51 protein-coding genes and 1 pseudogene (1 of these 52 running past the window's edge) are annotated in these 55841 nt (G+C 67.8%); 30 read left to right on the top strand and 22 right to left on the bottom strand.

Features of this window, described 5'->3' with window-relative positions:
- Positions 1-756 carry the 3' portion of an AraC family transcriptional regulator gene (locus tag N5D30_RS20080; RefSeq protein WP_279910391.1) on the top strand. Its footprint begins 45 nt before the window's first position, so the window shows 756 of its 801 coding nt (coding positions 46-801); the start codon falls outside the window, past its left edge; its stop codon occupies positions 754-756.
- 69 nt (positions 757-825) lie between these two features.
- The gene (locus N5D30_RS20075; RefSeq protein WP_279910407.1) at positions 826-1452 is read left to right on the top strand and encodes a LysE family translocator; all 627 of its coding nucleotides are present in this window, start codon (positions 826-828) and stop codon (positions 1450-1452) included.
- Positions 1453-1461: 9 nt separating this feature from the next.
- On the opposite strand, the gene N5D30_RS20070 is transcribed toward N5D30_RS20075, so the two are convergent.
- The 6 genes from N5D30_RS20070 to N5D30_RS20045 form a co-directional block, all read right to left on the bottom strand.
- On the bottom strand, positions 1462-2193 hold the full coding sequence (locus N5D30_RS20070; protein WP_279910390.1) for a hypothetical protein: 732 nt from the start codon (positions 2191-2193) through the stop codon (positions 1462-1464).
- Between the two features lie 4 nt (positions 2194-2197).
- Complete coding sequence (locus N5D30_RS20065) at positions 2198-2578, bottom strand: RidA family protein (protein ID WP_220811258.1); 381 nt, start codon at positions 2576-2578, stop codon at positions 2198-2200.
- Positions 2579-2623: 45 nt separating this feature from the next.
- A complete protein-coding gene (gene spoT, locus N5D30_RS20060; RefSeq protein ID WP_220811259.1) occupies positions 2624-4732 on the bottom strand; it encodes a bifunctional GTP diphosphokinase/guanosine-3',5'-bis pyrophosphate 3'-pyrophosphohydrolase in 2109 nt (702 codons plus the stop codon).
- A 63-nt stretch (positions 4733-4795) separates the two neighbouring features.
- A complete protein-coding gene (rpoZ, locus tag N5D30_RS20055) occupies positions 4796-5062 on the bottom strand; it encodes a DNA-directed RNA polymerase subunit omega (RefSeq protein WP_220811260.1) in 267 nt (88 codons plus the stop codon).
- A 254-nt stretch (positions 5063-5316) separates the two neighbouring features.
- On the bottom strand, positions 5317-5937 hold the full coding sequence (gene gmk / locus N5D30_RS20050; protein WP_279910389.1) for a guanylate kinase: 621 nt from the start codon (positions 5935-5937) through the stop codon (positions 5317-5319).
- 30 nt (positions 5938-5967) lie between these two features.
- A complete protein-coding gene (locus tag N5D30_RS20045; protein ID WP_279905509.1) occupies positions 5968-6831 on the bottom strand; it encodes a YicC/YloC family endoribonuclease in 864 nt (287 codons plus the stop codon).
- 157 nt (positions 6832-6988) lie between these two features.
- Here N5D30_RS20045 and rph point away from each other — a divergent pair, with 157 nt between their 5' ends.
- From rph to N5D30_RS20030, 3 genes are all read left to right on the top strand, one after another.
- Entirely contained in the window at positions 6989-7708 is a 720-nt protein-coding gene (rph, locus tag N5D30_RS20040; RefSeq protein WP_279910388.1) for a ribonuclease PH, read from the top strand.
- A gap of 24 nt (positions 7709-7732) precedes the next feature.
- Complete coding sequence (locus N5D30_RS20035; RefSeq protein WP_279910386.1) at positions 7733-8101, top strand: DUF4870 domain-containing protein; 369 nt, start codon at positions 7733-7735, stop codon at positions 8099-8101.
- Between the two features lie 94 nt (positions 8102-8195).
- Positions 8196-9131, top strand: a complete 936-nt coding sequence (locus N5D30_RS20030) for a DUF808 domain-containing protein (RefSeq protein WP_279910385.1) — start codon at positions 8196-8198, stop codon at positions 9129-9131.
- A 21-nt stretch (positions 9132-9152) separates the two neighbouring features.
- Here N5D30_RS20030 and N5D30_RS20025 read toward each other — a convergent pair whose 3' ends face one another.
- Positions 9153-9932: an exodeoxyribonuclease III gene (locus N5D30_RS20025; protein ID WP_220811266.1), complete on the bottom strand. Its 780-nt coding sequence runs from the start codon at positions 9930-9932 to the stop codon at positions 9153-9155.
- 127 nt (positions 9933-10059) lie between these two features.
- Between N5D30_RS20025 and pyrE the strand changes: the two genes are divergently transcribed.
- A complete protein-coding gene (gene pyrE / locus N5D30_RS20020; RefSeq protein WP_220811267.1) occupies positions 10060-10701 on the top strand; it encodes an orotate phosphoribosyltransferase in 642 nt (213 codons plus the stop codon).
- A gap of 30 nt (positions 10702-10731) precedes the next feature.
- Positions 10732-11319, top strand: coding sequence for a DUF4124 domain-containing protein (locus N5D30_RS20015; protein ID WP_279905505.1), 588 nt, complete (start codon positions 10732-10734; stop codon positions 11317-11319).
- A gap of 22 nt (positions 11320-11341) precedes the next feature.
- Here the strand turns inward: N5D30_RS20015 and argB are convergent, their stop codons facing one another.
- From argB to coaBC, 4 genes are all read right to left on the bottom strand, one after another.
- Complete coding sequence (argB, locus tag N5D30_RS20010; RefSeq protein ID WP_220811269.1) at positions 11342-12250, bottom strand: acetylglutamate kinase; 909 nt, start codon at positions 12248-12250, stop codon at positions 11342-11344.
- Between the two features lie 23 nt (positions 12251-12273).
- Complete coding sequence (gene algC, locus N5D30_RS20005; protein WP_279910405.1) at positions 12274-13680, bottom strand: phosphomannomutase/phosphoglucomutase; 1407 nt, start codon at positions 13678-13680, stop codon at positions 12274-12276.
- Between the two features lie 1220 nt (positions 13681-14900).
- Positions 14901-15356: a dUTP diphosphatase gene (gene dut, locus N5D30_RS20000; RefSeq protein WP_279910384.1), complete on the bottom strand. Its 456-nt coding sequence runs from the start codon at positions 15354-15356 to the stop codon at positions 14901-14903.
- 24 nt (positions 15357-15380) lie between these two features.
- Positions 15381-16589, bottom strand: a complete 1209-nt coding sequence (gene coaBC, locus N5D30_RS19995) for a bifunctional phosphopantothenoylcysteine decarboxylase/phosphopantothenate--cysteine ligase CoaBC (protein WP_220811271.1) — start codon at positions 16587-16589, stop codon at positions 15381-15383.
- A 164-nt stretch (positions 16590-16753) separates the two neighbouring features.
- Between coaBC and radC the strand changes: the two genes are divergently transcribed.
- A complete protein-coding gene (gene radC, locus N5D30_RS19990) occupies positions 16754-17428 on the top strand; it encodes a DNA repair protein RadC (protein WP_220811272.1) in 675 nt (224 codons plus the stop codon).
- A 1-nt stretch (position 17429) separates the two neighbouring features.
- Here the strand turns inward: radC and N5D30_RS19985 are convergent, their stop codons facing one another.
- Entirely contained in the window at positions 17430-19007 is a 1578-nt protein-coding gene (locus tag N5D30_RS19985) for an ABC transporter substrate-binding protein (protein ID WP_279910383.1), read from the bottom strand.
- A gap of 322 nt (positions 19008-19329) precedes the next feature.
- Here N5D30_RS19985 and rpmB point away from each other — a divergent pair, with 322 nt between their 5' ends.
- Together rpmB and rpmG are read left to right on the top strand one after the other, a co-directional pair.
- A complete protein-coding gene (rpmB, locus tag N5D30_RS19980) occupies positions 19330-19566 on the top strand; it encodes a 50S ribosomal protein L28 (RefSeq protein ID WP_220811274.1) in 237 nt (78 codons plus the stop codon).
- Positions 19567-19576: 10 nt separating this feature from the next.
- Positions 19577-19732, top strand: a complete 156-nt coding sequence (gene rpmG / locus N5D30_RS19975) for a 50S ribosomal protein L33 (RefSeq protein WP_012703270.1) — start codon at positions 19577-19579, stop codon at positions 19730-19732.
- A 164-nt stretch (positions 19733-19896) separates the two neighbouring features.
- On the opposite strand, the gene N5D30_RS19970 is transcribed toward rpmG, so the two are convergent.
- The gene (locus N5D30_RS19970) at positions 19897-20259 is read right to left on the bottom strand and encodes a cupin domain-containing protein (protein WP_220811275.1); all 363 of its coding nucleotides are present in this window, start codon (positions 20257-20259) and stop codon (positions 19897-19899) included.
- Positions 20260-20474: 215 nt separating this feature from the next.
- Here N5D30_RS19970 and N5D30_RS19965 point away from each other — a divergent pair, with 215 nt between their 5' ends.
- Positions 20475-21968, top strand: coding sequence for an aldehyde dehydrogenase (locus N5D30_RS19965; protein ID WP_279910382.1), 1494 nt, complete (start codon positions 20475-20477; stop codon positions 21966-21968).
- 125 nt (positions 21969-22093) lie between these two features.
- A complete protein-coding gene (locus tag N5D30_RS19960; protein WP_279910381.1) occupies positions 22094-23233 on the top strand; it encodes an MFS transporter in 1140 nt (379 codons plus the stop codon).
- 88 nt (positions 23234-23321) lie between these two features.
- Here the strand turns inward: N5D30_RS19960 and N5D30_RS19955 are convergent, their stop codons facing one another.
- On the bottom strand, positions 23322-24875 hold the full coding sequence (locus N5D30_RS19955) for a phospholipase D family protein (protein WP_279910404.1): 1554 nt from the start codon (positions 24873-24875) through the stop codon (positions 23322-23324).
- A gap of 68 nt (positions 24876-24943) precedes the next feature.
- A complete protein-coding gene (locus tag N5D30_RS19950; protein ID WP_279910379.1) occupies positions 24944-26362 on the bottom strand; it encodes a PLP-dependent aminotransferase family protein in 1419 nt (472 codons plus the stop codon).
- A 175-nt stretch (positions 26363-26537) separates the two neighbouring features.
- Between N5D30_RS19950 and N5D30_RS19945 the strand changes: the two genes are divergently transcribed.
- Positions 26538-26768, top strand: coding sequence for a DUF1127 domain-containing protein (locus N5D30_RS19945; RefSeq protein WP_220811279.1), 231 nt, complete (start codon positions 26538-26540; stop codon positions 26766-26768).
- A gap of 9 nt (positions 26769-26777) precedes the next feature.
- On the opposite strand, the gene N5D30_RS19940 is transcribed toward N5D30_RS19945, so the two are convergent.
- Positions 26778-28100: an FAD-binding oxidoreductase gene (locus tag N5D30_RS19940; protein ID WP_279910378.1), complete on the bottom strand. Its 1323-nt coding sequence runs from the start codon at positions 28098-28100 to the stop codon at positions 26778-26780.
- Positions 28101-28257: 157 nt separating this feature from the next.
- Between N5D30_RS19940 and N5D30_RS19935 the strand changes: the two genes are divergently transcribed.
- The 4 genes from N5D30_RS19935 to N5D30_RS19920 all read left to right on the top strand — a co-directional run bounded on the left by N5D30_RS19935 (position 28258) and on the right by N5D30_RS19920 (position 32677).
- Positions 28258-28611 (top strand): YkgJ family cysteine cluster protein, encoded by a 354-nt coding sequence (locus tag N5D30_RS19935; RefSeq protein WP_220811281.1) that lies wholly within the window; start codon positions 28258-28260, stop codon positions 28609-28611.
- Between the two features lie 54 nt (positions 28612-28665).
- Positions 28666-29211 carry an RNA polymerase sigma factor gene (locus N5D30_RS19930; protein WP_279910377.1) on the top strand — a complete coding sequence of 182 codons (546 nt, stop codon included), beginning with the start codon at positions 28666-28668 and terminating at the stop codon, positions 29209-29211.
- A complete protein-coding gene (locus N5D30_RS19925; protein ID WP_279910376.1) occupies positions 29208-30047 on the top strand; it encodes a FecR domain-containing protein in 840 nt (279 codons plus the stop codon). Before N5D30_RS19930 ends, N5D30_RS19925 begins: the two co-directional genes overlap by 4 nt.
- A 116-nt stretch (positions 30048-30163) precedes the next feature.
- The gene (locus N5D30_RS19920; RefSeq protein WP_279910375.1) at positions 30164-32677 is read left to right on the top strand and encodes a TonB-dependent siderophore receptor; all 2514 of its coding nucleotides are present in this window, start codon (positions 30164-30166) and stop codon (positions 32675-32677) included.
- 61 nt (positions 32678-32738) lie between these two features.
- Here N5D30_RS19920 and dadR read toward each other — a convergent pair whose 3' ends face one another.
- Positions 32739-33227 (bottom strand): transcriptional regulator DadR, encoded by a 489-nt coding sequence (dadR, locus tag N5D30_RS19915; RefSeq protein ID WP_220811285.1) that lies wholly within the window; start codon positions 33225-33227, stop codon positions 32739-32741.
- 148 nt (positions 33228-33375) lie between these two features.
- Between dadR and N5D30_RS19910 the strand changes: the two genes are divergently transcribed.
- The 9 genes from N5D30_RS19910 to N5D30_RS19870 all read left to right on the top strand — a co-directional run bounded on the left by N5D30_RS19910 (position 33376) and on the right by N5D30_RS19870 (position 42740).
- The gene (locus N5D30_RS19910) at positions 33376-35574 is read left to right on the top strand and encodes a YdbH domain-containing protein (RefSeq protein WP_279910374.1); all 2199 of its coding nucleotides are present in this window, start codon (positions 33376-33378) and stop codon (positions 35572-35574) included.
- 14 nt (positions 35575-35588) lie between these two features.
- A complete protein-coding gene (locus N5D30_RS19905) occupies positions 35589-35771 on the top strand; it encodes a YnbE family lipoprotein (RefSeq protein ID WP_220811287.1) in 183 nt (60 codons plus the stop codon).
- Between the two features lie 22 nt (positions 35772-35793).
- A complete protein-coding gene (locus N5D30_RS19900) occupies positions 35794-36138 on the top strand; it encodes a YdbL family protein (protein ID WP_279905494.1) in 345 nt (114 codons plus the stop codon).
- Positions 36139-36365: 227 nt separating this feature from the next.
- Positions 36366-37664, top strand: coding sequence for a D-amino acid dehydrogenase (gene dadA, locus N5D30_RS19895; protein WP_279905493.1), 1299 nt, complete (start codon positions 36366-36368; stop codon positions 37662-37664).
- On the top strand, positions 37639-37992 hold the full coding sequence (locus N5D30_RS19890; RefSeq protein WP_279910368.1) for a RidA family protein: 354 nt from the start codon (positions 37639-37641) through the stop codon (positions 37990-37992). Before dadA ends, N5D30_RS19890 begins: the two co-directional genes overlap by 26 nt.
- 214 nt (positions 37993-38206) lie before the next feature.
- The gene (gene alr / locus N5D30_RS19885) at positions 38207-39295 is read left to right on the top strand and encodes an alanine racemase (protein WP_279910366.1); all 1089 of its coding nucleotides are present in this window, start codon (positions 38207-38209) and stop codon (positions 39293-39295) included.
- Between the two features lie 103 nt (positions 39296-39398).
- The gene (locus tag N5D30_RS19880; RefSeq protein WP_220811292.1) at positions 39399-39947 is read left to right on the top strand and encodes a cupin domain-containing protein; all 549 of its coding nucleotides are present in this window, start codon (positions 39399-39401) and stop codon (positions 39945-39947) included.
- A 118-nt stretch (positions 39948-40065) separates the two neighbouring features.
- Complete coding sequence (locus N5D30_RS19875; protein WP_220811293.1) at positions 40066-40488, top strand: c-type cytochrome; 423 nt, start codon at positions 40066-40068, stop codon at positions 40486-40488.
- 116 nt (positions 40489-40604) lie between these two features.
- Positions 40605-42740, top strand: a complete 2136-nt coding sequence (locus N5D30_RS19870) for an acetyl-CoA hydrolase/transferase C-terminal domain-containing protein (protein WP_279910365.1) — start codon at positions 40605-40607, stop codon at positions 42738-42740.
- 199 nt (positions 42741-42939) lie between these two features.
- Here N5D30_RS19870 and rep read toward each other — a convergent pair whose 3' ends face one another.
- Positions 42940-44952 (bottom strand): DNA helicase Rep, encoded by a 2013-nt coding sequence (rep, locus tag N5D30_RS19865; RefSeq protein WP_279910364.1) that lies wholly within the window; start codon positions 44950-44952, stop codon positions 42940-42942.
- A gap of 295 nt (positions 44953-45247) precedes the next feature.
- On the opposite strand from rep, the gene N5D30_RS19860 reads away from it, so the two are divergent.
- Positions 45248-46927, top strand: coding sequence for a bifunctional diguanylate cyclase/phosphodiesterase (locus tag N5D30_RS19860; protein WP_279910362.1), 1680 nt, complete (start codon positions 45248-45250; stop codon positions 46925-46927).
- 103 nt (positions 46928-47030) lie between these two features.
- Here the strand turns inward: N5D30_RS19860 and N5D30_RS19855 are convergent, their stop codons facing one another.
- Positions 47031-48428 carry a NorM family multidrug efflux MATE transporter gene (locus N5D30_RS19855; RefSeq protein WP_279910361.1) on the bottom strand — a complete coding sequence of 466 codons (1398 nt, stop codon included), beginning with the start codon at positions 48426-48428 and terminating at the stop codon, positions 47031-47033.
- 140 nt (positions 48429-48568) lie between these two features.
- On the opposite strand from N5D30_RS19855, the gene N5D30_RS19850 reads away from it, so the two are divergent.
- Complete coding sequence (locus N5D30_RS19850) at positions 48569-49495, top strand: LysR substrate-binding domain-containing protein (protein WP_279910360.1); 927 nt, start codon at positions 48569-48571, stop codon at positions 49493-49495.
- A 325-nt stretch (positions 49496-49820) separates the two neighbouring features.
- Complete coding sequence (locus N5D30_RS19845) at positions 49821-50618, top strand: type 1 glutamine amidotransferase (protein ID WP_279910359.1); 798 nt, start codon at positions 49821-49823, stop codon at positions 50616-50618.
- 148 nt (positions 50619-50766) lie between these two features.
- Here N5D30_RS19845 and betT read toward each other — a convergent pair whose 3' ends face one another.
- Together betT and N5D30_RS19835 are read right to left on the bottom strand one after the other, a co-directional pair.
- Entirely contained in the window at positions 50767-52743 is a 1977-nt protein-coding gene (gene betT, locus N5D30_RS19840; protein ID WP_279910358.1) for a choline BCCT transporter BetT, read from the bottom strand.
- Between the two features lie 111 nt (positions 52744-52854).
- Positions 52855-53304, bottom strand: a pseudogene (locus tag N5D30_RS19835) (ATP-binding protein); the annotation flags it as partial.
- Between the two features lie 621 nt (positions 53305-53925).
- Between N5D30_RS19835 and N5D30_RS19830 the strand changes: the two are divergent.
- On the top strand, positions 53926-54729 hold the full coding sequence (locus tag N5D30_RS19830; RefSeq protein ID WP_279910403.1) for an inositol monophosphatase family protein: 804 nt from the start codon (positions 53926-53928) through the stop codon (positions 54727-54729).
- Positions 54730-55354: 625 nt separating this feature from the next.
- Here N5D30_RS19830 and N5D30_RS19825 read toward each other — a convergent pair.
- Entirely contained in the window at positions 55355-55747 is a 393-nt protein-coding gene (locus N5D30_RS19825; RefSeq protein WP_279910357.1) for a hypothetical protein, read from the bottom strand.
- Between the last annotated feature and the right edge of the window lie 94 nt (positions 55748-55841).

Raw genomic sequence — 55841 nt, 5'->3', positions numbered from 1 at the left:
GAGCTGTTCCACGCCGACTTCTCCGGCCAGCAGTTCGGCCGGCACAGCCACGACGCCTTCGCCGTCGGCGCGATCCTCCAGGGCGTGGGCGGCTACCTCTGCCGCGGTGCCCGCCACGCGCTGCCCGCCGGCACCCTGTCGCTGATGAACCCGGAGGAGCCGCACACCGGCCACGCCGAGTCGGAGCGCCTGGTCTACCGCATGCTCTACGTCGAGGAAGCGCGCCTGCCGGCCCTGCTGGGACGCAAGCGCCTGCCGGGCGGCTTCCGCGAGCTCAATCCGGCCGACGACGGCCAGGTGGCGGCGGGCCTGGCCCGCCTGGCCGCGGAGTTCGAGCGCGGCGACGCGCTGGTGCTGGAGGCGGAACTGCTGGAGGTGCTGGAGCGGGTGTTCGTGCGCCACGGCGGCCTGCCGGAGGCGGCCCCGGCACCCCGCGACGGCGGCACGACCGCGCGCCTGCGCGAGTACCTGGAGGCGCACTACGCCGAGTCGGTCAGCCTGGAACAGCTCGCCGGCCTGGTGCAGCGCCATCCGCGCCACCTGATCGAGGCCTTCCGCCGCGCCTACGGCGTGCCGCCACACACCTATTTACTGCAGCGCCGGGTGCGCGAGGCCAAGCGCCTGCTGCTGGATGGCCAGGCACCGCTGGACGTGGCGCTGGCCCTGGGTTTCTACGACCAGGCGCACTTCAGCGGCACCTTCAAGCGCTTCACCGGGGTCAGCCCGGGACGTTTCCGCACCGCCGCCGCGACCTGAGTTTCTTCCAAGACGGCGTCCACCGCCGCTATCGACACTGGCCCTCCGTTTTCGAGGAGGTCCGTGATCGTGTTCGCCCTGTTCCTGCTGGTGGCTGGTACCCATTTCGCCGCGCTACTGTCGCCCGGCCCCGACTTCTTCCTGCTGCTGCGCGCGGCGCTGGTGCGCGGCCGCCGGCATGCGGATGGCTGCGCGGCAGGCATCGCCACAGCCAACCTGCTGAGCATGGCGATGGTGTTGGCACTGCTGGGCCTGGTGGCGTCGGTCGACGGGCTCTGGTGGCGCCTGTTGCAAGGGGCCGGCGGGGTCTACTTCGTCTGGCTCGGCGGCCGCGCGCTGCTGGCCCGCCGGCGCCTCGACCTGCCGGACTGCCTGGAGGCGGAGGCGCGCGGCTCCTGGCGCAGAGGCTTCGTCGAAGGGCTGCTGGCCAGCAGCTTCAATCCCAAGCTGCCGATCTTCTACGCCGGGCTGTTCGGCGTGCTGCGCGAGGCGGCCATGCCGGCCTGGGGGCTGGCCGCGAGCATGGCCTGGATGACCCTGGTGGTGCTGGGCTGGGACATGGCGCTGGTGCGCCTGCTCGGCCACCAGCGCTGGCGCGGCCGGTTGCAACGGCGGGTGGCGCTGCTCGACCGGCTGTGCGGCGGCCTGCTGGCGGCGCTGGGGGTGTGGCTGCTGGCCGGGCTCGCGAGGTCGTGAACGACGGGCTCAGTCGCGTTCCAGCAGCCAGGCCTGGCGGCCGGGGCGGTAGTCGGGGAACTCGTCGGCCGCGGCCCGGTTGACCGCTTCGAGGATGCGCAAACGGTCGCCGTCGCGCTCGAACAGCCAGGACGCGCCCTGGTTGCCGAGCTGCAGCCACAGGCTGTCGCCCTCGGTCATCGAGGCGCAGTCGCCGGCCAGGCACAGGGCGTAGCGGTCGGCGCCCGGCAGGCCCTCCAGGCGGCCGTCCGGATGGAACAGCACCAGGCCGCCACGGCCGACGCCTTCGCGGATCTTCCACTCGCCGCCGCCCAGGTAGGCGTCGTACAGCGCCCACTCGAAGCTGCTGCCGAGGAGCGCGCCGCTCTCGGCCTCGCGCTCCGGTCGGGCGAAGCGCTGTTCCGGGCCGTAGTTGTTGGCGTGCTGGACCAGTTCGTCGCCGTGCACTTCCAGCTCGTCCTGGTGGGCGTCCCGGTAGCTCACCTGCCAGCGACCGTTCTCGGTGGCCGCCAGGTCGCCCTGGGGCGTCTCGAAGCCGTTGCTGAACACGGCCTGGCCGCGCTGGCTGTCGACCCGCCACTCGAGGACCGGGCCATGGGCCAGCAGCGCCTCGTGCAGGGGGATGCCTTCGCGGGCGGCGTCGATGATGGGCTGGTTGATCCAGGTGCCGTCGGGGCTGCCGGGGCCGGCGCAGCCGGCCAGCAGGCCGGCGGCCAGGGCGATCAGGAGCGGATGGCGCATGGGCTTACTCGAGGACCAGCACGCCGTCCATTTCCACCAGCGCGCCCCGCGGCAGGGCGGCCACGCCGATGGCGGCGCGGGCCGGGTAGGGCTGCTCGAAGTAGCGGCCCATGACTTCGTTGACCTTGGCGAAGTGGCTCAGGTCGGTGAGGAAGATGTTCAGCTTGACCACGTCCTTGAACGAGCCGCCGGCCGCCTCGATCACCGCCTTGAGGTTCTCGAACACCTGCACGGTCTGCTCCTCGAAGCCCTGCACCAGTTCCATGGTCTTCGGGTCCAGCGGGATCTGCCCGGACAGGTAGACGGTGTTGCCGGCCTTGATCGCCTGGGAGTAGGTGCCGATGGCGGCGGGGGCGTTGGGCGAGGTGATGACGGTCTTGCTCATGGGAACTCCGATTCCGGGGATTTGTTGTTCTGCGGCGGCGCGCCCTCAGGCGCGCATGCGGGTGATGCGGATCACGCCCTTGAGGGCGCGCAGCTTCTTGATGACGCGGGCCAGGTGCACGCGGTCATGCACGCTGATGACCAGCTGGACCACGCTGATGCGGCCGTCGCGCTCGTCCATGCCGATCTTCTCGATGTTGCCGTCGGCGGCGTTGACGCTGCTGGCGAGCAGGGCGATCAGGCCGCGCTGGTGCTCCAGTTCGACGCGCAGTTCGACGTTGAACTCGCCGGCCACGTCCTTGGCCCAGTTGAGCTGGATGCACTTCTCCGGGTTGTGGCGGATGTCGGCGATGTTCTTGCAGCTGTCCAGGTGCACCACCATGCCTTTGCCGGCCGACAGGTGGCCGACGATGGGGTCGCCGGGGATCGGCGTGCAGCACTTGGCGTAGCTGAGCACCAGGCCCTCGGTGCCGCGGATGGCCAGCGGGCCGTCCGGGCTGGGCGCGGCCTCGCCGGTCTCGGCCAGCAGGCGGCGCGCCACCACGTAGGCCATGCGGTTGCCCAGGCCGATGTCTTCCAGCAGGTCCTCGATCACTTCCAGGCGATACTCGGCCAGCACCGCCTGGATGCGCTCCGGGGCGATCTTCTCCAGATGGCTGTCGAAGCCGGTGAGGGTCTTGTTGAGCAGGCGTTCGCCGAGGTTGATCGATTCCGAGCGGCGCTGCAGCTTGAGCGCGTGACGGATGTGCGTGCGCGCCTTGCCGGTGACCACGAAGTTGAGCCAGGCCGGATTCGGCCGCGCGCCGGGGGCGGTGACGATCTCCACCGTCGAGCCGCTCTCCAGGGCCTGGGACAGCGGCGCCAGGCGGCGGTTGATGCGGCAGGCGATGCAGCTGTTGCCGACGTCGGTGTGCACCGCGTAGGCGAAGTCGACCGCGGTGGAGCCTTTCGGCAGCTCCATGATGCGGCCCTTGGGCGTGAACACGTAGACCTCGTCCGGGAACAGGTCGATCTTCACGCTCTCGATGAATTCCAGCGAGTTGCCGGCGCGCTGCTGCATCTCCAGCACGCCCTTGACCCATTGGCGGGCGCGGGCGTGGTTGCCCTTCGGCACCTCGTCGCCTTCGGACTTGTACAGCCAGTGGGCGGCGATGCCGTTGTTGGCCATCTCTTCCATTTCGCGGGTGCGGATCTGGATCTCGATGGGTACGCCGTGCATGCCGAACAGGGTGGTGTGCAGCGACTGGTAGCCGTTGGCCTTGGGAATCGCGATGTAGTCCTTGAAGCGGCCCGGCAAGGGTTTATACAAGTTGTGCACCACGCCGAGGGCGCGGTAGCAGGTGTCGACCTTGTCGACGATGATGCGGAAGGCGTAGACGTCCATGATCTCGTTGAACGCCCGGCGCTTGCCGCGCATCTTCTGGTAGATGCTGTAGAGGTGCTTCTCGCGCCCCATCACCTCGCCCTGCAGGCCCTCGCGCTGCAGGTAGGCGGTGATCGATTCCTCGATCTTGGCGACGATTTCCTTGCGGTTGCCCCGGGCGCGCCGGACCGCGGCGCGGATGCGCTCGGAGCGCATCGGGTGCATGGCCTTGAAGCCGAGGTCCTCGAACTCCACGCGCATGTTGTGCATGCCCAGCCGGTTGGCGATGGGCGCGTAGATTTCCAGGGTTTCCTTGGCGATGCGCCGGCGCTTTTCGCCGGACAGCACTTCCAGGGTGCGCATGTTGTGCAGGCGGTCGGCCAGCTTGACCAGGATCACGCGGATGTCGCGGGCCATGGCCATGGCCATCTTCTGGAAGTTCTCGGCCTGGGCCTCGGCCTTGGACTGGAAGTCCATCTGGGTCAGCTTGCTGACCCCGTCCACCAGCTCCGAGACGGTCTCGCCGAACTGCGCGGTGAGGGCTTCCTTGGCGATGCCGGTGTCCTCGATCACGTCGTGCAGCATGGCCGCCATCAGGCTCTGATGGTCCATGTGCATGTCGGCGAGGATGCTGGCGACGGCGAGCGGATGGGTGACGTAGGCTTCGCCGCTGCGGCGGCGCTGGCCGTCGTGGGCCTGCTCGGCGTAGAAGTAGGCGCGGCGGACCAGGTTGACCTGATCCGGTGCCAGGTAGGACGAAAGTCTGTCGGCGAGGGTGTCTATGCTCGGCAAGGGATCACCCCCTGCCGAGTCGGCGCTTTACCCGGTGCCGCGAGACTTCGACCAGGCATTGGCTTAGAGAGGCTCGTTGGCCTCTTCCTCGAAGGCAGCGGCGAACAGCGGCTCTTCCTCGACCAGGTCTTCCTGGGCGACGAATTCGGAGTCCACCAGGCCGGCGGCGATTTCACGCAGGGCGACCACGGTCGGCTTGTCGTTTTCCCAGGCGACCTTCGGCTCCTTGCCGCCGGTAGCCAGCTGGCGGGAACGCTTGGTGGCCAGCATGACCAGCTCGAAGCGGTTGTCTACGTTCTCCAGGCAGTCTTCAACGGTAACGCGGGCCATGGTGTTCCTCGTGGCAAATAGCAGATAAGGCTGGGCCCGGATGGGCGAGCGGACTGAATAGTCTAAAAAATCACCAGCGATTAGGGAAGACCTTTCGGTGGCGCAGGCAATCGGGTGACGGCCTCCTATCAGGAAACATCCGTCATTCCCGCGCAGGCGGGAATCCATGGGCGCTATGTTTTTGGGGGCCCCGCCTGCGCGGGGATGACGGGGACGTGCGTGCGCCGTTGCTCCGCGATATCTGGCCGGGGCCGTCAGCTCAGCAGCTCGCTGAGCAGGCCGGCGTGGCGTTTCGCCTGCTGCGCGCTGTCCAGCTGGTTGGCGCGGAAGATCGATTTCAGGTCGTCGAGGGCATGGGCGAAGTCGTCGTTGATCACCAGGTAGTCGTACTCGACGTAGTGGCTCATCTCGCTGACCGCGTCGCGCATGCGCCGCTCGATGATCTCGGCGCTGTCCTGACCGCGGTTGGTCAGGCGATGGCGCAGCGCCTCCTGGGTCGGCGGCAGGATGAAGATCGACCTGGCCTCGGGCATCAGCCGGCGGACCTGCTGGGCGCCCTGCCAGTCGATCTCGAGGATCAGGTCGGAACCGGCGGCGAGGGTCTGCTCGACCCAGACCTGGGAGGTGCCGTAGAAGTTGTCGAACACCTGGGCGTGCTCGAGGAACTCGCCGCGCTCGATCATCGCGCTGAACCCGGCGTGGTCGACGAAGTGGTAGTTGACCCCGTCCTGCTCGCCGGGGCGCATGGCGCGGGTGGTGTGCGACACGGACACGCGGATGCGTGCGTCGCTGTCGAGCAGGGCCTTCACCAGGCTGGTCTTGCCGGCGCCGGAGGGTGCGGAAACGATGTAGAGGGTGCCGGTGGCGAGGGTCATCTGTCTGTCCTGTGGCTCGGGCCTGGCGGCTTATTCGATGTTCTGGACCTGTTCGCGCATCTGCTCGATCAGGACCTTGAGGTTGACCGCGGCCTGGGTGCTGCGCGGGTCGAAGGCCTTGGAGCCCAGGGTGTTGGCCTCGCGATTGAGTTCCTGCATGAGGAAGTCCAGGCGGCGGCCGGCGGCGCCGCCAGCCTTGAGCACGCGGCGCACCTCGGTGACGTGGGTGGACAGGCGGTCCAGCTCCTCGGCCACGTCGCTCTTCTGCGCCAGCAGCACCAGTTCCTGCTCCAGGCGCTGGGGGTCCAGCTCGGCGCGCATCTCGGCGAAGCGGGTCTCGATCTTCTGGCGCTGGTTGGCCAGCATCTCCGGCACCAGCTCGCGCAGGGCGGCGACCTCCTGCAGGATGCCGTCCAGGCGCTCGTTGAGCAGCCGGGCCAGCTCGGCGCCTTCGCGGGCGCGGCCGTTCTTCAGCTCGCCCAGGGCCTGCTCGAACAGTTTCAGCGCGGCGGCGTTCAGCGCCTGCGGATCGGCGGCATCGGCCACCAGCACGCCGGGCCACGCCAGCACTTCCAGGGGGTTGAGCGGGGCCGGCTGGCGGATCAGCGCGGCCACCTGCTCGGCGGCCTCGACCAGTTGGCGGGCGCGCTCGCCGTCCACCTGCAGGCTCCTGCCGGCATTCTCTTCGGCGAAGCGCAGGGTGCATTCCACCTTGCCGCGCGACAGGCCCTGGCGCAGCGCCTCGCGCACCGCGCCTTCGAGGTCGCGGAAGGCTTCCGGCAGGCGCAGGTGCGGCTCCAGGTAGCGATGGTTGACCGAGCGCAGTTCCCAGCTCAGGGTGCCGTGGGCCTCGGCGCCTTCGGTGCGGGCGAAGGCGGTCATGCTGTGCACCATGGTGAGGGCCTCGTGAAATGACGAATGGGCGCGGGATTGTAGCGCAGTGCGACCGTCGGCCCAATCGGGCGTGTCGCGCCATCTGCGGCGGCCCTATAATGCCGGCAGGTCGGGCGCCGCGACGCCCGAGATTTCCGCTTTATACAGGTACCAGTAGATGAAACGTCCCAGTGGCCGTGCTTCCACCCAGTTGCGTTCCGTGCGCATCACCCGCAACTACACCAGGCACGCCGAGGGTTCGGTGCTGGTGGAGTTCGGCGACACCAAGGTGATCTGCACCGCCAGCGTCGAGTCCGGTGTGCCGCGCTTCCTCAAGGGCCAGGGCCAGGGCTGGCTGACCGCCGAGTACGGCATGCTGCCGCGCGCCACCGGCGAGCGTAACCAGCGCGAGGCCAGCCGCGGCAAGCAGGGTGGCCGCACCCTGGAGATCCAGCGCCTGATCGGCCGCTCGCTGCGCGCCGCGCTGGACATGAGCAAGCTGGGCGAGAACACCATCTACATCGACTGCGACGTGATCCAGGCCGACGGCGGCACCCGCACTGCCTCCATCACCGGCGCCATGGTGGCCCTGGCCGACGCGCTGAAGGTGCTGAAGAAGGGCGGCGCGCTGAAGGGCGAGCCGCTCAAGCAGATGGTCGCCGCCGTGTCCGTGGGCATCTACCAGGGCGAGCCGGTGCTCGACCTGGACTACCTGGAGGACTCCGCGGCCGAGACCGACCTCAACGTGGTGATGACTGACGCTGGCGGCTTCATCGAGGTGCAGGGCACCGCCGAAGGCGCCCCCTTCCAGCCGGAAGAGCTGAATGCCATGCTGGCGCTGGCCCAGCAGGGCATGCGCGAGCTGTTCGAGCTGCAGCGCGCCAGCCTGGCCGACTGATTCCTGTTGCCCACGGAGAACCCGATGGAAGAGCAGAACCTCGACCCCACGCCGAGCCAGGAAGCCCGGCAATGGGCCATGCTGTGTCACTACGCGGCCTTCTTCTGGGTGCTGGCGCCGATGATCGGCAACGTCATCGGCCCGCTGATCGTCTGGCAGCTGAAGAAGGAGATGGACCCCTTCGTCGACGATCAGGGGCGCGAGGCGCTGAACTTCCAGATCACCTACAGCATCGCCATGATGATCTGCGGCCTGCTGGCCTGGGTGCTGATCGGCTTCCCGCTGATGGTGCTGGTCGGCGTGGTCGCCCTGGTGCTGACCATCATCGCCGGGATCAGGGCCAACGAAGGCAAGACCTACCGATATCCGCTGTGCTGGCGGTTGATCAAGTGATTTCCGGGCCCCGCATGCGGGGCCTTTTGCTGTGCCGCCGGACATCGAATCGACCCCGGCGAAACCCTTAACCACTCATACAAGGAAGCCGGAAGTGGCTGGAGCCAGTCTGCTGACACTGCTCGACGATATCGCCAGCGTGCTCGACGATGTTTCGGTGATGACCAAGGTGGCGGCGAAGAAGACCGCCGGTGTGCTGGGCGACGACCTGGCGTTGAACGCCCAGCAGGTGACGGGCGTCAAGGCCGAGCGCGAACTGCCGGTGGTCTGGGCGGTGGCCAAGGGTTCGTTCATCAACAAGGCCATCCTGGTGCCGGCGGCCCTGCTGATCAGCGCCTTCGCGCCCTGGCTGGTGACGCCGCTGCTGATGCTGGGCGGCGCCTTCCTCTGTTACGAGGGCTTCGAGAAGCTGGCGCACAAGTTCCTGCACAGCAAGGAGGAAGACCAGCAGCGCCACGCCGAGCACGTCCAGGCGCTGGCGGACCCGGCGGTGGACGTCCAGGCGTTCGAGAAGGAGAAGATCAAGGGCGCGGTGCGCACCGATTTCATTCTCTCTGCCGAGATCATCGCCATCACCCTGGGCGTGGTGGCCGAGCAGGCGTTCCTGCAGCAGGTGATCGTGCTGTCCGGCATCGCCCTGCTGATGACCGTCGGCGTGTACGGCCTGGTCGCCGGCATCGTCAAGCTGGACGACGCCGGCCTGTACCTGAGCCAGCGCGCCAGCGCAGCGGCGCAGGGCCTGGGGCGCGGCATCCTGTGGCTGGCGCCCTGGCTGATGAAGCTGTTGTCGGTGGTGGGCACGGCGGCCATGTTCATGGTCGGCGGCGGCATCCTTACCCACGGTATTCCCGGCGCCCACGAGCTGATCCACCACTGGTCCGAGGCGATCGGCGGTGTGCCTGCAATTGGCGGCGTGCTGGCCGTGCTGGCGCCGACCGTGATCAACGCGCTGTTCGGCGTGCTGGCGGGCGGCGTGGTGCTGGCTGTGGTGAGTGTCGTCGGCAAGGCCTGGAAGGCCCTGCGTTCCTGACGCCTGACGAACTGGCTGCGGCTAGACGCTGAGCAGCCAGTCGTAGTCGACGATCAGCGGCGCGTGCTGGGAGAAGCGCGGCTGGCGCGGCAGCTTGGCGTTGCGCACGATGCGGCGCATGCCGGGGGTGAGCAGCTGGTAGTCGAAGCGCCAGCCGAGGTTGAGCATCTCGGCCTGCTCGTTGTCCGGCCACCAGCTGTACTGGTCGCCCTCGCGGCTGACTTCGCGCAGTGCGTCGACGTAACCCATGGTGCCGATCACTTCGTCCAGCCACGCGCGCTCGGGGGCGAGGAAGCCCGGCAGTTGCTGGCTGTCGCGCCAGTTCTTCACGTCCAGCTTCTGGTGCGCCACATAGAGCGAGCCGCAATAGATGTACTCGCGGCGCTTGCGGCGCTGCTTGTCCAGGTAGCCGGTGAAGTCGTCGATGAACTTGAACTTGTGGTTCAGGCTCTCGTCGCCGCCCTGGCCGGACGGCAGCAACAGGGTGGCGATGCTCACCTTGTCGAAGTCGGCCTGCAGGTAGCGCCCGTAACGGTCGGCCATCTCGAAGCCGAGGCCGTGGATCACTGCCTTGGGTTGCAGGCGCGAGTAGAGCGCCACGCCGCCCTGGGCAGGCACTTCGGCATCGGCCGCATAGAGAAAGTAGCCATCCAGCTGGTAGGCCGGATCGTCCAGTTCGAAGGAAGAGACTCTTGTATCCTGCAGGCAGATCACGTCGGCATTCTGGGCCTGCAGCCAGCTGAGCAAACCTCGCTCGACCGCGGCCTGAATACCATTCACGTTCACACTGATGATCCGCATAAATGGCCCCTGAAAACTCGTGCGGGTATGATACCCGAGTTATTCCCATTAGCTAGATTCATGGGACTTGCGAGCCGCGTGCGTGGTATCGGAAGCTCCCGCAGAGCCGTGCCCTCCGGAGTCCTTCATGCAGGCGTACCAGCGCGAATTCATCCGTTTTGCCATCGAGCGTGGCGTGCTGCGCTTCGGCGAGTTCACCCTCAAGTCCGGGCGCACCAGTCCCTACTTCTTCAACGCCGGCCTGTTCGACAGCGGCCTGGCCCTGGCCAGGCTGGGGCGTTTCTACGCCTCCGCGCTGATGGATGCGGGCATCGGCTTCGACGTGCTGTTCGGGCCGGCCTACAAGGGCATCCCCCTGGCCGCCGCCACCGCCGTGGCGCTGGCCGAGCAGCACGACCGCGACCTGCCGTGGTGCTTCAACCGCAAGGAAGCCAAGGACCACGGCGAGGGTGGCACCCTGGTCGGCGCGCCGCTGGCCGGGCGGGTGATGATCGTCGATGATGTGATCACCGCCGGCACCGCGATCCGCGAGGTGATGCAGATCATCCAGGGCCAGGGCGCCCAGGCGGCCGGCGTGCTGATCGCGCTGAACCGCCAGGAACGTGGCAAGGGCGAGCTGTCGGCGATCCAGGAAGTGGAGCGCGACTACGGCATGCCGGTGATCAGTATTGTTTCCCTGGAGCAGGTGCTGGATTATCTGGCAGGCGATGCTGAACTCAAGAAGCACCTGCCGGCGGTGGAGGCCTACCGCGCGCAGTACGGCATCTGAAAACCAACAATAAACAGGATGTGCTTGCTCATGCTCAAACCGGTCGCGCTCAGTCTGTCCCTGGCTCTGGGGTTCGGCCATGTGCCGCTTGTGGCGGCGGGCGAGTATTACCGCTATCGCAACGACAAGGGCGTGACGGTGCTCGACCGCCTGGGCGTGCCGCCGGAGTACATCGAGAAGGGCTACCAGGTGGTGGACGAGCAGGGCCGGGTGGTGCGCGACGTGCCGCCGGCGCCCAGCCTGGAAGAGCGCAAGCGGATGATTGAGGAGAAGGCCAAGGCCAAGTCCGACGTCCACCTGCTGCGCATGTACTCCGAGCCGGCGGACGTCGATCGCGCCCGCGATCGCAAGCTGGCCGAGCTGGACGGCGTCATCGGTGTGGCCCACAGCAACCTCAGCTCGCTGCACACCCAGCAGGCCAACCTGCAGGCCCAGGCCGCGGAGTTCGAGCGCGCCGGCCGCGAAGTGCCGGAGCACCTGCTGGTGCAGATCGAGAACATCAAGGCCGAGCAGGTCGGCGTGGAGCGCGATATCCAGCGCTACCAGAAGAACCGCGCCGAGGCCGAGACCTCCTTCGCCGCCGACCGCGCGCGCCTGGTCGAACTGCGGGGCGAGTGAGCCCGCCCCGCAGGCGCCATCCTCAGTAGTGGCGCTTGCGATTGCTGATCAGGGTGCCGACGCCGCTGTCGGTGAAGATTTCCAGCAGCACCGCGTTGGGCACGCGCCCGTCGATGATGTGCGCGCTGGTCACGCCACCCTGCACCGCCTCGAGGGCGCAGCGGATCTTCGGCAGCATGCCGCCGTAGATGGTGCCGTCGGCGATCAGCTCGTCCACCTGCTCGGTGGTCAGGCCGGTCAGTACCTCGCCCTGCTTGTCCATCAGGCCGGCGATGTTGGTCAGCAGCATCAGCTTCTCGGCCTTCAGCGCCTCGGCCACCTTGCCGGCCACCAGGTCGGCGTTGATGTTGTACGACTCGCCGTTGGCGCCCACGCCGATGGGGGCGATCACCGGGATGAAGTCGCCTTTCACCAGCATGCCCAGCAGGTCGGTATTGACGCCGACCACTTCGCCGACGTGGCCGATGTCGATGATTTCTGGCTGGGTCATCTCGGGGGTTTGGCGGGTCACGGTGAGCTTCTTCGCGCGGATCAGCTCGGCGTCCTTGCCGGTCAGGCCGATGGCGCTGCCGCCGTGGCGGTTGATCAGGTTGACGATGTCCTTGTTGACCTGACCGCCGAGGACCATTTCCACCACATCCATGGTCTGCGCGTCGGTGACGCGCATGCCATCGATGAAGTGGCTCTCGATCGACAGGCGCTTGAGCAGGTCGCCGATCTGCGGGCCGCCGCCATGCACCACCACCGGATTGATGCCCACCGCCTTCATCAGCACGATGTCGCGGGCGAAGCCTTCCTTCAGCTCGTCGCTTTCCATGGCGTTGCCGCCGTACTTGATCACCAGGGTCTTGCCGACGAAACGACGGATGTACGGCAGCGCTTCGGACAGGACCTTGGCGACTTGGGTGGCGGCATCACGATTGAGGGTCATGGTGGAACGGGCTCCGGAACGGATCAGAACGGCAGGTTGAGGTCGGGGGCGACGTTGTACAGCTGGGCACGGAACACTTCCTTGATGCGCGCCAGCTCTTCCTCGGTCTCCGCCTCGAAGCGCAGCACCAGCACCGGTGTGGTGTTGGAGGCGCGCACCAGGCCCCAGCCCTTGGGATAGTCGACGCGCACGCCGTCGAGCGTGGTCAGGTTGGCCTCGCCCCAGACGCCGTCGCGCTGCAGGCGGTCGATCAGGCGGAACTTGTTCTCGTCGGTGACGGTGACGTTGAGTTCGGGCGTGGAAATGTCCAGCGGGAAGGCGGAGAACACGTGCTCGGCATCGCGGCGGTCCTGGCTGAGGATTTCCAGCAGGCGCGCGGCGCTGTAGATGCCGTCGTCGAAGCCGAACCAGCGCTCCTTGAAGAACACGTGGCCGCTCATTTCGCCGGCCAGCAGGGCGCCGGTTTCCTTCATCTTCTTCTTGATCAGCGAGTGGCCGGTCTTCCACATCACCGGGCGGCCGCCGTAGCCGCTGATCAGAGCGCCCAGGCGGCGGGTGCACTTGACGTCATAGATGATGTCGGCGCCGGGGTTGCGCGAGACCACGTCCTTGGCGAACAGCATCATCAGGCGGTCCGGGTAGACGATGGTGCCGGTGTTGGTCACCACGCCGACGCGGTCGCCATCGCCGTCGAAGGCCAGGCCGAGGTCGGCGCCTTCGCTCTTCACGCGGGCGATCAGGTCCTTGAGGTTCTCGGGCTTGCCCGGGTCCGGGTGGTGGTTGGGGAAGTTGCCGTCCACCTCGCAGTACAGCGGGATCACGCTGCAGCCCAGGGCCTCGATCAGGCGCGGGGCGATCACGCCGGCCACGCCGTTGCCGCAGTCGACCACCACCTTGATCGGCTTGGCCATGGCGATATCGCCGACGATGTGTTTGAAGTAACGGTCGAGGATGTCGATCTGCTCGACGCTGCCGGCGCCGCTGGCCAGGTCGTTGGTGTCGATGCGCGTCTTGAGCGCCTGGATCTGCTCGTTGGCCTGGGTGTCGCCGGCGATGACGATCTTGAAGCCGTTGTAGTCCGGCGGGTTGTGGCTGCCGGTGAGCATCACCCCGGACTTGCCTTCCAGCACGTGGGTGGCGAAGTACAGGACGGGGGTCGGCACCATGCCGATGTCGGTGACCTGGCAGCCGCAGTCCAGCAGGCCCTGGATCAGCTGTTGCACCAGTTGCGGGCCGGACAGACGGCCGTCACGGCCGACGGCCACGTGCGGCTGGCCCTTGGCCAGGCTTTCCGAGCCGATGGCGCGGCCGATCCAGTAGGCGGCCTCGGTGGTCAGAGTGTCGCCGACCACGCCACGGATGTCGTAGGCGCGGAAGATGCTGGCGGGGAGTTTCGGTGGGGTCTGTACGTTCTGCACGGGGCTGTCCATGAAAGGTTGCTCCAATCCCAGGAGATCCTGGTCTTCGTCGAGGATGTCGATATCGAGAATATCGGTAGCCTGGAACATCGGGTCTGCCAGCTGCGTCGGCCTGGTGCTCGCCGACGGGGCGCTGTTGGCTGGGCTGCCAGGCTCCGGCCTTGATGCTTCTTTCTTCGGGCGCGGCAGGCGCGCCAGGCTCTGCGCCAGCCCATCCAGGGCGGTGAAGTGCAGGCCGAAGGCTTTGACCGACTTTCCGCTGGAAAGCTCCTGGAGCATGCCGGCGAGCTGTTGCACGTCGCCGCGCAGGCGGCCGAGCAGGTGGTTGCGGGTCAGCATCAGGCCGATCAGGGCACCCGCCAGGGCCAGCAGGCCGGCGATGGCGAGGATCACCGGCGACAGCGGCGCGCCACTCACCGCCGGGCCCGGCGCGAAGTCGAGCTGCCAGTTGGGGTTGCCGGTCTCGAAGCGCTGCGCCGGGCCGGCCGCGGTGCCGCGTGACAGCAGCGTCTGTGCCGGCGTGGTGGCGAACTTCTGGTTGAGCTGGACCTGGCCGACGCCTTCCGGCAACGCGGGCAGGGCGGCCAGCAGCCGTTCCAGGTCGACCACCAGCAGCAGGGTGCCCTGCAGCTGGTCGCTGCCCGGGCTGCGCAGGGGGGCAGTGGTGTAGGCCAGCCAGCGTTCGCCGATCTTGTAGGCCTCGATGGCCGGCGCCTGGCCGTTTTCCAGGCGCTGCAGCATGTCCAGCGCGGCGAAGTTCATCGGGCCGGTGCGGCCCACGTCCAGCGCGGCGCGGCGCGGCAGGTTGATGTGGGCGTCGACCACGCCCTGCCAGTGCAGGAGGTTGCGCTCGGCGCTGGCGATCAGGTTGCGGTCGCCGCTCTGCAGGGCCGTCAGCAACGCCGGGTCGCCGGCCGCGGCCTGGGCGTCCGCCTGGAGTTGCCGCTGGGCCTGCTGCAGGGCGCCCGCCTGGCTGCCGCCCCAGGCGTCGACCAGCTGCTGTTGCTGCTGCTTGCCGGTGCCCATCAGGCTGAAGCCGATCAGCGCGCCGGCCAGCAGCAGCCCGCCGAAGGCCGCCAGGGCGCCGGGGATCAGCGCCTTCTGGTCATTGGAGACCTGGCGCGCCGGCTTGGCCGGTGCGGCGGAGATGGGTTGGCCGGTGTCCTTGGCGGTACGTTTTGAGAATTTCACGCAACGTCTCCCTGGCAATGCATCCTGATGGGCGGGCTGACTCAGTGGCTACCGGAATGGCCGAAGCCGCCGGCGCCGCGTTGGCTGGCGTCGAACTCCTCGACCAGCTCGAAATGCGCCTGCACCACCGGCACCAGCACCAGTTGGGCGATGCGCTCGCCGATGGCGATGGTGAAGGGCGTCTGGCCGCGGTTCCAGCAGGACACCATCAGCTCGCCCTGGTAGTCCGAGTCGATCAGCCCGACCAGGTTGCCCAGCACCACGCCATGCTTGTGGCCGAGGCCGGAGCGCGGCAGCACCAGGGCGGCCAGGCCCGGGTCGGCGATATGGATGGACAGGCCGGTGGGGATCAGCAGGGTCTGGCCCGGCTCGAGGACGGTGTCTTCCTTGAGCATGGCGCGCAGGTCGAGGCCGGCGGAGCCCGGGGTGGCGTACTGCGGCAGGGGGAAGTCGCTGCCCAGGCGCGGGTCGAGGATCTTGGCTTGCAGAGCGTGCATGGCGGGTTCCGTAGACGAATGGTGTCAGGCGCGGTTCAGGCGCTCGGCGATGAAGGCCACCAGTTGGCGGGCGATCTTGCTCTTGCTGGTCTGGGCGAAGGCGCTCGCCTGCAGTTCGCGGTCGATCACGGTGATGGCGTTCTCTTCGCTGTTGAAGCCGATGGTCGGGTTGGCCACGTCGTTGGCGACGATCAGGTCGAGGTTCTTGTCCTTCAGCTTGCGCGCAGCATAGCCGAGCAGGTTCTCGGTTTCTGCGGCGAAGCCCACGCTGAAGGGACGATCCTGGCGGCCGGCGATGGTGGCGAGGATGTCCGGGTTGCGCACCAGCTGCAGGAGCAGGCCCTCGCCGCTGGCGGGGTCCTTCTTCAGCTTGTGCTCGGCGACCACTTCCGGGCGGTAGTCGGCCACGGCGGCCGAGGCGATCAGCAGGTCGCAGGGCATGGCGGCCTCGCAGGCGGCCAGCATGTCGCGGGCGCTGACCACGTCGATGCGGTTGACCCGGTCGGGCGTCGGCAGGTGTACCGGGCCGGTCACCAGGGTGACCTTGGCGCCGGCCTCCACGGCCGCCTCGGCGAGGGCGAAGCCCATCTTGCCGGAGCTGTGGTTGGTGATGTAGCGCACCGGGTCGATGTTTTCCTGGGTCGGGCCGGCGGTGATCAGCACATGGCGGCCGGTCAGCGCTTGGCGCTGGAAGCAGTCGGCGGCGCGCTGGGCCAGCTCGTCGGCTTCCAGCATGCGGCCGGGGCCGACGTCGCCGCAGGCCTGGCTGCCCGCGGCGGGGCCGAACAGGTGCATGCCGCGCTGCAGCAGGACCTTGGCGTTGGCCTGGGTGGCCTCGTCGCGCCACATGGCCTGGTTCATCGCCGGGGCCAGGGCGACCTGGGCGTCGGTGGCCAGCACCAGGGTGGTGAGCAGGTCGTCGGCCACGCCCTGGGTCAGCCTCGCCATGAGGTCGGCGGTGGCCGGGGCGATCAGCACCAGGTCGGCCCACTTGGCCAGCTCGATGTGGCCCATGGCGGCCTCGGCGGCCGGGTCGAGCAGGTCGAGGTGGACCGGGTGGCCGGACAGCGCCTGCAGGGTCAGCGGGGTGATGAACTCGCGGCCGCCGCGGGTCATGACCACCCGCACCTCGGCGCCCTGGTCGCGCAGGCGGCGGACCAGTTCGGCGCTCTTGTAGGCGGCGATGCCGCCGCCCACGCCCAGGACGATGCGTTTCCGATACAGCCGCTGCATAGGCCTGCCTTAATAATGTGGTGTGGATAGCAACGCGTGGAGGCGCCTCCCCAGGCCGACCAACGCGCCAAAAAAGCCGGGCTAAGATAGCACAGGGCCTGCGCCGGAACAGCGGGCTGCACGGGGCGCTTTCGCGCGCCGTCCATTCGTCACAAGGAGGTGCCATGAGCATACGCGACTGGCCCGCGGCGGAACGCCCGCGGGAAAAACTGCTGCAACTGGGGGCGGCGGCGCTGAGCGACGCCGAACTGCTGGCCATCTTCCTGCGCACTGGGGTGTCCGGCCACAGCGCGGTGGACCTGTCCCGCCGCCTGCTCGCCGACTTCGGCAGCCTGCGCGCCCTCCTGGAGGCCGATCTAGGCGCCTTCGGCCAGCGCCTGGGGCTGGGGCCGGCCAAGTACGCGCAGCTGCAGGCGGTGCTGGAGATGAGCCGGCGCCACCTGGCCGAGCGGCTGCGCCGCGACTCCGCGCTGGAGAGCCCGCAGGCGGTGCGCGACTACCTGAAGGCGCGCCTGCGCCATGAGCATCACGAGGTGTTCGGCTGCCTGTTCCTTGACGCCAAGCATCGGGTGATCTGCTTCGAGGCGCTGTTCTTCGGCAGCATCGACGGCGCCAGCGTCTACCCGCGCCAGGTGGTCAAGCGCGCCCTGGCGCACAATGCCGCGGCGGCCATCCTGGTGCACAACCACCCGTCCGGCATCGCCGAGCCCAGCCAGGCCGACCGCCTGCTCACCGAGCGGCTGCAGGAGGCCCTCGACATGATCGAGGTGCGCGTGCTCGACCACTTCATCGTCGGCGACGGCGAGCCGCTGTCGATGGCCGAGTACGGCTGGCTGTAGATCAGGGGGCCAGCTTCACCCTGGAGAAGTCCTGGCGGCCGAACGGGCTGACCTGGTAGCCGCTCACCTTGTCGCTGTGCAGGGCGAAGGCGGTGGGGTGGGCCAGCGGCAGCCACAGCGCCTGCTGCTGGATGATGGCCTGGGCCTGGCGGTACAGCGTGTCGCGCTGCTGCTGGTCGCTGGCGGCCTTGCCCTCGGCGATCAGCTTGTCCAGCTGCGGGTCGCAGTAGCGGGCGAAGTTCAGGCCGGACTGCACCGAGGCGCAGGCGAATTGCGGGGTGAGGAAGTTGTCCGGATCGCCATTGTCACCGGCCCAGCCCATGAACAGCAGGTCGTGCTCGCCGGCCTTGGCCCGGCGGATCAATTCGCCCCATTCGATCACCCGCACCTCCGCCTGGATGCCGATCTTGGCCAGGTCGGCCTGCAGCAGCTGGGCGCCGAGCGTCGGGTTGGGATTCAGCAGGCTGCCGGACGGCCGGGTCCAGAGAGTGGTCTTGAAGCCATCCGCCAGGCCGGCCTCGGCCAGCAGCGCTTTGGCCTTTTCCGGGTCGTGGGCGTAGCCGGGGAGGTCTTGCGCGTAGCTCCAGGTATTCGGCGGGTAGGGGCTGTTGGCCGGGGTGGCGCTGCCCTCGAACACGGCCTTGAGGTAGCTGGCCTTGTCGAAAGCCAGGTTGATGGCCTGGCGCACCTGGGGCTTGTCCAGCGGCGGGTGCTGACTGTTGAGGGCGACGAAGGCGGTCATGAAGGCCGGCGTCTCGCTGACCCTGAGCTTCGGCTCCTGGCGCGCGACCTGCACGTCCAGCGGCTTGGGCGACAGGGCGATGTGGCATTCGCCGCGCTTGATCTTCTGCAGGCGCACGTTGGCGTCCGGGGTGATGGCGAACACCAGGCCGTCCACGGCCGGCTTGCCGGCGAAGTAGTCGGGGTTGGCGGTGTAGCGGATCGCCGCGTCCTTCTGGAAACGCTTGAGCACGAAGGGGCCGGTGCCCACGGGCTGGCTGTTGAGCTTCTCCGGCGTGCCGGCGGCCAGCAGCTTATCGGCGTATTCGGCGGAATAGATGGAGGCGAAGCCCATGCTCAGGGTGGCGAGGAAAGTGGCGTCCGGGTGCTTGAGGACGAAGCGCACGCTGGTCGGCGACGGCGCCTCGACCCGTTCGACCAGCTCCGGCCACTGCATCGACTGGGCGTGCGGGTAGCCGCCGGCGGCGGTCTTGTGCCAGGGATGGCTCGGGTCGAGCATGCGCTGGAAGCTGAACAGCACGTCCTCGGCGTTCAGCTCGCGGCCCGGGGTGAACCAGGCGGTGCGCTGGAACTTCACGCCCGGGCGCAGCTGGAAGGTCCAGCTCAGGCCGTCGGCGGACACCTCCCAGCGCTCGGCCAGGCTGGGCACCAGCTCGCCGGTCGCGGCGTCGTAGTCCACCAGGCGGTTCATCAGCACGTCGGCCGAGGCGTTGGTGGTGGTCAGCGAGTTGTACTGCACCACGTCGAAACCGTCCGGGCTGGCTTCGGTGCACACGGCAAGGGTGGCGGCCTGGCTCAGCACGGGGGCGAGCAGCAGGGGCAGGGCGGCGAGACGCATCTCGGTTCCTCCGAATGGCAAGAGGCCCACCCTAGACAAAAGCGCCGTGCCACACAATCGAATCGGGCGACGAGCGGTCATCCCGGCGGCGCGGCGAGGGGCCGCCGTTCCTGGCCGGGAACGGCATTTGCCGGGTGCGGCGATCCTTGCGGGTGGTGGGGTGTTCTGGTATAAAGCAGCGCTCTTTTCTAGGGGCCCGGTCCTGCGGCGACGCAAACAGCCGGTAAGACCCCCGAGAAACGCGGCGCTGAGCGCCAAATGACTATTGAGTTCAAGCGGCCAACCCATGCCGGGTTGGGCATGTGGTTTAGAGGGCTGAGGCATGTCGAGAGTCTGTCAAGTAACCGGTAAGGGTCCGGTTACCGGGAACAACATTTCCCACGCGAACAACAAAACCCGTCGTCGTTTCCTGCCGAACCTGCAGCACCATCGCTTCTGGGTCGAGTCCGAGAAGCGCTTCGTGCGTCTGCGCGTTTCCGCCAAGGGCATGCGCATCATCGACAAGCGTGGCATCGACGTAGTGCTGACCGAGCTGCGCGCTCGCGGCGAAAAGGTCTAAGGAGACAATCATGCGTGAACTGATCCGTTTGGTGTCCAGCGCCGGTACCGGCCACTTCTACACCACCGACAAGAACAAGCGCACCACCCCGGACAAGATCGAGATCAAGAAATACGATCCGGTCGTCCGCAAGCACGTGATCTACAAGGAAGCCAAGATCAAGTAATTGATCCGGCCCTTGTACGAAGAAACCCGCCTCGGCGGGTTTTTTCTTGCCTGCGAAAAGGTGCGGGTAAAGGTGGACTGCTCATGATCGGTGGGAGCGAGCTTGCTCGCGAATGGCTCCGCAAAGAGCTTCGCGAACAAGTTCGCTCCCACAGAGGTTCGCGTTCAGGCTTTGGCCTCGAAGATCACGTACACCTTGCGGCAATGCTCCAGCACTTCCCAGGTGCCTTTCAGCCCGGCCGGGATGACGAAGCGGTCGCCGGCGCGGACGGTCCGCGCGTTGCCGTCCTGGTCGCGGATCACCGACACGCCCTGCAGGATCTCGCAGTACTCGTGCTCGGTGTAGTGGATCGTCCACTGCCCCGGCGCGCCTTCCCAGATGCCCGCGTTGAACTGGCCGCACGGGCTGCCGTAGTGGTTGCGCACGCTCTGCTCGGGGTCGCCCTTGAGGATCTTCTCGGCGGCGGGGCGGTAGTGCTCGGGCGCGGTGGCGGCCGTGGCGAAGTCGACGATCTGCTCGATGTTCATGGCGCTTCCTGTTGTTGTAAGACGCGAGTGTTCGGGAGTCTATGTTTGATAAAACGAACATTGCAAGACGGAACTCGGCCATCTGTCAAAAATATTGAAAAGGTTGGGCGCTCTGGTTTAGTGTTGCCTGCACGATGGCCGGCAATCGGCCTGGCAGAATAATTGACAGTGCGTGTTGTCGATTTGCGACACGCTTCCACTCGAGGAATCCTTGCATGACCACCCTGACCCGTGCCGATTGGGAACAGCGCGCCAAGAACCTGAAGATCGAAGGCCGGGCCTTCGTCCAGGGCGAATACACCGATGCGGTGGCCGGCGCGACCTTCGAGTGCATCAGCCCGGTCGACGGCCGCCTGCTCGGCCTGGTGGCCAGCTGCGACGCCGCCGACGCCGATGTGGCGGTGAGCCGCGCCCGCGCCGCCTTCGAGTCCGGCGCCTGGTCGCGCCTGGCGCCGGTCAAGCGCAAGGAGATCATGATCCGCTTCGCCGACCTGATCGACGCCCACGCCGAGGAGCTGGCCCTGCTGGAAACCCTGGACATGGGCAAGCCGATCGGCGATTCGCTGAGCGTCGACGTGCCGGCCGCGTCCCGCGCCCTGCGCTGGAGCGGCGAAGCGATCGACAAGATCTACGACGAGGTGGCCGCCACCGCCCATGACGAGCTGGGCCTGGTCACCCGCGAGCCGGTCGGCGTGGTCGCCGCCATCGTGCCGTGGAACTTCCCCCTGCTGATGACCTGCTGGAAGCTCGGCCCGGCCCTGGCTACCGGCAACTCGGTGGTGCTCAAGCCGTCCGAGAAGTCGCCGCTGACCGGCATCCGCATCGCCCAGCTGGCCATCGAGGCCGGCATCCCGGCCGGCGTGTTCAACGTACTGCCGGGCTTCGGCCACACCGTGGGCAAGGCGCTGGCCCTGCACATGGACGTTGACACCCTGGTGTTCACCGGCTCCACCAAGATCGCCAAGCAGCTGATGGTCTACGCCGGCGAGTCGAACATGAAGCGCGTCTGGCTGGAGGCCGGCGGCAAGAGCCCGAACATCGTGTTCGCCGACGCCCCGGACCTCGAGGCCGCCGCCCAGGCCGCCGCCAGTGCCATCGCCTTCAACCAGGGCGAGGTGTGCACCGCCGGCTCGCGCCTGCTGGTGGAGAACTCGATCAAGGACAGGTTCGTGCCCATGGTGGTCGAGGCGATCAAGACCTGGAAGCCGGGCAACCCGCTGGACCCGGCCACCAACGTCGGCGCCCTGGTCGACACCACCCAGATGAACAACGTGCTGAGCTACATCCAGGCCGGCCACGACGACGGCGCCAAGCTGGTGGCCGGCGGCAAGCGGGTGCTGGAAGAGACCGGCGGAACTTACGTCGAGCCGACCGTGTTCGACGGCGTGACCAACGCCATGCGCATCGCCAAGGAAGAAATCTTCGGCCCGGTGCTGTCGGTGATCGGCTTCGATAGCCAGGAAGAGGCCGTGGCAATCGCCAACGACACCATCTACGGCCTGGCCGCCGCGGTGTGGACCAGCAACCTGTCGCGCGCCCACCTGGTCGGCAAGGCCCTGCGCGCCGGCAGCGTGTGGATCAACCAGTACGACGGCGGCGACATGACCGCGCCGTTCGGCGGCTTCAAGCAGTCCGGCAACGGCCGCGACAAGTCGCTGCACGCCTTCGACAAGTACACCGAGCTGAAGTCCACCTGGATCAAGCTGTAACACTGCACGCGGGCGGCCGCGAGCCGCCCGGAGGTCCGCCCTACGGGGCCGGCTCCCTGGAGCCATACCTGCGGCCGGGTTTCTCACGAAACCCGGCCGCGTTGCATTGAGAGGACGGAAAAACCATGCGTTGGGGAACCTACTTCGCGGTGTGCGCCGCGGTGATCAGCATCGGCCTGGCCCTGGGCGTGACCATGCCGCTGGTCTCGCTGCGCCTGGAGAGCTGGGGCCACGGCAACTTCGCCATCGGCGTGATGGCGGCCACCCCGGCGATCGGCGTGCTGCTCGGCTCGCTGATCGCCGGGCGCCTGGCCGGGCGCCTCGGCACTACGCTGGTAATGCAGCTGTGCCTGCTGCTCGGGGCGGTATCGGTGGCGCTGCTGGCGCTGGTCCAGCACTACCCGGTGTGGCTGGGGCTGCGCCTGTTCCTCGGCGTGGCGCTGACGGTGGTGTTCATCCTCGGCGAGAGCTGGATCAACCAGCTGGCGGTGGAGCAGTGGCGCGGCCGCCTGGTGGCGCTGTACGGCACCGGCTACGCGCTCAGCCAGCTCGCCGGGCCGCTGCTACTGACCCTGCTCGGCACCAGCACCGATCTGGGCTTCTGGACCGGCACCGGGCTGCTGGTGTTCGGCTCGCTGGCGCTGCTCGGCCGCAGCGGCGCACCGCGGGTCGATGCGCACAGCGCCTCCGGGCGCGGCCTGTTCGACTTCTGCCGGCGCATGCCGACCATCGCCTGGGCGGTCGGCCTGTTCGCCGCCTTCGAGGCGATGATGCTGACCCTGCTGCCGGTCTACGGCCTGCACCAGGGCTTCACCCAGGAGGTCGCGCTGATGATGGCCAGCGTGGTGGTGGTGGGCGACGCCGCGCTGCAGCTGCCGATCGGCTGGCTCGCCGACCGGGTGCCGCGCAACGCGCTGTTCCGCCTGTGTGGCGTGGTCCTGCTGCTGTCCAGCCTGGGCGTGCCGCTGTTGCTGCACACGCCGCTGATCTGGCCGCTGTGGGTGCTGTTCGGCGCCAGCGCCGGCGGGTTGTTCACCCTGTCGCTGATCCTCATCGGCGAGCGCTTCCGCGACGACGAGCTGGTCCGCGCCAACGCCCATGTCGCCCAGCTGTGGGGCATCGGCTGCCTGCTCGGCCCGCTGCTGACCGGCGCCGCCAGCCAATGGCTCAGCGGCCATGCACTGCCGATGATGATGGCGCTGGGCGCGGCCGGTTTCGTCTGGCTGGCCTGGCGCGACAAGGGCGAGGCGGTGCCTGCCCGGTAGGGGAGCGGCCGGGCGCATCGACACTTCAGGGCATCGGTGCGCGCAGCCTGGGCGGCCCCGCGCACCCTGCGGGAGGGCGGGTTCGGGCCTAGAGCATGCGCTCCAGCCCGATCAGCTCGGCGAACCAGGCGTTGAAGCGGCGCCAGGTGCTGCCGGGCTCTTCGGCCAGTTCGCGCTTGCGGCCGTTGTCCTCGGTCAGCCAGACCACCCGCTCGTCGCGCAGGCGCACCTCGTAGCTGAGCGACGGCTGCATGCCTTCCAGCGCCAGGCGGCGCACGTGGCCGCTCAGTTCGACGCTGTCCACCAGCACGCCGACCTCGGTGTTCCACAGCAACGAGCGCGGGTCGAAGTTCAGCGAGCCGACGAAACTGTAGCGGCCGTCCATGACGATCGCCTTGCTGTGCAGGCTGGAGGCGGAGGCGCCGCTGAAACTGTAGGGTCCACTGCCGCCGGCCCCGCTGTCGCCCGGCTGGCGGCGCAGCTCGAACAGGCGCACGCCGTGCTCCAGCAGTTCGCGCCGGTAGGGCGCGTAGCCGCCGTGCACGGCGGGCACGTCGGTGGCTTCCAGAGAGTTGGTCAGCAGGCGGATGTTCACCCCGGCGTCGGCGTGGCCGGTGAGGTAGCGCATGCCTTCCTCGGCCGGCACGAAGTAGGCGGAGACCAGGATCAGCTCCCGCTCGATACCCGACAGCCGCGGCTCCAGCTGGGTGGCGAGCAGCAGCTGCGGGTCCGGCTCGCCGTCGGCCAGCACCTTGGCCGGGGCGTCCCACAGCGCCTGTCCCGGCGCCCAGATCAGCTCATCGAGCCAGTGCTGCAGGCGCGGTTCCTGCCGGTAGGTGTGCAGGCGCTGGTACAGCTCCTGCTGTTCCACCTTGGCCTTGTCCAGGTAGCGGTGCAGGCCCTGGCGGGCCTTGGCCAGGTCGCGCTGGTCCGGCGCCCACAGCAGGAACTGCTGGATCGGCTTGCTCAGCGCGCTGTTCCAGTACTGGTCGAAGCTGTGCGCCAGCTGCTCGGCCACCGGGCCGACGGCCAGCAGGTCGATGTCGGTGAAGTTGCGGCTGGGTTCGGCGTCGAAGTATTCGTCGCCGAGGTTGCGCCCGCCGACGATGGCCGCGCTGCCGTCGGCCAGCCACAGCTTGTTGTGCATGCGCCGGTGCTGCTGGCCGAGGTTCAGCGCGCGGCCGAGCACGCGGGTGACGCCGGTGGAGCGGCCCAGGTGCAGCGGGTTGAACACCCGTACCTGGATGTTGGGGTGAGCGGCAAGCAGGGCGATCTCGTAGTCGCGGCCGTCGCTGCTGGTGTCGTCCAGCAGCAGGCGCACGCGCACGCCCCGGTCGGCGGCGCCCAGCACCTCGTCGATCAGCGAGCGGGTGCTGAGGCCGTCATGCACGATGTAGTACTGCAGGTCGAGGCTGCCGCGCGCCGCGCGCACCAGCTCGGCGCGGGCGGCGAAGGCCTCGTCGCTGGCCGGCAGCAGGCGGAAGCCGGACTGCCCCTGGTGGCGGGCCGCGAGGTCGTGCAGCTGGCGGCCGAACGAGGATTCGGCGGGCGGCAGGGTCTGGCTCGGCTGGATGGCGGGCGGCGCGGCGCAGGCGGCGAGCAGCGCCAGCAGGCAGATCAGCAGGGGGCGGTGCACGACGATCTCCGGTCTTCGCGTCCTCTTGCTACGACGATGCCGTCCCGCCAAAGATTCCACCAATCGCACGTCGCTCAACGGCCTTCCAGCAGCCGCGCCGCGGTCTCGCCGACCAGGCGCACGGCGGCCTCCACCTCGGCGTCCGGCCGGGCCGCGTAGTTCATGCGCAGGCAGTTGCGGTACTTGCCCGCCGCGGAAAAGATGCTGCCCGGCGCGATCTGCACGCCTTGCGGCAGCAGCTCGCGGTTCAGGCGCTGGCTGTCGAAGCCCTCGGGCAGTTCCACCCAGATCATGAAGCTGCCCTGGGGCTGGCTGACCTTGGTGCCCGCCGGGAAGTAGCGGCGGATCCACTCCTGCATCTGATCGCGGCTGTGCTGGTACTGGGCGCGCATGCGGCGCACGTGGGGCTCGAAGTGGCCGTCGCGGATGAACTCGGCCAGCGCCAGCTGCGGCAATTGCGCGGTGGAGCCGGTGCCCATGTACTTCATGTGCAGCACCCGGTCGAGGTAGCGGCCGGGAGCGATCCAGCCGATGCGCAGGCCCGGCGCCAGGGTCTTGGAGAAGGAGCTGCAGAGCAGCACGCGGCCGTCCTCGTCGAACGACTTGATGGTGCGCGGCCGGGGGTAGCGGTAGGCCAGGTCGCCGTACACGTCGTCCTCGATGATCGCCACGTCGTAGCGCTGGGCCAGGGTCAGCAGGGCGCGCTTGCTGGCCTCCGGCATGATGTAGCCGAGCGGGTTGTTGCAGGTCGGGGTGAGCTGGATGACCTTGATCGGCCACTGCTCCAGCGCCAGTTCCAGGGCTTCCAGGCTGATCCCGGTGAGCGGGTCGCTGGGCAGCTCCAGGGCCTTCATGCCGAAGCCCTTGAGCGCCTGCATCACGCCGTGGAAGCTCGGCGAGTCCACCGCGACGATGTCGCCGGGCTCGCAGATCGCGCGCAGCGCGGCGGACAGCGCCTCGTGGCAGCCGGTAGTGATGACGATGTCCTCGGCGGGGATGCGGCAGCCGGAGTCGAGCAGCAGGCGCGAGACCTGCTCGCGTAGGCCGATGTCGCCGTAGATATTGCCGTAGGTCAGGCCGTTGAGGTCCTGGCGCCGGCTCAGGCGTGACAGCGAGCGCAGCAGGGGCCTGAGGGTCGGCTGGCTGATGTCCGGGCGGCCGCGGCCGAGCTGCAGCACGGACTCGTTCGGCGAGTTCGCCACCTGCGCCAGCACCTGGTCCCACTGGGATACCTCGACCGGCCGCTGGGCGGTGCGGCTGACCTGGGGCAACTCGGCGGCCGGCCGCGCGCTCGGCACGTAGTAGCCGGACTTCGGCTGCGGCCGGGCCAGGCCGCGATCCTCCAGTTCGCGGTAGGCCTGCTGCACCGTGCTCAGGCTCACGCCGTGCTCCTGGCTCAGCGCGCGCACCGAGGGCAGGCGGTCGCCGGGGCGGTACAGGCCCTGCTCGATGCGGGTGCCGAGCAGGTTGGCCAGGTTGAGGTAGAGCGTCATGACAGATGCCTCGGCGATTGCGCTGCGAGCGATACAGATGGGCTCAGAATAAGCCATTCAGCCGCGCGGTCGAGCCTTCTGTATGTATTTAATAGATCATTTTTGAATCTGTATCGTCCGTGCGCGCGCCGCCATCATGGTTGCCCAAGGGAGAAGCCTGGATGGAGGGCTGACCATGCGCGAATTCGCTGATCTGTACGGGGCGCTGCCGGAGCGCCGGAAGGCCGGCGAGCGATTCTCGCCGAAGGGCCTGGCGCTGCGCTGGCAGCGGCTGCTGCGGCGCATCAGGACCCGGCGCGCGCTGCAGAACCTGGACGCCAGGCTGCTGGCGGACGTGGGCCTGAGCGCCGAGCAGGCGCGGGCCGAGGCTTCCCGCTCGCTCTGGCAGCTGCTGCGGGAAGCCTGAGCGGCGGCCTCAGACCAGGCCGACCGCTTCCTTGAGCCGGTACCAGGCCATGCCCAGGGCCAGCAACGGCGAGCGCAGGTGGCGGCCGCCGGGGAAGGTCATGTGCGGCACCTTGTCGAACAGGTCGAAGCCGCTGCCCTGCTGGCCGGCGATGGCCTCGGCCAGCAGCTTGCCTGCCAGGTGGGTGGCGTTGACCCCGTGCCCGGCGTAGGCCTGGGCGTGGTAGACGTTGGGGTGCTCCCGCAGGCGGCCGATCTGCGGCAGGCGGTTGGCGCCGATGCCGATCATCCCGCCCCACTGGAAGTCGATGCGCACGTCCTCCAGGCCGGGGAACACCTGCAGCATCTTCGGCCGCATGTAGGCGGCGATGTCCGCCGGGTCACGCCCCGAGTAGTGGCAGGCGCCGCCGAACAGCAGGCGGTGGTCGGCCGAGAGGCGGTAGTAGTCGAGGGCCACGCGCTGGTCGCACAGCGCCATGTTGCGCGGGATCAGCGCGCGGGCGCGCTCCTCGCCCAGTGGCTCGGTGGCGATCACGTAGCTGCCGGCGGGCAGCACCTTGCCGCCGAGGGTCGGGTCCAGGCCGTTGAGGTAGGCGTTGCAGGCCAGCACCAGGGTCCTGGCGCGCACGCTGCCACGGGCGGTGTGCACCTTCACCTCGCTGCCGTGGTCGATGCGGGTCACCGGCGAGTGCTCGAACAGCTGCACGCCGAGCGACGCGGCGGCGGCGGCCTCGCCCAGTGCCAGGTTGAGCGGGTGCAGGTGGCCGGAGCCCATGTCGATCAGGCCGCCGCAGTAGCGGTCGGAGCCCACCACCTCGTGCATCTGTTCCGGGCGCAGCAGGCGCAGCTCGTGCCGGTAGCCGAGGCTTTCCAGCTCGGCCTTGTCCTCGGCGAAGCCTTGCAGGTGCGCGGGCTTGTTGGCCAGGTCGCAGTAGCCCCAGGTCAGGTCGCAGTCGATGGCGAACTCCTCGACCCGCTGGCGGACGATCTCCACCGCTTCCAGGCCCATCAGCTTGATGGCGCGCACGCCGTCCTGGCCGATCACCGGCTCGAACTGCTCGACGCCGTGGCCGACGCCGCGGATCAGCTGGCCGCCGTTGCGGCCGCTGGCGCCCCAGCCGACCTGGTGGGCCTCCAGCAGCGCCACCGAGAAACCCTTGCGGGCCAGTTCGATGGCGGTGTTCAGCCCGGAGAAGCCGCCGCCCACGATGCACACGTCCGCCACCTGCTCGCCGGCCAGGGGCGGGTACGCCAACTGGCGGTTGACCGTGGCGGCGTAATAGGACGCGGCGTGCTGGTCGCTGTGGACGGGCGGGTTGAGCCGGGCGGTCATGTGCGAAATCCTGATTGATGTGTTGTTAAAATTTGACGCAGGATAAGCGCGGTCCTTGCCGCTAGCCAAGAGGGGCGGATACTTTTTCCCGCAACGGGCGGCGAGCGGGCATCATGCGCCGCCGAAACCCTTCATCCCCTCCGCTTCCGGAACGCCCATGAGCTGCACCGACCGCAAGATCGACCACCTGCGCCGGCAGATCCCGCGCTTCGACTGCGTGCCCGGCTGCCACGACTGCTGCGGTCCGGTGACGGCCTCGTCGGAGGAGATGGCGCGCCTGCCGGTGAAGAGCGACGCCGAGCACGACGCCGCGCTGGCCGCGTTCGACTGCGTGCACCTCGGCCCGCAGGGCTGCACGGTGTACGACCAGCGCCCGCTGATCTGCCGCCTGTTCGGCACCACCCCGCGCCTGCCGTGCCCGCGCGGGCGGGGGCCGGAGACGCCGATCGAGCCGGCCGTCGAGCGCCAGGTGCACCGGTTGATCGCCAGCACGCGGCAGGTGCTGGTCTAGCGCGGGTTCGTGGATATAATGAGACTCACTTTCAAGTAGTCCGCAGCCGTCCCGATGACCCACTCCCCGCACGACGCCGCGCTGGTACACGCCCTGGCGCTGCATTACGACGATCTGGTCGAGTACATCCGCCGACGTTTCCAGGGCAGCCAGTTCGCCCGCGAGGTGGTGCACGACGTCTGCGTACAGCTGCTCGAGAAGCCCCCGCAGCAACCGGTGAAGGTGCCCTTCGCCTTCCTGCGCCGGGCGACCTTCAACCGCGCCATCGACCGGCGCCGCGCCGACAACACCCGCGATGCCCGCTTCGAGGCGGTGGCCGAGGTGCCTGACTGGCACATGCACGACCTGGACGGCGCCGCCGCGCTGGACTTCGAGCAGCAGCTCGAGGCCCTGCTGGCGATCATCGACGCGCTGCCGGCGCGCGCCCGCCAGGTGTTCCTGCTGCACCGCATCCACGACATGCCACAGCGCGAGATCGCCGGGGAACTGGGCATCTCGGTGAACATGGTGACCCAGCATTTCGCCCGCGCCCTGCGCGACATCGCCCGGGACTGGGAGCCGGCGCGGCTCGCCCTGGCCGGTGGGCGTCGGCAGCCATGAGCGACCGCGCGCGGCCCGACGACACGCCTGCCGACCCGCTGGCGCCCTTCGAGCAGGCGCTGCGCGCCCGCGTGCCGTCCCGGGAGGCCCTGCTCGCCGAGGCCAAGGCGCAGACTGCGCGCCAGCGGCGGCGCAAGCAGGTCCTGGGCGGCGGCCTGTCGGTGCTGCTGCTGGCGACCGGCCTGTGGTTGGCCGACCCTGTCTGGCAGCGCGAGGACGTACGCACGGCGGCCGGCGGGCGCGACAGACTGACCCTGGTCGACGGCAGCCGGGTGGTGGTCAACGGCGCTACCCACCTGCGTGTCGAGCGGCGCCTGCGCAGCCGCCAGGTCGAGCTGGTCGAGGGCGAGGCGACCTTCACCGTGGAGCACGGACCCACGCCGTTCATCGTGCGCAGCCAGAGCGTCGACGTGCTCGATATCGGCACGGTGTTCAACGTGCGCAGCGACAGCCGAGGCGTGGCGGTCGCCGTGGTCGAAGGCGCCGTCGAGGTCTCCGCGGGCGCGTCGCCTGCTCGCCGCCTGGACGGCGGCCAGCAGGTGCTGGCCCGGGCCGGCGCGTTGGGCGACACCGAGCGGATCGACCCGGCTCGCGCCACCGCCTGGCAGCAGGGCAAGCTGCGTTTCGACGGCACGCCGCTGAGCGAGGTGATCGTCGACCTCCAGCGCTACCGCCAGGCGCCGGTCCGCCTGGCCGATCCGCGCCTCGGCGCGCTGCGGGTGTCCGGCGAATACGACAGCGCCGCCATCGAGTCGCTGATCGACCTGCTGCCGGTGATCCTGCCGGTCCGCCTGAGCCGCGCCGGCGACGGCAGCGTGGTGGTGAGCGGACGCTGATCGGCGGGTCGCCCGGGGAAAACAACGATAATTTTTCCCAGGCGACCTCAACATCTCCCAAGGCTCATCCGCCACTCCCTGTGATCGTCACTTTCTGCTCGTTCATGGGGAGTTTCATGGATACCAAACCGACCACCGCGCCGTCCCGGCGCAGCCGCCTTTCCCTCCTGATCGCCGGCCTGGCGCTGGCCTCGGCCCTGCATGCCCAGGACGCCACCCACGCGCTGAACCTGCCGGCCCAGCCGCTGGACCAGGCGATCAACGCCCTGGCCGGGCAGACCGGCAGCCGCATCCTGTTCGCCACCGAGGTGGCCGAGGGCCTGAACGCGCCGGCGGTGAGCGGCGACCTGACGGTGGAGCAGGCGCTGCAGCGCCTGCTGCGGGGTTCCGACCTGACCGCCCAGGCGACCGCCGACGGCGGTTTCGTGATCGCCGCGCCGGTGGCGGGTGGCACGGCGCTGGAACTGGGGGCGACCACCATCCAGGGCCAGGGGATGGGCGAGGCGACCGAGAACTCCGGCTCCTACACCACCGGGCTGGTCAGCGTCGGCTCGAAGACCCCGACCAGCCTCAAGGACACGCCGCAGACGGTATCGATCATCAGCCAGCAGATGATCGAGGACCAGCGCATCACCACCCTGCCCGAGGCGATGAGGCGCGCGCCGGGCATCACCGTGCGCAACAACAACTACCACGTCGAGCAGTTCTTCTCGCGTGGCTTCAGCATCGACAACGTGCAGATCGACGGCGCGGCGCCGATGGACATCGGCAATGGCCTGGGCACCTTCTACAGCGACCGCCTGTACGACATGGCGTCGTACGACCATGTCGAGGTGCTGCGCGGCGCGAGCGGCCTGCTGGGCGGGACGGGTGACCCGGGCGGCATCGTCAACCTGGTGCGCAAGCGTCCGCTGGACAGCTACCAGCTGAAGTTCAACACCTCCGCCGGCTCCTGGGACAACTACCGCACCGAGGTCGACCTGACCGGCCCGCTGGCGTTCGACGGCAAACTGCGCGGGCGTGTGGTGGCGGCCTATTCCGACCACCAGTACTTCATGGACAACCGCAGCACCGAGAAGCCGTATCTCTACGGCATCTTCGAGGCCGACCTCACCGACGGCACCATGCTCACCCTCGGCGGCAGCTACGACAAACTCAAGGAGAACGGCACCGGCGACGGCCTGCCGCGCTACAGCACCGGCGGCGACGTGCACCTGCCGCGCAGCACCTGGTACACCACCGACGCCGCCTGGTCCGATAGCTACACCCGCGAGTGGTTCGCCAAGCTCGACCACGACTTCAACCAGGACTGGAAGCTCAACGCGTCCTATACCTACTCCTACAACGGTTCCACCACCGAGGGCATCATCCCCTACGGCTCGGTGGACGAAGCCACCGACACCGGGCCGTACTGGTGGGGCAGCTACGTCTCCAGCTGGAGCAAGCAGTCGGTGTTCGACGTCAACCTGTCCGGGTACTTCGATGCGTTCGGCCGCCAGCACGAGTTGCTGGTCGGGGGCGACTACCAGAAGGTCACCAGCCGCTGGCGCGGGGCCCCGGGCATGCTCGACAAGGGCGGCATGATCGACATCTGGAACCCCGGCGCCACGCCGTTGCCCAGCAACCGCTCCAGCCATGAGTTCTGGCGCGACTACTACCCCAACACCCGCGAGCAGTACGGCCTGTACTCGACCCTGCGCCTGCAGCTGAGCGACCCGCTGAAACTGGTGGTGGGCGCCCGTGCCCAGCGCTACAAGTTCGAGCAGGCCTACAGCATGCGCAAGAGCGACGGCACCGGGCCCTGGGTGGAGCAGGACGACGTGTTCGATCGCGAGCCGACCACCGTGGTGCCGTTCGGCGGACTGATCTATGCGCTGAATGACGACTGGTCGACCTACGTCAGCTACTCCGAGGTGTTCAAGCCCCAGGCGCAGAAGCTCAAGGGGCCGGAAGACGCGGCCACTTCCCTGGAGCCGATGACCGGCAAGACCTACGAGACCGGCATCAAGGGCGAACTGCTCGGTGGGGCGCTGAACGTCAGTGCCGCGCTGTTCTACACCACCCGCGAGCATCAGGCGGCGACCGATCCGGCGTATCCCAACCCGCCCTTCAGCTACAGCAGCTCCTGCTGCTTTCTGGCGCAGGACAAGATCACCAGCAAGGGCATCGACCTGGAAGCCACCGGCGAGATCGCGCCCGGCTGGGAGGTGCTGGCCGGATACACCTACAACCAGGTACGCAACGACACGCAAGAGACGCTCTACAGCACCGTCACGCCCAAGCACCTGCTCAAGCTCTGGACCACCTACACCCTGCCGGACACGTTGTCGGCCTGGCGTGTCGGCGGTGGCGTGACCGCGATGAGCCCGACCTACGTGGAGGGCGAGGCCTATCGCTTCGACGGCGACTGGAACGTCATCGACGCCCAGCCCTACAAGTTCAGCCAGTCGGGCTACGCGGTGTACGACGCGATGATCGAGTACGACGTGGACGAACACTGGACCGTCGCCCTGAAGGGCAACAACCTGTTCGACCGCCGCTACTACGCCAGTGTCGGCACCTCCGAGTACGGCAACTACTACGGCGAGCCGCGCAACTACATGCTGACCCTGCGCGGCACCTTCTGGTAAGCCTGCCCGCGCAGCGCGAAACGCCCGCCTCGCCGCGGGCGTTTCGCGTTCGACGCCCTGGTTACTCCGGCACCGGCAGCGTCAGCGACTCCTTCACCTCTTCCATGACGATATAGGACTTGGACTCGCGCACGTGCGGCAGCTTGAGCAGGATGTCGCCGAGCAGCTTGCGGTAGCTGGCCATCTCGTTGATCCGCGCCTTCACCAGGTAGTCGAAGTCGCCGCTGACCAGATGGCACTCCAGCACGTGGGGCAGCTTGAGCACGGCGCGGCGGAATTCCTCGAAGGTGTCGCCGGACTTGTAGTCCAGGCTGATCTCGACGAATACCAGCAGGCTGGCCTTGAGCTGCTGCGGATTGAGCCGGGCGTGGTAGCCCATGATGATGCCCTCGCGCTCCAGGCGGCGGACGCGCTCGGTGCAGGGGGTGGTGGACAGGCCCACCCGCTCGCCCAGTTCGGTGAACGAGATGCGCCCCTCCTCCTGGAGGATGCGCAGGATGTTGCGGTCGATCTTGTCCAGTTCACGGCGGCTCTGGTGCTGGGTTCTCATGGATGCCTCAAGTGGTTGCCGTCTCGGCTGGGAAATCCTCGGCCAATATAGTGGCCCGGGTAGTGGAAATCACTGCCTGGACGAAACGCCTTGATCTCGGCCGGCCCAGCCTCCACCCTGATTCCGAGTCGCCGGACGAGATGCCTGCATGTCCTTTCCCCGCCTGACGCGGATTCTGTTGCTGCTGATCCTTTGCGCTGTGCTCGGCTGGCTGGGCTGGGAACGCCTGCTGGCGGCCCAGGGCATCGACGAGCTGGACTGGCGCGGGCTCGGCCTTTCGCGCGACGGGCTGGCGCTGGACGAGTTGCAGGCGCGCCGGGACGGCCCCGACGGCAGCCGGCTGGTGGTGCGGGCACAGGGGCTGTTCCTGGCCTGGCCAGGCTCCCGGGACGGGCAGTGGGGGCTGGAGGAGTTCCGCGCCCGGGCCGTGCAGGCGAGCTGGCAGCCCGGAACGGCCGTCGACAATGAGCCGAGCGACCCCCAGGCCATCCTCGACGGCCTGCGCTGGGTGCCGCGGCGGGTGAGCGTCGAGGACCTGAGCCTGGACCTGCCCTGCGCCAGCGGGCGCTGCACGTTGCGCGGGAGCTTGCAGCTGGAGGCCACCGCGCTGCCGGCGACGCTGCGCCTGGACCTGCTGCAGGGCGAGCGCCGCGTGGCGGTGAACGCCCAGGCGGGGCGGCAGGCCGGCGAATGGCAGCTCGACGCCGAGGCGACCTTCGACGGCCAGCCCTGGCTGACCCTGGCCAGCCGCCTCCAGGCCGACAGTCCCACGCCGCTCTGGAGCGGCAACCTGCGGCTGGCGCAGATGGCCGATACCCGCCCGCTGTTCGCCTGGCTGAGCCAGTGGCTGCCGTCCGACGAGCGCCTGCTGCACGCCGAGGCCGCGCTGCGCTTCGACGCCGACTGGCAACTGACCCTGGCGAGCGCCGAAGACCCGCTTGACCTGAACCGGCTGCGCCAGGGCAGCGGTGCCTTCGCCGTGCAGGCGCAGCTGAAGAGTCCGCAACTGCGCCACGACACCCTGCACCTGCAGGGCATCGACCTGGACGCCCGCATCCAGGGCAGCCTCGCCGACGAGCGCCTGGCGCTCGCCGTGCAGGCGCCGTCGCGGCTGATCCTGGCCCAATTGCGGGTGGACCAGACGTTCACGGCCAAGGCCCTGCGCGCCGAGCTGGGAGGGCTGACCATCGCCCTCGACCCGTCCGCCGGCGCCGGGCTGGAAGGCCCACTCCAATTGAAGGTCGGCAGCCTGCAGCAGGAGCAGCTGCTGCCCTTGGGCTGGCAGTTCAAGGGCCAGGTACAGGCGGCCGCCGAGCGCCAGACCCTGCGCGGCACGCTGAGCAACGACGCCGGCCTGAGCGCCGAGCTGCAGGGCGACTACGACCGGCAGGGGGCACTGTCGCTGTCCGCCGCCTTCGGCGAAATCTTCTTCCGCGCCGGCAACCCGCTGAGCAAGACCCTGGTGGCCTGGCCGCCGCTGCTGGAACTCGCCAATGGCCGGCTGACGGCCAAGGCCAGCCTGCGCAGCGACCCCGGCCGGCCGCTGGCGCTGCAGGCGGGGCTGCAGTTCAGGGGCCTCGACGGCATCTACGACCGTAGCGAACTGCTTGGCCTGGGCGGCCGGCTCGACCTGCGGCTCGATGGCCAGCAACTGGCGCTGGAAGTCCCCGAGCTGAACCTGAACCAGGCCAACCCGGGGCTGCCCATCGGCCCCCTGCAGTTCCAGGGCCGCTACGCCGCCAGCCTCGACCGGCCGGCCGCCGGGCAACTGAGCTGGACCCGCGCGAGCAGCGGCCTGTTCAAGGGTGAGGCGTCGCTGGAGCCGGGCCGGGTCGACCTGAGCCAGGCCGGCCAGCGCCTGACGGCCCGGCTCAAGGGGCTGCAACTGGACGAGATTTTCCGGGTCTACCCGGCTGAAGGATTGGCCGGTCGTGGTGCCCTGTCCGGCCAGTTGCCGGTGCTGGTCGACCCGAAGGGCGTGCGCATCGAGCGTGGCAGGGTGGCGGCCGAGGCGCCGGGCTATCTGCGCTTCCGCTCGGAGAAGATGCGCGCACTGGGGCGCAGCAACCCCGGCATGCAGCTGGTGGTCGATGCCCTCGACGACTTCCACTACGACCTGCTCGAAAGCGCCGTTGACTATGATGAACACGGCAAGCTGACCCTGGGGCTGCGTCTGCAAGGGCGCAACCCGGACCTGGAAAAGGGTCGGCCGATCAACCTCAACGTCAACCTGGAAGAGGACGTGCCCGCCTTGCTTACCAGTCTGCAGCTCACCGACAAGGTCAGCGAAACCATCCGCCAGCGTGTCCAGGAGCGTCTGCGCCAGCGCAACGTGCCCGCCCCATGATCCGGGAGATCGCCATGCGCCCGAGCGCCCTGTTCTGTCTCGTCCTGCTGGTCGCCGCCTGTACGCCCACCGTGCAGCTGGCGGTGCCCAACGAACCGATCAACATCAACCTCAACGTGAAGATCGAGCACGAAATCTACATCAAGGTCGACAAGGCCCTGGACTCGATCATCAACGAATCCAGCGGCCTGTTCTGAGTCGCTGCAAGGAGCCAAGAGCATGAAACTGCGTAGCAAACTGGGATACGGCGTGCTGGTGCTCTGCCTGAGCCTGCCGGCCTGGGCCATGAGCCTGAGCGAAGCGATGTCGGCGCTGGGCCCGGCCAAGGCCAGCGGCCAGCTCGGCGAGCAGCCGGACGGCTATCTGGGCGTGGTGAGCAGCGGGGGCCAGGCGACGGAGATCGCCGAGCAGATCAACCAGGCGCGGCGTGCCGAGTACCAGCGCTTGGCCAAGGAGAACGGCCTGCAGCTGGGCGACGTCGAGGCCATGGCCGGGCAGAAGGCGCTGGATAAGACGCCGTCCGGGCAGTACATCCAGGTCAACAACAAGTGGGTGCGCAAGTAGCGCACCGCCTCGCCGCGCCAGGCGCGCGGCGAGACATTCTCCTGCTGTTCCGCCGTTTTTTCCTTTGCTGGCGCCTTTCCTGCTCGCGTGAAACGCCTTATGGCCGAGCTTTCCCCTCGAATATTGCCTTTTAAACAGTGAAAAGACCTATCTGAGTCTTTCTATACTGCGCGCATTGCGGGTCCATATTTTCACGAGGCGGAGCAGTCCGCGGCGAGGAGGCGACAATGCGTGTTCTGGTTCTCGGCAGCGGGGTGATCGGCACCGCCAGCGCCTACTATCTGGCCCGTGCCGGGTTCGAGGTAGTGGTGGTCGACCGCCAGGACGGCCCGGCCCTGGAAACCAGCTTCGCCAACGCCGGCCAGGTCTCCCCCGGCTACGCCTCGCCCTGGGCCGCCCCGGGCGTGCCGCTGAAGGCCATCAAGTGGCTGCTGCAGAAGCACGCGCCGCTGGCGATCCGCGCCACCGGCGACATCGACCAGTACCTGTGGATGGCGCAGATGCTGCGCAACTGCACCGCCGCCCGCTACGCGGTGAACAAGGAGCGCATGGTGCGCCTGTCCGAGTACAGTCGCGACTGCCTCGACGAACTGCGCGCCGAGACCGGCATCGCCTACGAAGGCCGCCAGCTCGGCACTACCCAGCTGTTCCGCACCCAGGCCCAGCTCGACAACGCCGCCAAGGACATCGCCGTGCTGGAAGCCTCCGGCGTGCCCTACGAGGTCCTCGACCGCGCCGGCATCGCTCGCGTCGAACCGGCCCTGGCCGGCGTCACCGACAAGCTGGCCGGCGCCCTGCGCCTGCCCAACGACCAGACCGGCGACTGCCAGATGTTCACCACCCAACTGGCGGACATGGCCAAGGCCCTGGGCGTGGAATTCCGCTTCGGCCAGAACATCCAGCGCCTGGACCACGCCGGCGACCGCATCAACGGCGTGTGGATCGACGGCAAGCTGGAGACCGCCGACCGCTACGTGCTCGCCCTCGGCAGCTACAGCCCGCAGCTGCTCAAGCCGCTGGGCGTCCGCGCGCCGGTCTACCCGCTCAAGGGCTACTCGCTGACCGTGCCGATCACCAACCCCGACATGGCGCCGGCCTCGACCATCCTCGACGAGACCTACAAGGTCGCCATCACCCGCTTCGACAACCGCATCCGCGTGGGCGGCATGGCGGAGATCGCCGGCTTCGACCTGAGCCTCAACCCGCGTCGTCGCGAGACGCTGGAAATGATCACTGCCGACCTCTACCCCCAGGGCGGCGACCTGGCCCAGGCGAGCTTCTGGACCGGCCTGCGCCCGGCCACCCCGGACGGCACGCCCATCGTCGGCGCCACGCCGTACCGCAACCTGTTCCTCAACACCGGACACGGTACCCTTGGCTGGACCATGGCCTGCGGCTCCGGCCGTTTCCTCGCCGACCTGATGGCGAAGAAGCGCCCGCAGATCAGCGCCGAAGGCCTGGACATTTCCCGTTACGGCAAGACCAAGGAGACCCACAAGCATGTCCATCCAGCGCCGGCACATTGAGAAACGCTACAGCGAGATCGTCCTCCACAACGGCACCGTCTACCTGGCGGGCCAGCTGGCCGACGACTACAGCGGCGACATCGCCGAGCAGACCCGCCAGACCCTGGCCAACGTCGACCGCGCGCTGGCCGAGGCCGGCAGCGACAAGGCCCGGATTCTCTCGGTGACCATCTACCTCAAGGACATCGCCGCCGACTACGCCGGCCTCAACCAGGTGTGGGACGCCTGGGTCGCCGAGGGCGCCGCGCCGGCCCGCGCCTGCGTCGAGGGCAAGCTGTACGACCCGCGCGCCCTGGTGGAAATGACGGTCATCGCCGCCCAGAACTGATTCCCTGACTCGCCCGGCACCCCCACCGGGCTTTTTTTTAGCCATGTCCCAATCGAGTGTTGCTGGCGGTGCTGCTTGACCCTGTGGGAGCGGACTTGTCCGCGAAGCTTTGCTTGTCAGCCCCGTTCGCGGACAAGTCCGCTCCCACAGGGTTCTGGCCCACCCACGACCGTTAACCCAGACATCGCCTTTTTTACCGACTGAAGTAGCCGAAATGCGCCCTGCCCGTGCCCTGATCGATCTCGAAGCCCTGCGTCACAACTACCGCCTCGCCCGCGAGGTCGGCGGCGCCAAGGCCCTTGCGGTGGTCAAGGCCGACGCCTACGGCCACGGCGCCACGCGCTGCGCCCAGGCGCTGGAGGCGGAGGCTGACGGTTTTGCCGTGGCCTGCATCGAAGAGGCGCTGGAGCTGCGCTACGCTGGCATCCGCAACCCGATCCTGCTGCTCGAGGGCTTCTTCGAGGCGAGCGAGCTGAGCCTGATCGACCAGCACCAGCTGTGGTGCGTGGTGCACGCCACCTGGCAGATCGAGGCCATCGAGCGGGCGCGCCTCGGTCGGCCGCTGCGGGTGTGGCTGAAGGTGGACTCGGGCATGCACCGGGTCGGCCTGCACCCGGCCGAATACCGCGACGCCCACGCGCGCCTGCTGGCCAGCGGCAAGGTCGACAGGATCGTGCTGATGAGTCACTTCTCCCGCGCCGACGAGCTGGACTGTCCGCGCAGCGCCGAGCAGGTGGCGCTGTTCCGCGAGGCCCGTGGCGACCTGCGGGCCGAGGTCAGCCTGCGCAACTCGCCGGCGATACTCGGCTGGCCCGGGCTGGTCGGCGACCAGCAGGCCAACGACTGGGTGCGCCCCGGCATCATGCTGTACGGCGCCACCCCCTTCGAGCAGGACCAGGAGCAGGCCGCGCGCCTGCGCCCGGTGATGACCCTGGAATCGAAGATCATCAGCGTGCGCGAGCTGCCGGCCGGCGAGCCGGTGGGCTACGGCGAGCGCTTCTTCGCGGAGCGGCCGACCCGCGTCGGCGTGGTCGCCATGGGTTACGCCGACGGCTATCCGCGCCACGCGGCCACCGGTTCGCCGGTGATGGTCGACGGCCAGGCGAGCCGGCTGATCGGCCGGGTGTCCATGGACATGCTCACGGTCGACCTCACCGACCTGCCCGGCGCCGGCCTCGGCAGCCGGGTCGAACTGTGGGGGCGCAACGTCTCCGCCAGCGCCCTGGCTTATGGCTGCGACAGCATCCCGTACCAGCTGTTCTGTAACCTCAAGCGAGTGCCGAGGCTCTATTCCGGGGGTTAGCCGCCGGGCCGCCGAGCAGTTGCGTTTGCAGTGTTGTAAATACTGAACACTGCCCGCATGATACCGCCACCCAAATGCCTCGTTCCCAAGGAGGACCCCCGCATTGGACGTCGGTGTTCGACTGCAATCTATCCGCAAACTCAAAGGCCTTTCCCAGCGTGAACTCGCCAAGCGTGCGGGCGTCACCAACAGCACCATCTCGATGATCGAGAAGAACAGCGTGAGCCCCTCGATCAGCTCCCTGAAGAAGGTGCTCGGCGGGATTCCCATGTCGCTGGTGGAGTTCTTCTCCATCGACCTGGAGCAGGACAACCAGACCCAGGTGGTCTACCGGGCCGACGAACTGACCGACCTTTCCAGTGGCGCCGTGACCATGAAGCTGATCGGCAAGGCGCATCCCAACCGCACCATCACCTTCCTCGACGAGACCTATCCGCCGGGCACCGACACCGGCGAGGAAATGCTCAACCACGATGGCGAAGAGGCCGGCATGCTGATGGATGGCCGCCTGGAGCTGACCGTGGGCAGCGAGGTGTTCGTGCTCGAACCGGGCGACAGCTACTACTTCGACAGCACCAAGCCGCACCGCTTCCGCAACCCGTTCGACAAGCCCGCCCGGCTGATCAGCGCAACCACGCCGGCGAACTTCTGATCGCAGGCAATGCCCCTGCGACAAGTTGGGTTGTTCCGGCCGGCCGGTCTAACCGTTATACTGCGCGCGCTCGCGAAACCGTGGCCGCGAGCGTGACTAGCCACAATGAGGGTGTACCGTGAACCTGATCAAGAAGATGCTGGCGGCTCAAGCTGCCGTGTTGGCCCTGTGGGCTGTGAGCGCTCAGGCTGCGACCAACGACGAGATCGCCGAGCGCATCAAGCCGGTCGGCGAGGTCTGCATCCAGGGTGAAGAATGCAAGGGCGTCGGCACCGTGGCCGTAGCCGCCGGCGGTGGCGCCAAGTCGCCGGACGACGTGATCGCCGCCCACTGTGGCGCGTGCCACAACACCGGCGTGCTGGATGCGCCGAAAGTCGGCGATGCCGCCGCCTGGAAGACCCGTGCCGACAAGGAAGGCGGTCTCGACGGCCTGCTGGCCAAGGCCATTTCCGGCATCAACGCCATGCCGCCGAAAGGCACCTGCGCCACCTGCTCGGACGACGAGCTGATGGGCGCCATCAAGAAGATGTCCGGCCTCTGATCGCCGCCATCTCGCGATGACCGCAAAGCCGCCTCCGGGCGGCTTTGTCGTTTTCACCTGATCGAAATCCCCCGAGGGGCGGTCCAACCTCCTACGCCAATCGAGGAGGAAGACGCGTGCCGACCTGCACCCTGGAAAGCGCCGTGGACGAAGTGCTGGCGCGGATAGACGGGCCGATCCGCCTGGGCCTGCCGCTCGGCCTGGGCAAGCCCAACCGCTTCGTCAACGCCCTGTACCGCCGCGTCCGCGACCTGCCGCAGCGCCAGCTGACCATCTACACCGCGCTGTCCCTGGCCCGCCCGCAGCCGCGCAGCGACCTGGAACAGCGCCTGAGCGGCCCCTTCTTGGAGCGCATCTACGCCGACCACGTCGAGCTGGACTACCTCGCCGACCTGCGCCGCGACGCGCTGCCAGCCAACGTCAGACTGGAGGAGTTCTACCTGCAGCCGGCCAGCCAGCTGCACAATCCCTCGGCCCAGCAGAGCTACATCAGCCTCAACTACAGCCACGTCGCGCGGGACCTGCAGCGCAAGGGCATCAACGTGATCGCCCAGCTGGTCGCCCGGGACGAGCGCCGGCCCGGCCACGTCAGCCTGAGCTGCAACCCCGACGTCACCCTCGACCTGCTGCCCGGCCTGCGCGAGCGGCGGCGGGCCGGCGAGACCATCCTGTGCATCGCCCAGCCGCATGCCGACCTGCCCTACATGGGCGGCGACGCGGAGCTGAAGGTCGACGAGTTCGACCTGCTGCTGGAGCCGGTCGAGCGCTGCCGCCTGTTCTCCACGCCGAACCTGCCGGTGACGCCCCAGGACCACGCCATCGGCCTGCACGTCAGCGCTCTGGTGCGCGACGGCGGCACCCTGCAGCTCGGCATCGGCGCGATGGCCGACGCGGTGGCCGCGGCGCTGCTCGCGCGGCAGGCGGACAACGCCTCCTACCGCGCGTTGCTGCGGGCCATGCAGGTGCCCCGGCGCTGGGCCGGACTGGTCGAGGAGGAGGGCGGCATGGAGCCCTTCGCCCGCGGCCTGTACGGTTGCAGCGAGATGTTCATGCACGGCCTGCTGGTGCTGCTGGATGCCGGCGTGATCCGGCGCATGGTCTACCCGGACGAGCACCTGCAGCGCCTGGCCGACCAGGGCGGGCTGGACGCGGACGGCCGCCTGGCCGATGTCGGCGCGCTGCGCCACGCCGGCATTCCCCAGGTGCTCGACGACCTCACCCTGGGCTGGCTGCAGCGCCACGGGCTGGTCGACGCCGGGGTGAAGGTGGATGACGGTCAGCTGCTGCTGCCGGACGGCCGCCGGCTGCCCCGCGACCTGGGCGATGCGGACACCCTCGCCGCCCTGGCGCCACATTTCGGCGCGGCGAAGAACGGCGTGCTGGTGCACGGCGGTTTCTTCCTCGGCCCGCAGGCCTTCTATGACCGGTTGAGCGAACTCGAAGACGGCCAGCGGCGGCGCATCGGCATGACCGCCATCAGCCGCATCAACCGGCTGTACGGCGACGAATCGCTGAAGCGGGCGCAGCGCCGCGACGCGCGTTTCATCAACAGCTGCCTGGTGGTGACCCTGCTCGGCGCCAGCGCCGCCGACCAGCTGGAGGACGGCCGGGTGGTCAGCGGCGTGGGCGGCCAGTACGACTTCGTCGCCCAGGCCCACGAGCTGGAAGGCGCCCGCTCGATCCTGATGCTGCGCAGCTGGCGCGAGGCCGACGGCGAGGTGAGTTCCAACATCCGCTGGGACTACCGCCACGCCACCATTTCCCGCCACCTGCGCGACATCGTGGTGACCGAGTACGGCATCGCCGACCTGCGCGGCAAGAACGACGCCCAGGTGATCGAGGCGCTGGTGCGGATCGCCGATTCGCGCTTCCAGGACGAACTGATCGCCGCCGCGCAGAAGGCCGGCAAACTGTCCGGGGACTTCGAGCTGGAGGCCGAGTACCGCCAGAACACGCCTTGGCGGCTGCTGACCCTGCAGACCGAATTCCCCCAGCTGTTCCTCGAATACCCGCTGGGCTGCGACTTCACCGCCGAGGAACAGGACCTGCTGCGGGCGCTGCGCTGGCTGCAGAGCAAGCTCAAGCTCAGCGAAATCCTAGAGCTGGGCGCGGCGACCCTGTTCGACCTGCCGGATGCCGCGGAGTACGCGCAACACCTGCGGCGCATGGATCTGGAACGGCCCGAGGGGCTGCGCGAGCAGCTTTACCAGAAGCTGCTGCTGGCCGGCCTCAAGGCCACCGCCCAAGGGTAGTGTGCGCCCGTCGTCCAGCCAGGGGACATGGGTAACAGGTGTCGAGAGACATGGGGATCGCCATTGCCGCGCAGGTGGCAATCCAGAGGCTCGCCGCACCTGGGCTCCCGCTTGCGCGGGAGTGACGGGGAGTGGCTGCTGCAGGGGGCGTGGGGCCACCCAGGCCGCACGCATCGGGAAACCGTGCGGGGGATGCACCCTACGTCCGCTTCAGCATCGCCCGCATATTGGCCAGCGCGTCGTTGCCGCGCGCGCTCTTGACCTCGGCCGGCGCGTCTTCCTGGCCTTCCCAGACCAGGTCCTCCTGGGGCAGTTCGTCCAGGAAGCGACTCGGCGAGCAGTCGATGATCTCGCCGTACTGCTTGCGCTTGGCGGCGTAGGTCAGCGCCAGGTTGCGCTTGGCCCGGGTGATGCCGACGTAGGCCAGGCGGCGCTCTTCCTCGATGGTGTCGGCCTCGATGCTGGAACGGTGCGGGAGGATTTCCTCCTCGAAGCCGATGATGTACACCGAGGGGAACTCCAGGCCCTTGGAGGCGTGCATGGTCATCATCTGCACGCCCTCGGCGCCTTCCTCTTCTTCCTGCTGGCGCTCCAGCATGTCGCGCAGCACCAGCTTGCCGATGGCGTCCTCGATGGTCATGTCGCCGTCCTCGTCCTTGTCGAGGGTGTTCTTCAGCGCCTCCACCAGGAACCAGACGTTGCCCATGCGCGCCTCGGCGACCTTGTCGCTGGAGGCGTTGGTGCGCAGCCAGGTCTCGTAGTCGATATCCATGATCATGCTGCGGATGGCGCCGATCGGGTCGTTTCCGGCGCAGAGTTCGCGGACTTTATCCATGTAGCGCTTGAACCGGGTCAGGCGCTCGGTGTAGCGGGCGTCGAGGTGCTCTGCCAGGCCCAGCTCCTCGCTGGCGGCGTACATCGAGATGCCGCGCTGGCTGGCGTAGTTGCCGAGCTTCTCCAGGGTGGTGGAGCCGATCTCCCGGCGCGGCACGTTGATCACCCGCAGGTAGGCGTTGTCGTCGTCCGGGTTGACCAGCAGGCGGAAGTAGCTCATCAGGTCCTTCACCTCCTGGCGGGCGAAGAAGCTGGTGCCGCCGGAGAGGCGATAGGGAATCTGGTGGTGCTGCAGCTTCAGCTCCATCAGCTTGGCCTGGTAATTGCCCCGGTAGAGGATGGCGAAGTCGCTGTACGGGCGCTCGGTGCGCAGGTGTTCGGTGAGGATTTCCAGCGCCACCCGCTCGCACTCGGCGTCCTCGTTGCGGGTGCGGATCACGCGGATCTCGTCGCCGTGGCCCATCTCCGACCACAGCTGCTTCTCGAACACGTGCGGGTTGTTGGCGATCAGCACGTTGGCGCACTTGAGGATGCGGCTGGTGGAGCGATAGTTCTGCTCCAGCATCACCACCTTCAGGGAGGGGTAGTCCTCCTTGAGCTGGTTGAGGTTCTCCGGCCGCGCGCCGCGCCAGGCGTAGATCGACTGGTCGTCGTCGCCGACCACGGTGAACTGGTGGCGCATGCCCACCAGCAGCTTCACCAGCAGGTACTGGCTGGCGTTGGTGTCCTGGTACTCGTCCACCAGCAGGTAGCGGATGCGGTTCTGCCACTTCTCGAGCACGTCGGGGTGCTCCTGGAACAGCTTCACCGGCAGCAGGATCAGGTCGTTGAAGTCCACCGCGTTGTACGCCTTGAGCGTGCGCTGGTAGTGCAGGTAGACCACCGCGGCGGTCTGCTCCTTCGGCCCGCGGGCGTTGGCCAGGGCCTCGTCGGGCAGGATCAGGTCGTTCTTCCAGCCGTCGATGTAGTTGCGGATCTCGTCCACGCCGTCGTCGCCGGCGTACTCCTTCTGCATGATGTCGGTCAGCAGGGCCTTGATGTCGCCGTCGTCGAAGATCGAGAAGCCGGGCTTGTAGCCGAGGCGGGCGTATTCCTTGCGGATGATGTTCATGCCCAGGTTGTGGAAGGTGGACACGGTCAGGCCGCGCGCCTCGCCGCCCTTGAGCAGGGTGCCGACGCGCTCGCGCATTTCCCGCGCGGCCTTGTTGGTGAAGGTCATGGCGACGATGTGCTGGGCGCGGATACCGCACTGCTGGACCAGGTAGGCGATCTTGCGGGTGATCACGCTGGTCTTGCCGGAGCCGGCGCCGGCGAGCACCAGGAGCGGCCCGCCGATGTAGTTCACGGCTTCCTGCTGGCGGGGGTTGAGTCGGGACATGGAGGAGAGTCGGTCGGGAAAAACGAGGCGGCATTCTAGCAGCCGCCCCTCGGCGGGTGGGGTATGGACCGACAACCGCCCGGCGGAGCGAGTTCCCTACAAAAAGCCTCAGGATTGAGCGATAAGTCACTCTTTTCAAAGATCATGTAAGATTGCGCCGCCTTCCTTCCGTTGCCGCTGCCAGGTGTTTCCGGGAGGATGCGCGAAGGTCTGCACAGGGACGGGCAGAAAAAGCGCGCCGGAGCATGGCGCACACAGACCGGACGGTCTGTTTTCCTGACCCCGGGGAGGTCGTTTGTCTGCGCACGTCGAACCCATGCGCCTGGTCCTGCTGGCCGAAACGCCGGAGTGGGCGGCCCTGCTGCGCGCGCGGCTGGACGCTTTGGGCGGCGCCTTGCCGCTGATCACCGCGCCCTCCTGGGAGGCTGCCAGCAGCCTGTTCGACGACGGCGGCCGCGGCCTGCTGCTGACCACGCCCGCCTGCCAGCCGGCGCCCGGCAGCTGTTCGCTGCCTACCGTGCTGCTGCTCGAGGAAGAACCCGCCGAGGCGCCGGCCGATGTCTACGACTGGCTGGTGCGCGACAGCCTCAGCAGCGACCTGCTGCGCCGCTGCCTGCGCTACGCCCGCGAGCGCGACCGCCTGCAGACCACCCTGCAGCACCTGGCCGAGCAGGACCCGCTGACCGGCATCGCCAACCGCCCGGGCTTCCATACTCTGCTGGCCGCGCGCCTGGCGGAATACCAGGGCCGCGGCCTGACCCTCGGCCACCTCGACCTGGACAACTTCAAGCACGTCAACGATGCCCTCGGCCACCAGGCCGGCGACCGTCTGATCCTGCAGGTGGTGGCGCGGCTCAAGGCCCAGCTGGAGGCCGGCGACGACCTGGCGCGCCTGGGCAGCGACGAGTTTGCCCTGCTGATCGACACTCGGCGCGACCCGCGCCGTGCCGAACGCCTCGCCGAACGCATCACCGAGGCGCTCTCCGAGCCCTACTGGCTGGACGGCGAGAGTCTGCTGCTCGGCTGCAGCCTGGGCCTGGCCCATGCCCGCGCCGGCGAGCAGGCCGACCCGCTGCTGTGGCACGCGCACATCGCGATGCAGCAGGCCAAGGCCGCCCAGGGCTGCACCTTCCACCTCTACGACGAGCGCGTCCACCGTGGCGCGCGCAGCATGGCCGACCTCGAGGCCGAGCTGCGCCGGGCCCTGCGCCGCGACGAACTGGAGCTGCACTACCAGCCACGTCTGTGCCTCACCAGCGGGCGCATCGTCGGCCTGGAGGCGCTGGTGCGCTGGCGCCACGCCGAACGCGGCCTGCTCGGCCCCGACGAGTTCATCCCGCTGGCCGAGGAGAGCGGGCTGATCGTGCCGCTCGGCTACTGGGTCATCGCCCGCGCCCTGCGCGACATGCAGTGGATGCGCGGGCGCGGTCTGCCGGCGCTGCACATGGCGGTCAACCTGTCGTTCCGCCAGTTCCAGGACAGCCAGCTGCTGGCCACCCTCGGCCGGCTGATCGAGGAACGTGGCGTGGACGCCCAGATGCTCGAATTCGAGCTGACCGAGACGGCGGTGATGCGCCGCAGCGAGCAGGTGCGCCAGACCATGCAGGCCCTCGGCCGGCTCGGCGTGCGTTTCTCGCTGGACGACTTCGGCACCGGCTTCTCTTCCTTCGTCCACCTGAACAACCTGCCGATCACCCTGCTCAAGCTCGACAAGAGCTTCGTCGGCGAGATGGGCGAGCGTGCGGAGAACCGCCAGCTGGTGCGGGCCATGATCAACCTGGCGCACAACCTCAATCTGGAGGTGGTTGGCGAGGGCGTGGAGAACGCCGAGCAGCTGGCGCTGCTGCGCCAGTTCGGCTGCGACCAGGTGCAGGGCTACCTGATCAGCAAGCCGCTGCCGCTGGCCGACCTTGCCCGTTTCCTGGTGTTCGGCCTGCGCCAGCCGCTGCTCTCCGGACAGCCGCTGTCCCTCTAGCCTTCACGCCCTGTAGGAGCGGCCTTGGCCGCGAAGCTCTATTGGCCCTTTCGCGGCCAAGGCCGCTCCCACATGAGGGGGATGTGCAGGCAGCCTCCCGCTCCTACGGCAGGCAGGGCTGTGCCGAGCTGTCTTGCGGGGCCGGGCGAGGCCGCAGCAGGCGGTCGGTCTTCCACTCGAAGCCCAGGGTCAGGCCGATGGCCGCGCAGGCCAGCCCGCAGGCCAGGCCCCACCATACGCCGTGGGCGCCCCAGCCGAGCGGGAAGGCCAGGGTCCAGGCCAGCGGGATGCCGATCAGCCAGTAGCAGCCGAGGCCGACCAGCAGGGTGGTCTTGCCGTCGCCCAGGCCGCGGATCGTGCCCATGGCGATGCTCTGCGCGCCGTCGAACAGCTCGAACACGGCGGCCACCGCCAGCAGGCTCACGGCCAGAGCGACCACCTCGGCGAAGGCCGGGTCGGCTCGGTCGACGAACAGCCCCACCACCGGCTCCGGCATCAGCCAGAACAGCAGCGCGAACACCAGCATGCAGCAGGCGCCGCCGGCGATGCCCAGGCGTCCGGCGCGGCGCACGTCGGCCGGACGGCCGGCGCCGTAGTGCTGGCCGACACGGAAGGTCACCGCGTAGGACAGCCCCTGGGGCAGGATGAACGCCAGCGTCACCGCCTGGATGGCGATCTGGTGGGCGGCCAGCTGCACGCTGCCGAGGGCGCCCATGCACAGTGCGGCGAAGGTGAACATGCCCTGCTCGGCGGCATAGGTGCCGCCGATCGGCAGGCCCAGGCGCAGCAGCTTGCCCATCTCGGCCCGGCGCGGGCGCAGCAGGCCGTGCAGCAGCGCGTAGTCGCGGTAGGCCGGCGCGCGCAGGATGTGCAGCGCGAGGGCCAGGGCCATGCCGCTGCTGACCAGCGCGGTGGTCATGCCGATGCCGCCCAGGCCCAGGCTGGGCAGGCCGAACCAGCCTTTGATCAGGGCGTAGTTGATGACGAAGTTGGCGATGGCGCCGACGATGCCGATGGTCATCACCGGGCCGGGGTGGCCGATGGCGCTGGTGAAGCCGCGCAGGGCCATGAAGGCCAGGTAGCCGGGCAGGGCCAGGGCCAGCGGGCCGAGGAATTCCATGGCGCGCGCCGCGGCGTCCGGTTGCTGGCCCAGGTGCGGCAGCAGCGGGCCGAGGGAACGCAGGCAGAGGGCGCCGCCGATGCCCAGCAGCAGGGCCAGCCACAGGCCGTTCTGCAGCAGGCGGGTGGCGCCCGGGGCATCGCCGGCGCCGTGGCGGATGGCGACCAGGCTGCCCACTGCCGCCACCATACCGACGCAGAACAGCGACAGCATGTAGTAGCAGGTGGCGCCGAGGGCGCCGCCGGCCAGCTGCTCAGGGCCGAGCATGCCCATCATGATGGTGTCGGTGAACACCATCAGCACATGGGCAAGCTGCGCGGCGATCAGCGGACCGGCGAGGCGGAAGAGGGCGACCAGTTCGTCGCGGGTGGACTGCGGCATGATGAGTGAGGCTCAGACAAGAGGCGCCGCCGGAAATCCCGGCCAGGAGAAAGGATTGCGCGCATTCTCGGAATCTGCACGGCCACGCACAAAGGGAAAAATGCGATGCTTGGCATGACTATTACTCATGGATTGTCGTCATGGCCCGTCGCCTGCCCCCGCTCTATGCTCTGCGCGCCTTCGAGGCGGCCGCCCGGCATGCCTCGTTCACCCGTGCCGCCGAGGAGCTGGCCATCACCCAGAGCGCGGTGAGCCGGCATATCCGCACCCTGGAGGATCACTTCGGCTGCAGCCTGTTCGAGCGCGCCGGCCGCCACCTGCGCCTGAGCGAGAGCGCGCGCCTGCTGCTGCCCGGCGTGCGCGACGGCTTCGACGCCCTGGAGCGGGCCTGCACCGCGCTCAGCGCCGACGACGCGACCCTGCGCCTGAAGGCGCCCTCGACCCTGACCATGCGCTGGCTGCTGGCGCGGCTGTCGCGCTTCCGCCAGCGCAACCCGGACATCGAGGTGCAACTGACCAGCGCCTGGATGGACGTGGACAAGGTCGACTTCCACCAGGAGCCGTTCGACTGCGCCGTGCTGCTCAGCAGCGGTGGCGCCTTCCCCGCCGAGTGGGAGAGCGTCGAGCTGTTCGCCGAATGGCTGATCCCGGTGTGCGCACCCGAGGCGGCCGCCGATGTCCCGTGGGACCTGGCGCGGCTGCAGGCTGCCGAGCTGCTCCACCCGACGCCGGACCGCCGCGACTGGCGGCGCTGGCTGCAGGCCATGGGGCTGGAGGAGCGGGTGCCGCTGCGCGGTGGCCAGGTGTTCGACACCCTGGAGCTGGGCATCGTCGCGGCGGCGCGGGGCTACGGCGTGTCGATCGGCGACCTGGTGATGATCGCCGAGGATGTGGAGCAGAGGCGCCTGGGCCTGCCCTGGCCCAGCGCGGTGGCCAGCGGGGACAGCTATTACCTGGTCTGGCCCAAGGGGCGGCGCGGCGAGGAACGCCTGCGCCGGCTGCGCGACTTCCTGCTCGCGGAATTCGGGCAGATGCGCCTGCCGGCGGTGGAGCGGGTCGCTGGCTGAGTGTTATTCGTAAAAAATATTGGACTTCTGCGAGGGTGGAGGCCAGGCGGAATCAGGCTTGTGTGCCATGGAATGGCGCCTGTAGGCCAATGGTCGCCAGGCGCCCCTCTTGAAATGTTTGACATATTTTACGCGGATAAGGAGACTGTGCCGGCGGTTCGACTGTTATGCGGCCGTCGCGGGAGGTCCGTTACCTTCCACTCCCATGCCTCCAGGTGAGGCCCGCTACGCCGCCGACAGACGGAACCGTGCCAAACAGGTAGTGCGTCGATCTCCCGACCCACCTGCACAGCAACGGCAGAACCGATCTGCCCCAAGGTGACGTATGTCCAACAAGAACAGTGCAAAGACCCCCTCTGCCAAGCGCAAACCCGTCGTGTTGATGTCCATGGGCGCCCAGGAGCGCAAGGGCCACGACTATCAGGTGATGACCCACAAATACATCGTGCCGCTGGTGGAGATCGCCGGCTGCGTGCCGGTGCTGGTGCCCACCTGCTGCGGGACCGACGATCTCGAGCAGTACCTCGACATGGCCGACGGCGTGTACCTGACCGGCGCCGGCTCGAACATCGACCCGGCCCTCTATGGCCAGGAAAACCTCACCCCCGAGAAGGGCCAGGACCGCGACCGCGACCAGTTCGACCTGCCGCTGATCAAGGCGGCCATCGCCCGCGGCCTGCCGATCTTCGCCATCTGCCGCGGCATGCAGGAAATCAACGTCGCCCTGGGTGGCGACCTGTACCAGAAGCTCTACGCCGAGCCCGGCTTCAACGATCACCGCGAGAATTCCGAGGACCCGGTGGACGTGCAGTACGCCGAGGCGCACAAGGTGCGCATCCAGTCGGGCAGCTGGCTGGCCAGGGTGCTGGGCGGCGAGGAAGTGGGCGTCAATTCCCTGCACGGCCAGGGCGTGAAGACCCTGGCCAAGGGCCTGGAGCCCCTGGCCCTCGCCGAGGATGGCCTGGTCGAGGCCTTCCACGCGCCGAGCCTGTCGCCCTTCCTGTTCGCTGTGCAGTGGCACCCGGAATGGCAGGCGGCGCAGAACCCTGCCTCGGTGAAGATCTTCGAGGCCTTCGGCGAAGCCTGCCGCCAGCGCCAGACCGGCGTCCGCCTGGCCGGCTGAGCGCCCGGCCGGAGCGCACAGCCCGCTCCGGCCTTTCCGTCGTAGGGTGCGCCGTGCGCACCGCCACGCTCTCTACCTGAAAGGCCACGGTGCGCATGGCGCACCCTACGAGGATGGTCCGGCCCGGTGGTACAGAAGCGTCACCGCCTCAGCGCACCAGATGCAGGTAGTGCATGTGTTTCTCGTACTGGTCGAGGATGTCGCCGATCAGGTCGTCGCGGCTCCAGCCCATCACGTCGTAGTCCTGGCCGCCTTCCTTGAGGTGCACCTCGGCGCGGAAGTACTTGCGCTCCTCGCGGCTGTCCTCCTGGCTGCCGACCAGGGCGAAGCCGGGCATCACGTAGGCGCGCGGGCGGACCTGGTAGATGAACTCCGGTGATTCGGGCGCGCCCAGCGACAGGCGCACGCGGCCGTCGTCACCGTCCTCCACCTGCACCGGGAAGCCCTGCTTGCGCAGCTCGTCGGCCACCGCGTCCATCGCCGGCCGCGCCACTTCGGCGAGGAAGCGCACCACGTGGGCGCGGCGCGGGAACATCATCATGCCGCGCAGGCGGCGCTGCCAGCCGCCGGCATGGTGCGGCGCCGGGCGCGAGGTGTTCAGCGCCTGGTAGCGGATGCCGCGCTTGGTGGCGTCCAGCTTGAGCGCCTTGAACAGCCCCCAGATGGCGCACATCAGAGCCAGGGTGAAGGGCAGGGCGCTGACGATGGTGGCGGTCTGCAGGGCCTTGAGGCCGTCGGCCAGGAGCAGGGCGATGGCCACCAGGCCCATGGAGCTGGACCAGAAGATGCGCTGCCACACCGGCGTGCAGTCGGCGCCGCCCGAGGCGAGCATGTCCACCACCATGGCGCCGGAGTCGGCCGAGGTGACGAAGAACACCACCACCATGACGATGGCCGCCAGCGACAGCGCCGAGGCGAAGGGGAACTGTTCGAGGAAGGCGAACAGCGCCAGCGACGAGTCGGCCCTGACCGCCTCGGCCAGGCTGTCGATGCCGTCGAACAGAATCATGTGGATGGCGGTGTCGCCGAACACGGTCATCCACAGCAGGGTGAAGGCGGTCGGCACCAGCATCACCCCGGCGACGAACTCGCGCACCGTGCGCCCGCGCGAGATGCGAGCGATGAACAGCCCGACGAAGGGCGACCAGGCTAGCCACCAGCCCAAGTAGAACAGGGTCCAGCCGCCGATCCAGTCGTTCGGCTCATAGGCATACAGGTTGAAGGTGGTGTTGACCAGGTTGGACAGGTAGCCGCCGGTGTTCTGCACGAAGGTCTGCAGGATGAACACGGTCGGGCCGAGCACCAGGATCAGCAGCAGGAGCAGCACCGCCAGGCCCAGGTTGAGTTCGGACAGGCGGCGGATACCGACGTCCAGGCCACTGACTACCGAAATGGTGGCCAGCGCGGTGGTGCCGACGATCAGCGCGATCTGCACCGGCACGTTGATCGGCACGTCGAACAGGTGGTTGAGGCCGGTGTTGATCTGGGTGACGCCGACGCCCAGCGAGGTGGCGACGCCGAGCACGGTGCCGAGGATGGCGAAGATGTCCACGGCATGGCCGATGGGGCCATGGATGCGCTCGCCGATCAGCGGGTAGAGCGCCGAGCGCAGGGTCAGCGGCAGGCCGTGGCGGAAGGAGAAGTAGGCGAGCACCAGCGCAACGATGGCGTAGATCGACCAGGCGTGCAGGCCCCAGTGGAAGAAGGTGATGCGCATCGCCTCGCGGGCGGCGGCGATGGTGCCGCCGTCGCCCACCGGCGGTTCGATGAAGTGCATCACCGGCTCGGCGACGCCGAAGAACATCAGGCCGATGCCCATGCCGGCGGAGAACAGCATGGCGAACCAGGTGGTGCGGCTGTAGTCGGGTTCGCTGTGGTCGGGGCCGAGCTTGATGTCGCCGTAGCGGCTGACGGCGAGGAACACCACGGCGATGAGGATCAGTGCGACCGAGAGGATGTAGACCCAGCTGAGGTTGCCGATGATCCAGCCTTGCAGGCGGGTAAAGAGGTTCTGGGTGGCTTCCTGGAACAGCACGCTGAACAGCACCAGGGCCAGGACGAGAATCGCGGAGCCGTAGAAGACCGGCGGGTTGAGGGTGGAACGCGAAGACGAAGATGCCTCCATTGAGCTAGCTCTCCTTGTGATCGGATGGCCGCCAAGGGCGGGGCGGCGCATTCTAGCACAGTTCGATAGCGTAAATCTCTGGTTGGTTCAGGTTCGATAGATTCGCTTGTGTCACGCGTCGCCGGCAGGGCGGTACTGCAGCGCCTCGGCCAAGTGCGGACGGGCGATGCGCTCGGCGCCTTCCAGGTCGGCCAGGGTGCGCGCCACTTTGAGTAGGCGGTGAGTGGCGCGCAGAGACAGGCGCAGGCGCTCGGCGGCCTGTTCCAGCCAGCGCTCGTCTGCTGCTTCCAGCGCACAGTGCCGGCGTAGCCCGGCCAGATTGAGGAAGGCGTTGGCGCAGCCCTGGCGTCGTTGCTGGCGCTCGCGCGCCTCGGCTACCCGTTGAGCGACCCGGGCGCTGGCGTGCGAGTGGTCGGGTCCGGCGCCGAGCGAGGTGCTCTCCCGTGCCACCGTGAGGTGCAGGTCGATACGGTCGAGCAACGGGCCGGACAGCTTGTTGCGGTAGCGCTGGACCTGCTCCGGCGTGCAGCGGCAGTGGCCGCCGGGATCGCCCAGGTAGCCGTCAGCGTACCTGATACAAAGCAGGCCATGGACAGGCCCAGCAGCCCACAGATCCCGGGCCTTCTTTTCATTGCTTTCGATGTCCATGGGTACTTTAAATACAATGGACGTCGAAGCTGAGATCCATCCTAGATGATCATCCATCTGCGCTACAAGGGTGTTCTCCAGCGAGATACAAATTGCCGGCTCTGGCCGCCGCAGCGGCGTGAGACTTCTGGTGTATCGCAGCACGGCTCTGTTGGAGGGGCGGAGCGGACACCGTTTAGCTCTTCAGCATTAGGTCTTGCGCTAAAGCATCGCAAGGCAATGAGCTTTCATGAGGCGTTTATCAATGTGCTGCAGAGCACTCACGCTTTGACCGAGGCCACGTGTGTCTAGATCCAAATTCGCAGCCTGGTTTGCTCTGAGAGCATGAGCTACCAGTGCGCTGCAACTGGTTTAAAGAGACAGAGCCCTTTTATTTGCAGAATATCATGCGTAATTGCACGCTCAATGGAGCTTTCTATCAATGCCAACCTAAGCTGCATATCTGGAAGCCCCCAGCACTGCTAACTCAGGTCCGGCAGCTGCAAAATTGAGGCCGACGTAGGACCCGGACATTGATGCCGTATGAAACGTCTCATGAGTTGTGTAGATCTACTGCAGCCTGTAACCGAAGCCGTGTTAGCGGCGGGAAAGCTATTGCTTGCGGAATGGAATCTCCCAGGAGGGCCTAGAGGTCATGGAGACAAGGCCGACGTTGACCAAGAGATAGAAGCGCAGCTGCGAGTGGCGTTGCTACGAATTATGGATTGCGACTTCTGGGGCGAAGAAACCGGTGCGCATCTAAGCGGCGATAAATATTGCTGGGTCGTTGACCCCAACGATGGGACTAGCGATTTCCTCTTGGGTAGAAAAGGTTCAGCCGTATCAGTCGGGCTGCTAAGAAATGGAATCCCGGTTCTCGGAGTGGTACATGCACCAATCACCGATTACGGATCTGATTGTATATCCTGGGCGAAAGGCCTTGGCAGAATATTCCGCAATGGCAAAGCGGTGCCCTCCCAGTTGGATGTACTGGACTTGCAGCCGGGCAGCAGAGTCTTAGTGAGTACAGCAGCTGCTGGTAAGCCTGAACTGAACGCTGAGTTATGTGCTCCTGCAGACTTTCTGCCAATGCCTAGCATCGCGTACCGCCTAGCCCGTGTGGCTGCCGGGGATGCAGTTGCGGGGTGCTCTCTTGTACCGGTTTCGGCCCATGACGTGGTGGCAGGGCATGCAATTCTGATTGGTGCTCGAGGAGCACTACTCGACCAAGATGGAGAACCCATCACCTACCAAACCGCAACACAAATGCTACGTGTCTCATCAAGGTGTTTTGGAGGTGCTCCCGAGGCATGTAAGGCGCTTGTGAAGCGAGATTGGGGGAGAGTTTTTGCCTCGTAATTCTAACCTCTAAGTTGGAGGGTTCTGGATAGCTCAGCGGGTGATACCATGCTTGCGCGGCCCAAGAGCTTCCTCTCCCGGATATGTATGCTGGTGAAAAAACTTGGTCAGAAGGCGGCCTCTTCGGGCCGCCTTTGTCATTTCAGGGCCCCTGCTGCTTGTCGCTACCGCTCTCTCGCTGGAAGGGAGCGTTAGACTGATCATGTTTGATTAGATTGAGTGCCGATCAGAGCTGGGGATGACCTGCCTATTCGAGGCCACCTCATGAGAGGCCGCATCCGCTTCCGGCCACCAGCCTCAACTCAACGCCACTGGCGCGTGAGCTAGATTCCCAGAGAAAGAGGCAGTCAAGGCCCTCGGAATTACCATGGGCGCTGCCTACTACAAGGCGCACCATGAAACGCGCAGACAAGGTATGGTCGCGCGCTCAAGCAACTACAAGCTCTACGCTGACATCAGCAACCGAGTCATGCAGGTAATGGCGGATATTCTGCGAGGGATTGAGGTCCGTCGATGAGGCATGGGAGCGGCGTGGCTGGCGTAGATGATCTGGCTGGGCTCGGCCGGTCCATTCAAGAGCGTCTTGCGCAGGAGATTGGTATGCATGTCGGAGTTGGTATCAGCACTACCGAAGCGCATCTATCCTATTACAGGTTTCAGTCAGAGACGCCAAGTCACCCTCAGCCATTACCTCAAGAGGCGAACGACCGGCGAAAAAATCATTGTGATTCACCATCGACGGGAAGCCATAAATGTTATCGGGGTTGGTGAAGATGGTGCCGAGTGCTGCATGGGTATTCAGGACCAAACTAATTCTTTGTAACTGCTCGCAATCCAAAACAACAGACCACTCAGGCTCCTGCTGCTTCGCAGAGGCATATATGCTTTGCGAAATATGCAGAATGCGACACGTCTGATCGAGTGTCCCCCTCCATAGCTCTATGACATTTAATGCCGCGCGGAGTCCAGTTATCCCTTGGTCGTCCGATAGGCTGTGGCACTTAATAGCTGCTGCCATAACTAGATCTCAAGTGGACGCTAATAGCACCATTTCAGGCTATGCCACGCTACAGATCAAGCCTTGCGACTGCACAGACGAACAGGGCGGCTAT

It is taken from the genome of Pseudomonas sp. GD03875, assembly GCF_029840585.1.
Classification (GTDB): Bacteria; Pseudomonadota; Gammaproteobacteria; order Pseudomonadales; family Pseudomonadaceae; genus Aquipseudomonas; species Aquipseudomonas paralcaligenes.
Note: the sequence above shows the minus strand (reverse complement) of the source record. Positions and strands in the feature narration are given on the sequence as shown.

What these genes read in the sequence shown, in the direction of transcription:
- N5D30_RS20070 (WP_279910390.1), bottom strand. Translation starts at nt 2,193, where the DNA reads ATGCGCCATCCGCTCCTGATCGCCCTGGCCGCCGGCCTGCTGGCCGGC.
- N5D30_RS20065 (WP_220811258.1), bottom strand. Translation starts at nt 2,578, where the DNA reads ATGAGCAAGACCGTCATCACCTCGCCCAACGCCCCCGCCGCCATCGGC.
- rpoZ (WP_220811260.1), bottom strand. Translation starts at nt 5,062, where the DNA reads ATGGCCCGCGTTACCGTTGAAGACTGCCTGGAGAACGTAGACAACCGC.
- gmk (WP_279910389.1), bottom strand. Translation starts at nt 5,937, where the DNA reads ATGACCCTCGCCACCGGCACCCTCTACATCGTTTCCGCACCCTCCGGC.
- N5D30_RS20045 (WP_279905509.1), bottom strand. Translation starts at nt 6,831, where the DNA reads ATGGTGCACAGCATGACCGCCTTCGCCCGCACCGAAGGCGCCGAGGCC.
- rph (WP_279910388.1), top strand. Translation starts at nt 6,989, where the DNA reads ATGAAACGTCCCAGTGGCCGTGCTTCCACCCAGTTGCGTTCCGTGCGC.
- N5D30_RS20035 (WP_279910386.1), top strand. Translation starts at nt 7,733, where the DNA reads ATGGAAGAGCAGAACCTCGACCCCACGCCGAGCCAGGAAGCCCGGCAA.
- N5D30_RS20025 (WP_220811266.1), bottom strand. Translation starts at nt 9,932, where the DNA reads ATGCGGATCATCAGTGTGAACGTGAATGGTATTCAGGCCGCGGTCGAG.
- pyrE (WP_220811267.1), top strand. Translation starts at nt 10,060, where the DNA reads ATGCAGGCGTACCAGCGCGAATTCATCCGTTTTGCCATCGAGCGTGGC.
- N5D30_RS20015 (WP_279905505.1), top strand. Translation starts at nt 10,732, where the DNA reads ATGCTCAAACCGGTCGCGCTCAGTCTGTCCCTGGCTCTGGGGTTCGGC.
- argB (WP_220811269.1), bottom strand. Translation starts at nt 12,250, where the DNA reads ATGACCCTCAATCGTGATGCCGCCACCCAAGTCGCCAAGGTCCTGTCC.
- algC (WP_279910405.1), bottom strand. Translation starts at nt 13,680, where the DNA reads ATGGACAGCCCCGTGCAGAACGTACAGACCCCACCGAAACTCCCCGCC.
- dut (WP_279910384.1), bottom strand. Translation starts at nt 15,356, where the DNA reads ATGCACGCTCTGCAAGCCAAGATCCTCGACCCGCGCCTGGGCAGCGAC.
- coaBC (WP_220811271.1), bottom strand. Translation starts at nt 16,589, where the DNA reads ATGCAGCGGCTGTATCGGAAACGCATCGTCCTGGGCGTGGGCGGCGGC.
- radC (WP_220811272.1), top strand. Translation starts at nt 16,754, where the DNA reads ATGAGCATACGCGACTGGCCCGCGGCGGAACGCCCGCGGGAAAAACTG.
- N5D30_RS19985 (WP_279910383.1), bottom strand. Translation starts at nt 19,007, where the DNA reads ATGCGTCTCGCCGCCCTGCCCCTGCTGCTCGCCCCCGTGCTGAGCCAG.
- rpmB (WP_220811274.1), top strand. Translation starts at nt 19,330, where the DNA reads ATGTCGAGAGTCTGTCAAGTAACCGGTAAGGGTCCGGTTACCGGGAAC.
- rpmG (WP_012703270.1), top strand. Translation starts at nt 19,577, where the DNA reads ATGCGTGAACTGATCCGTTTGGTGTCCAGCGCCGGTACCGGCCACTTC.
- N5D30_RS19970 (WP_220811275.1), bottom strand. Translation starts at nt 20,259, where the DNA reads ATGAACATCGAGCAGATCGTCGACTTCGCCACGGCCGCCACCGCGCCC.
- N5D30_RS19965 (WP_279910382.1), top strand. Translation starts at nt 20,475, where the DNA reads ATGACCACCCTGACCCGTGCCGATTGGGAACAGCGCGCCAAGAACCTG.
- N5D30_RS19960 (WP_279910381.1), top strand. Translation starts at nt 22,094, where the DNA reads ATGCGTTGGGGAACCTACTTCGCGGTGTGCGCCGCGGTGATCAGCATC.
- N5D30_RS19950 (WP_279910379.1), bottom strand. Translation starts at nt 26,362, where the DNA reads ATGACGCTCTACCTCAACCTGGCCAACCTGCTCGGCACCCGCATCGAG.
- N5D30_RS19945 (WP_220811279.1), top strand. Translation starts at nt 26,538, where the DNA reads ATGCGCGAATTCGCTGATCTGTACGGGGCGCTGCCGGAGCGCCGGAAG.
- N5D30_RS19940 (WP_279910378.1), bottom strand. Translation starts at nt 28,100, where the DNA reads ATGACCGCCCGGCTCAACCCGCCCGTCCACAGCGACCAGCACGCCGCG.
- N5D30_RS19935 (WP_220811281.1), top strand. Translation starts at nt 28,258, where the DNA reads ATGAGCTGCACCGACCGCAAGATCGACCACCTGCGCCGGCAGATCCCG.
- N5D30_RS19930 (WP_279910377.1), top strand. Translation starts at nt 28,666, where the DNA reads ATGACCCACTCCCCGCACGACGCCGCGCTGGTACACGCCCTGGCGCTG.
- N5D30_RS19925 (WP_279910376.1), top strand. Translation starts at nt 29,208, where the DNA reads ATGAGCGACCGCGCGCGGCCCGACGACACGCCTGCCGACCCGCTGGCG.
- N5D30_RS19920 (WP_279910375.1), top strand. Translation starts at nt 30,164, where the DNA reads ATGGATACCAAACCGACCACCGCGCCGTCCCGGCGCAGCCGCCTTTCC.
- dadR (WP_220811285.1), bottom strand. Translation starts at nt 33,227, where the DNA reads ATGAGAACCCAGCACCAGAGCCGCCGTGAACTGGACAAGATCGACCGC.
- N5D30_RS19910 (WP_279910374.1), top strand. Translation starts at nt 33,376, where the DNA reads ATGTCCTTTCCCCGCCTGACGCGGATTCTGTTGCTGCTGATCCTTTGC.
- N5D30_RS19905 (WP_220811287.1), top strand. Translation starts at nt 35,589, where the DNA reads ATGCGCCCGAGCGCCCTGTTCTGTCTCGTCCTGCTGGTCGCCGCCTGT.
- N5D30_RS19900 (WP_279905494.1), top strand. Translation starts at nt 35,794, where the DNA reads ATGAAACTGCGTAGCAAACTGGGATACGGCGTGCTGGTGCTCTGCCTG.
- dadA (WP_279905493.1), top strand. Translation starts at nt 36,366, where the DNA reads ATGCGTGTTCTGGTTCTCGGCAGCGGGGTGATCGGCACCGCCAGCGCC.
- N5D30_RS19890 (WP_279910368.1), top strand. Translation starts at nt 37,639, where the DNA reads ATGTCCATCCAGCGCCGGCACATTGAGAAACGCTACAGCGAGATCGTC.
- alr (WP_279910366.1), top strand. Translation starts at nt 38,207, where the DNA reads ATGCGCCCTGCCCGTGCCCTGATCGATCTCGAAGCCCTGCGTCACAAC.
- rep (WP_279910364.1), bottom strand. Translation starts at nt 44,952, where the DNA reads ATGTCCCGACTCAACCCCCGCCAGCAGGAAGCCGTGAACTACATCGGC.
- N5D30_RS19855 (WP_279910361.1), bottom strand. Translation starts at nt 48,428, where the DNA reads ATGCCGCAGTCCACCCGCGACGAACTGGTCGCCCTCTTCCGCCTCGCC.
- N5D30_RS19850 (WP_279910360.1), top strand. Translation starts at nt 48,569, where the DNA reads ATGGCCCGTCGCCTGCCCCCGCTCTATGCTCTGCGCGCCTTCGAGGCG.
- N5D30_RS19845 (WP_279910359.1), top strand. Translation starts at nt 49,821, where the DNA reads ATGTCCAACAAGAACAGTGCAAAGACCCCCTCTGCCAAGCGCAAACCC.
- betT (WP_279910358.1), bottom strand. Translation starts at nt 52,743, where the DNA reads ATGGAGGCATCTTCGTCTTCGCGTTCCACCCTCAACCCGCCGGTCTTC.
- N5D30_RS19830 (WP_279910403.1), top strand. Translation starts at nt 53,926, where the DNA reads ATGAGTTGTGTAGATCTACTGCAGCCTGTAACCGAAGCCGTGTTAGCG.
- N5D30_RS19825 (WP_279910357.1), bottom strand. Translation starts at nt 55,747, where the DNA reads ATGGCAGCAGCTATTAAGTGCCACAGCCTATCGGACGACCAAGGGATA.